Raw genomic sequence first — 57,671 nt, 5'->3', positions numbered from 1 at the left:
TGATTGTCGGTGTTGCGTTCTTTGTATTTGCTCTTTTGCTTCACCGCGCGGAACGGGTTTTGCTCGCAAAAACCTTCGTCGATGGCATGCTGGAAGAAGCTGCCGCACACTGCGAAAATCTGCGCGATAGAGCCTTGCGCCAGTCGGTAAGCGTCCTGCTGGGCGGGCCGGTTCTGCTCTTGGGCGCGCTTGCGTTCTTCTTTGGCGACGGTCTGGCTGAACGGGCGCCAGTCGGGGTTGAGCACAAAGGTATCGGTCGCGGTTTTTTTGCGCGCGCCGATGCGGTTGAAGCGGGATTTCACCACCGGACCGACCCAGGCAGGGTCGGGCGCCAGGCAGAACTCCATGAAGCTCTCGGCCTGGGTGCGGCGCATGGCGAGCAGGGGTGTGCGGGATTTCACCAGCGTCCACAGCAGCAGGCGTTCGACATGAGTACGGTACGAGTTGAACGTGGACTCATTGCCGGCGTAGGACTTGAGAAAGCTGCGCACGGCGCGATAGCCTTCGATGGCTTGGGTCTCGGCAGGGAATTGCTCCAGATATTCCCGGATAGCGGGGAGCTCTTCCTTTAAGGAGCTGAAATTGAGCTCGCCGAACTTCGCGTAGGTTTCGAACAGCGGATGAGGTGACGATGGCGCGGGCATGAGAATTCGCTTGCTGACAACGCGGGAGGTGGCGGCATGATCGTGCAGCTCGGGCGTATATGCAATATCCGGGTCTGACAGTTATCGGATATTGCATTTGTGGCGGGGGGTGTGCTAGTGCCGGGCGTTAAACCCTGGGCTCTGTAATCGATTGTTCCGGCTAGCTCAAGACTATCCAGCGTTAAACGGTGTGTGAACGGGCTGTTTTAAGTGAGTTGATTCACGCTAAGTGCCTGTTTCGACGAGTTTTCTGCTGAGAAAGTACAACCATCCGCAGCTATGTTGGCTGCCTAAACCCCCGTATTTGCTGGGTTCGGTGGTGTTTTCGGCGCAGGGATGGGCAACTGCGGTGGGTCAGCGAGGCGCTCTAGCTTGGCCGACTCATGTGGATGGCTCCCGGCCTAGATGTTAGGTGGCGGTCTCGGGAGGCCGGCTTGCTGCGGGCTGAGACGGATGCAATTGCCAGCCCGGGCCTGCGGTTGCCGTGCGCTTAGCTGATGTCGGGTACTCACATGATTGTCGTTGTAAAGAATGACTTTGGTTGACTATGCCCGAGCTCCAGACGGGACTGTCCCTGTGCATGATGATTGGCGATGCGCTGAAGACTCGGCCCTGATGAGTGGCCGTTAATGATTGATCAGTGTTATTAGAAAGCCAGGTGGCAATCGACCAGCTCGACGTGGTTGCGGTGTTCAGCAACTGACCGGATCTGTTTCATGCAGACGGACCGGGGCTGGTTGATCAGCGCCGATGTAGCGGTGAACGAATAGCAGGAACGTACATGAGCGAGGTCGAAAACGCTTGGGTCGAGCGCGTTGAGATAGACAGGATGAGGAAGCTGGGCGAGACGGACTCGAGGGCTATGGTGAAATGCGCTCACCAACCACCCTGATAACGAAACATCCTGTTACGCATAATGTATATTATGTTAAATTATGTGTCGGGCTTTGGTTGGTAGCGCGGTAACCGATACCTAAAATCAGATTTGCCTCTGATGATCGTACCGGCTGGAAATCAGTCACATACACCTCTTCCCCATACTGTCTCCGCAACCCGGCTACCTTATCGGAGCGCTTCGATTGTCTCTCGATAGAGCATCTCAGCGACATGCGGTTGCTGTTCACAACAACCGGCGCATGGTGTCGGCACCTTTACTCTGCAACTCTGGCAAACCCATAACGACGTGCTTGGGCCAGAAAGCGGACGGGACGACGGTCGCAACTAGATCACATCAACCCTGGAAACCCTGATCACCATCTCTTCTTGTGCAAAGCGTCTTTCAAGCTCGGCTTTATAACTTTCCCACCATGGTCGATCCAACTGCTGCAGCATTATTTCGTAGATAACAATGGCGTCGTGACTCCTGCCTGCCTGGTGCGTATTCCATAGCCCTTCGACAGGCACCCGCGTGAATGCCGTCATTCCGCCAAAGCGTTCCAATAACTCTTCGCGAACCTGGGAAAATAGTTCAGATCGAAACTCCCTACCTTCGTTGTCACGCTGAGGGAGAAAAATTTCCACTAAATACATTTTTTCCTCGTGGATTGAGTGCATGAGGTCTGAATGGGATGAGGCAAGTTGTTGCTAGTTGAGGTAGAGACAAAAGGCCAAGCGGTCGAGTTCGATAGACAGGCGCAATGCTTTCTCCAACGGTTCCTGCGGCCAAGCATGCTCCCGGCATGACGCGAGAAACCCAGGCACCTTGGCAAACCTTCAGACAGGTTGTGCTCTCACGGGGAAAACGCCAGGTCTTCATGGCGGTCGGCTGTACAGATGGCTTCGGTCGCAGTTTCGACAAGAGGGTACGGATTCGGTCGATTGGCGCTGCGGTATGAACCGCCCTCCTCTGCGGCCCCTCCTCCTTGTAGCTAATGCGCGCTCGGCTTGCGGATTGCTACAGTCCGACGTCCGTTATCGTCGCGCTGGTTTTGACTTTGGGGCGAAGCAGCCACCTCGCAGTGCCCAATAGACGGATCATTGCTATCAGGCGCTGCGAGTTTCGACGACGATTTACCGACCAGGCAAAATGATCGATTACAGATTGCATGCGGTTCGTCGAGCGCAAACCAAGTAAACCTGATTCACGCGCAGCTGAGATGCCTCTGCTCAGCTTACGACGGCCCTGAACGACAACTGTTAGCCGCGAATCCGATGTTCCGTGAAGGAGTAGTCTTCTTGGCAGTCCCCTGCAGGATCTGATTCGACACTGGTGTAATGGACGGTGTCGGCATCGAGGAACTTGTAGCTGTAGACGTCTGGCGAGGACACGCCAACTGTCTTCATCGCATTCTTCCCGTTAGCTGCTGTCCATGTCCCGTGCTCCACTTGGATGCGCTGGGACTGCTGAGCGTCCCGGTAGAATGTGACCGTGAATTTCCCGTCTTGCTGGAAGCTGGTATTCCACGACAAGAACTGACACTTACCGTTTGCTTCTCGCAAACCCTTCCACGAGCCCACCAAGGCTGGATCGTTCACAGGTTTGTTAGCTGCGCAGCCGCCAAGCACTGCTGTGAGGGCGACGATGCCGAATGAGATACTCCGTTTCACCTAAACTTCCTTCTGCAAAGTAATCGAATACGCGGCGCTAATATGCACACCAAATAGATATCGACCGTTGGGTAGAAATCTTTTGCCATCTCGGATTCGATCTTCACCCAAAATCAACAAATCCTCAGTGGCCGTTTTCTTTGATCTTAACAAAGGCCGATTCGTGGCTGGGTTGTTAGTGCAAGTCGTGCTCACTTGATTCGAACGACGGTCGGATACTCAGCGGTCGCCGATTCGTGATACATGTCATCAAGCCAGGTGGCGATCCCTTGCTCGTCTACAAAATCAGGAATCACTATCTCCCAAAGCCGCGAGTGCTTGCCTTGGCTTTCGTCCAATCGAAAGACCTGCCAATCTCCATCGATCTTCTTGACACCCATCATTCGTCCGAAAACCTGAAAGACCATCATTCCCATCATCAAATCAATCTCCTGGCTGACTCGCTCTGGCGTAGCTAAAAGCGCAACAGCTTGGCCAGTGATCTCGCTTTTGATGCCGTCATAACGCTGGTGCCATGACCATTGCCCGATTGCGCGTGGTAGAACCGCGACGAAATGTGACTCTGGAACCTCCCAGGATTAGCTTGGCTTCCGTCGCGCCTATGACCCCTACTCATAGGATAACAACACGCCTTGTTGGGATATTGGGGCCTGCCTAGAGTGGCATCCATCGCAGCGCACCAAGCGCTCGACGATCGACCCACGAGCATCGAACGCGGTCTGGTTATCGACTTCACACTCGCTCCCGGCGCCTCTGGCGCTGGCGACAGTGCTCAAGAAACCACCGACGTTTAGTTTGCCGACTCAATGCTGACCCCAATCAAACTTGCCATAAGGAATATAAAGATGAAATCCAAAACCACAATTGCCGCTCTCATCTCATCTCTCACGCTGGCAGCGCTTACAACTGCAGTTGCTGCACAGGAAAAAAAACCGCCGCGGTAGAGCCCGCCAAAACGGTCGTACTCGTACACGGCGCGTTCGCTGACGGTTCATCGTGGAGCAAAGTGATTCCGTTACTTGAGAAAGCTGGACTGAAAGTGGTCGCGGTGCAGAATTCTCTGGACTCACTGGACGGCGACGTCGTAGCTGCCAACCGCGCGATCAACGATGCGCAAGGGCCTGTGGTTCTGGTAGGACACTCATGGGCAGGCGCTGTCATCAGCGACGCCGGCGTCAACGACAAGGTCAAATCCTTGGTGTATGTGGCGGCTTACGCACCTGATGATGGCCAATCTGTGTACGACTCAGCTAAACCCTATCCGCAGATGCCAGGATTGGCGTCTTTCGTGAAAGATGCCGATGGCTACCTGAAGGTCAGCGACGCAGGCGTCGCCAGGTTTTTCGCACCTGACCTTTCCCCTTCCGAACAGAAACTGATTGCCGCCACTCAAGGCGCCTTGAACAGCAAAGCACTGAGCCAGCCAGTGCCCCATGCTGCCTGGCACAAGGTGCCTTCATTCGCAGTGGTAGCCGCTAATGACTTGATCATCTCGCCGCAGCAGCAACGCGATCAGGCCAAGCGCATGAACGCCACTTCTGTCGAAGTGCCTTCAAGCCATGTTGCAATGCTTGCTTATCCGAAAACAGTCGCGGATCTGATTATCAAAGCGGCCAAATGATCGATGAATCATCGCAACGATTCGCCTTTCTCTATCAACTTTGGCATGCGAGATGACAATCATGAACTGGTAAATAACAGACTGTACTCAATAGGCCCGGCTAAATGTCGGGCTTGCTCGTTGACGCCGCCAAGTCTTGAGCGAGCATGGTCTGTATGGGGAAGTTCTCCCGCTTACTCTGACGCTACGGTGTCCGTCTGACGTTGGGTCGGCATGGGAATAGCGGACTCGTCGTTTCGCTTACTACACCGGAGCGCGCTGATCCTAGGTCAGATTCAATCCCCCATCCATAAGGAGTATTTCTCCGGTCAAATAGTCTGACTCGACCAGCATGGCAACCGCTTTTGCGATGTCGTCCGGGCTCGCGGCCCTGCGCATGGGTGCCCGAGTTCGCCACAGCGCTTGAGCCTCTGTCCACTCTGCAGTTAGAGGCGTGTCGACCAACCCAGGCGCCACGGCGTTTACGCGAATTTCTGGCCCAAGCGACACCGCAAGCAAGCGGGTCATGTGATTCAGCGCAGCTTTGCTTACCGCATAGGGAATCGATGCGCCCTTGGGACGGACACCGGCGTGGGAGCTGATGTTTACTATGCATCCTGGTCGACCGGAACGGGCGGCATCGCGCAACGCCGACTCGGCCAAAGTGACCAAATGAAACGGCGCAACAACATTAATCTCGTTAAGTTCGTGCCATACGGTGGAGCTTGCAGAGGCAAGGTCGCCGTGCGGGATGACTCTGCTGATACCAGCGTTATTGACCAGAACATCAAGCTGTCCCCACGCCGCAATAGCCTCATTGATGAGCCTGACCCTGTCCGCCTCGATGGAAAGATCAGCTTGCACGTAAGTGGCCCGCTTCAGTTCCGCAACCATGCCGAGTCCCGTATCCGCAGAGTTTCTGGAATGGAGCACCACGGCGTAGCCTTCTTGGCTGAATTTGCGAGCAATGGCTGCGCCGATACCGGATGTCGATCCTGTCACCAACACTACGCGTAATGCGTCACCCATTGCCGGGTTGAGTTTCATAGGGTGTCTCGACTGATCGCTAAAAGAGTAAGCGGCAGCGTACACACCTTGCACTGATCAGTCAGTGCATCCGCTGAGGCCGTACCCTCTATAGAATCTTACTGGCGCGCTGGGTAGGAACATCCTTGAGCGAAGCACCGGCAAATCGCGAGGGCCAGGTCACGAGTAGGTGAGCCACGACCTACAGTCTTGTAGAAGCGACCAGCTTCAAGTCTGCGCTGCTGCCACGTGACTAAGTCCTAATATTGAGCATAAAAAAACCGTCGGCTGACGACGGTTTTAAAAAGGGACTTTAGCGCAAGGAACGTTTATTTCATCGCAGGCCAGTCCGAATAGCCAGTCGAGTCACCACCGTACCAGTAGACCTTGGGTGCTTCAGCCAACGGCGCTCCGCTGCCCAGACGATAAATCAGGTCAGGGTTGGCGATAAAAGGGCGGCCAATGCTAAACAAGTCCGCTTCCCCCGCCGCGAGCGTTTGCTCGGCCAGATCAAGTGTGTACTGGTTATTGGCGATGTAGGCTCCGCTGAAACGCTGCCGCAGTAGTTTAAAGTCGACGCCGTTGGCCTCTTCGCGACTGAGCTGAGTTACGCCCTCAATTTCATGGATATACAGCACGCCCAATTCAGATAGCGCGGCAACATAGGCGCCGAAAGTGGTCATGGTATTGCTGTCCAGGGGTGTTTCGCCTGGCGTTGTAGTTACTGGAGAGATGCGGATGCCTACACGTTCGGCGCCCCACACGTCGATGACTGCTTTGACCACATCCAGAGGGAAGCGCAGGCGGTTTTGCAGTGAACCCCCATAACGGTCTGCGCGAACATTCGTGCTGTCGCGAACGAACTGCTCAAGCAGATAGTTATTAGCCGAATGTACTTCTACACCATCAAAACCGGCGATCTGGGCGTTCTGCGCGGCTCGGCGATAATCCTCTACGATCAGCGGGATCTCATCGGTTTCCAGCGCCCGGGGCGTAACGAAATCTTTCATTCCCTCATAAACCCGGATTTGCCCATGAGGCTTGATCGCCGATGGCGCTACGGGAAGCCCTCCGTTGTGCATGTCAGGGTGCGACATGCGCCCGGTGTGCCAAAGCTGAAGGAAAATTTTACCGTCATGGCGATGCACCTCATCGGTCACACGTTTCCACGCGGCGATTTGCGCCTCAGTCCAGATCCCGGGCGTTCGCGTGTAGCCCCGAGCCTGGGCGGAAATATTGGTCGCTTCAGTCACAATCAAACCGGCGCCTGCCCGCTGGCCGTAATATTCAGCGACGTAGTCAGGCTGAACACCGGCATCATCGGCGCGACTGCGAGTCATCGGCGCCATCACAATTCGGTTTTTCAGTTGCAGTCCGCCCAGGGTGACGGGCTGCAGCACGGGACTCGCGGAACGATCACTCATCATATTTTTCTCTCTGCACGTCAAGGTAAATGTGGATGCGCTCAGTCAATGGCCTTGGCCCATACGGCCTGCGCATTCTTCGCTTGGGGTCTGAGACGGGTAAGTCGCGATCAGCTCACCCGTCGCCGGGTTACGCGAGGTGGCAAAGGCAGGGGCGTTCGAGGCAGCGTTTAGATTGGTCATCGGGATCACCTCGTTAACGATGGTGCAGCACGTTATGCGCTGCAATGACCGTCACATTAGGCAAGTCCGATAGGGCCAAGAAGGCATGTTGTTATCCTATGACTGCAGATCATAGGCAGTGTGGGCAGGACAGATACGAGGTGCACTTGAGTGAAGTGAATTTAGCCCCCACCGGATGCATGAGAACCATGCGCGAGAGGCAGGATAGCCTGCAGTTGGAGGTGGGCCTGACACCGTCACACCCGCGAGGTTGATCAGGCACGCTTACACTGCAACAAATGCCGGACCTCCCATTACCGGCCCGAACTCGACCCGTTTGACCGATCCTGGTCATTCCCAAGCTCACATCCTCACCAAGGGTTGCATCCGCGCCTTCGCTGCTTGTCGCGCCTTCATTCAAGCGCGCGATCTTCACCGCCCTGCCCTCGTCCAAGCAGCTTTCTGATGCGCCATTCAAGTCCAAGCCGGTTTAGTAATTTTCTCACCTGAGCCCGAGTCGCTTCGCAGGAACGACCGAGCCAAACCGAAAGTCGGCTGATTAGCGGATCACGCCAAAGGCGCGACCATCACATCGGTCTGGCCATTCTCGTTCAGAACAGCACGCACAAAGCCTTCAGCCTTCTTGCGCTCAACAAAATCACGGACAAACGCCGCACCTGCCTGGCGAGATTGAGGAACGGCCATGGCTTGGCGGATGGATGTGAATGCCCCATCAAGAACACGGTAAGAGTGATCACCGGCTGCGATCTTTTCCAGCGGTTGTCTTACACCCGCAGCTGCATCAAGAGACTGCTCGATGTAAATATCCACGGCACCGGCGGAGGTTGCTGCACGTTCAAGCTGCGCATGCTTCAGCGTGCGGGAAAGAAACAGGTCATAGGCGGCCCCTTTGCCCACCGCGATTTTGACGCCTGCCTTATCAAGGTCCTCTACCTGCTGATATGCCGAATCAGCGGCCACCAAATAGGTACCCTCGATGATCACGTATGGTTCGCTGAAGGCGATCTGCTCTTCGCGCACGGGCTCAATGGCCAGAAATGCGACATTCCAGACGCCCTCTTCAAGCGCTGCGAACACCTTCCCGGCGGCATCAAAGGTGACCATCTGCAACGGCACGCCAAGTTCCTTAGCCAAAGCCTTGGCCAATTCCACCGAGATCCCTTGGGCTGAGCCATCCGCCTTCTGTTGCGCCAGGACAGGATTGCCGAAATTAATCGCGGCGCGCAGCACACCTTCCGGAGCCAGATCTTGCAGCACTTCATGGTCGAGAAAGGTCATTTGTTTACTCCGGGTTTAAGTTCAGTCGTCCTTACACTTTTATCAACGCGCCTCACCACCGTACTGACTGCAAAGCACGGAAAGTGTAACCAAGGAGCGATTTAGTTTCGTAGTTCTGTGGGCTGTGGGAGCACGGTTTGCGCTGCCTACGATATCCGGGACTGGCATCACCGATATGGGTGGTGCCAGTGCTGTTCGGCTTAGTGAGCCTCGCGTGTCACTGGGTTGCCAATGTGCGGTTCATCTTTATTGCTCACACGCATCAGGATGGTCATGAGAAATCCGACCACCAGCAAGGCACTTAGAAACAACAGGCCGGTGGCTGCACTTTGGCTATTGCCTTTGACCATCCCGATCAACGATGGCCCAGCGAAGCCGCCCAGGTTGCCGATGGAATTGATAACGGCAATGGAGACCGCAGCGGTGGTACGGTCGAGGAAAAGCGTCGGCAGTGCCCAGAACGGTGATTTGAAGCTGTAAAGCCCGGACAACGCGACACAGATCATCACCGTCGCCAGGTAGGGGTTTTGCAGCATGCCGGCACCTACCATACCGAACGCCGCGATGAGCAGCGGGATAGCCGAGTGCAGCTTGCGCTCGTTGCGTTTATCGGAGCTACGCGACCACGCCACCATGGCTGCAGTTGCAACGATGTAAGGCAGCATGGCGATCAGGCCAATCTGGGTGTGTGTCAAAGACTCCGAAAAGCTTTTGATGATCTGCGGCATCCAGTAACCGATACCCAGGCTTCCGCATTGATAAACGAAGTAGATGAAGCTCAGATACAACACTTTGGGGTTGGTCATCGTCTTAAACACACTAAGGCGCTTCACGTTCTTGCGACTTTGACGATCACGCTCAAGCTCTTCGATCAGCCAGGCTTTTTCATCAGGCTTGAGCCACTTGGCCTGTTCAGGTTTGTCGGTGAGAAAGAAGTAGCAGGCAACGCCCAGAAAGACGGCAGGAATGCCTTCCAGAAAAAGCATCCAGCGCCAGCCGCTCCAATTCAGCCAGCTGATGTTATCCATGATCCAGGTGCTCATCGGCGCGCCGATTATGTAGCTCACCGGGATAGCAGCAGTGAACAGTGCAACCGTGGTGGCCAACTCTTTGGAGCGAAACCAGAAAGTCAGATACACGATGATGCCTGGAAAAAACCCGGCTTCGGCAACGCCCAGAAAGAAGCGCAGGATGTATAGCTGATTGGCCGTCTGCGCGAAGGCTGTCAGTGCCGCAATGATGCCCCAGGTCACAAGGATCCGAGCAATCCAGACACGCGCACCGAACTTGTTCAGCATCACGTTACTGGGCACTTCAAACAGGAAATAGCCGATGAAGAAAATGCCGGACACGAAACCGAAAGCCTCACTGGACAACGCGAGTTCTTTATTCATTTGCAATGCCGCATAGCCGATATTGGCGCGGTCGAGATAGGACACGATGTAGAGCAGGAAAACGAACGGGATGATGCGCAGGGTAACCTTGCGAACGATGGCGGCTTCATCTGGCTTATTGTTGTTCATGGCGGCCTCATCGGAACAGGCCAAGGCCTGCTCCATTCATTATTGTAAGAGTCGACGGGTCAGGCCGAGAAAATCATGCAGACCGGGCTTCCGGTAGAAACCGTGAACCCGGTCTTACTCAACGCACCGGTCCTGGCGTCCGTTGCCATTGAAATAATCGTGTCGCTGTCTTCATTGAGCGCGAACAGAAAGCGCTCGTTGGGTGTGAGGGTGAAAAAGCGCGGCGTCTTGCCATCGGTGGGCATGAATTCCACCGGGGTCAGCATGCCGCTGCTCTGATCGATGGCGAACACTGCCACGCTGTCATACCCCCGGTTCGAGGCGTAGAGGAAGCGGCCACTGCGGTCGATCTCGATCTCCGAAGCACGGCTGTTGCCAGTGAACGTCGATGGCAATGACGGCACTATCTGGATCGGCGAAAGCGCGCCGCTTTGGCTATTGAAGCGGTACGCGGTCAAGCTTGAGTCAAGTTCATTGACCACATACGCAAATGACGTTTTTGGATGAAAAGCCAGGTGACGCGGCCCGGAGCCCTCGCGACTGACCACGAACGGTTGATCGGCGGGATACAGCTTGCCGTTGTCAAACTTGAAGCTGAACACTCTATCCAGGCCCTTATCGGGTACCAGCACAAACTGGCCCGAAGGATCGAACGGGTTGAAGTGCGGCTTTGAGAAGGGTTGCTCAACGCGGTGTGGGCCCACCGGCCCTTCCAGTTTGAGCAATTGATTGAGGCTTCCGAGAGACCCGTCTTCGCCAACGTTCAAAACTGCGAGCGATCCACCGATATGATTCGACACCACTAGGAAGCGCTGCGTAGGGTCGAGTGCCAAGTGAACCGGGTTTTTGCCATCACAGCTTTGACGATTTATGAACGTCAGCTTGCCTGTAGCCTTATCAACGCTGAACGCACTCACTTCGGTCAGGTCACCATGTACCGTATAAAGTCGATCTCCAGCCGTGTTGAGCGCAAGGAATGAGGGGTTAACCAGATCCTTGACGACCTGCACCAGAGCCAATGTACCGGCATCCTGATCGACCTTGTAAACAGTGATCCCCTCACCGCGTGCATTACGCTCACGTGTAGTGCGCGACCCGACATAGGCGTACATGTGGGTATTTCTCCCTGAGTCAGTATTGTTGTTCAGAAGGTTAGCGGCCTGAGCAAGACCGGCGGGCAACAGAGATCCCAGAGCAGAAATACCCGCTACAGCGCCCATCTGTTTGAGTACAGTGCGGCGGGTTGCGCCATTTGAAGCAGGCAAGCGGGTGCCTGCGTCTTTATCATCGCCGTACATAGATGCGTCCTTTTTATTGTTAATCGCATGTTGTCCGGCCCCTGGCGAAGCCGGGATCAGATCAGTGCGTCGTTCGCGCCACTACTTTGCGTATGACGAACGGGAGAACGCCCCCGTGCATCAGGTAACGAATCTCTTGCAGCGAGTCCAAACGGACACCGAGATCGACCTGCTGCTGGTCACCATTGCCGCGATGGATAACCAGACTCACTTGGTTGTCACCGACAACCAAGTCATCCAGACCAATGAAGTCAAGGCGCTCATCACCCTGAAGATCAAGCTCGGCTGCCGACTGCCCGTTTTTGAACTGCAGCGGAATGACACCCATGCCAATCAGGTTGCTACGGTGGATACGCTCGATGCTCTGCGCCACCACCGCCTTCACTCCCAGTAACGCCTGAGCTTTCGCCGCCCAGTCACGACTGGAGCCTGCGCCGTAATTGATTCCCGCAAAAACGACCATTGGTGTCTGCTGGGCCGCATAACTTTTGGCTGCTTCGTACAGAGGCAGGCAGGCACTGTGATCGGCGTTCCAGGCCCACACGCCCAGCCCTGGCTGGTTATCACCTAGCTGCAGATTTTTCACCGACTTGTTGGTGAAGGCTCCGCGCACCATGACTTCATGGTTACTGCGCCGGGTGGAGTACTGATTCAGGTCAGCCGGATCTTCACCGCGTTCTAGCAACCACTGGCCGGCCAGACTGTCTGCCGGAATCGAATAAGCTGGCGAAATGTGGTCAGTCGTGACGTTGTCACCCAGCACCGTCAGCGTACGAGCGCCGCTGATTGCCAGGCTTGTTTTGGGCTCACGAGCGATGTCAGCCAGGTATTGAGGCCGGCGCAAGTACGTCGAATCGGGGCTCCAGGGGAATTGCACGCTCCCCTCAGCCGACAAGGCTTGCCAGTGATGAGTACCCTCCCAAACCTTGGCCAGACGCTGCTGGAAGAATTCAGGCTTTACTGCTTTGGCGGCTTGCTCTGCAATCTCTGTGTCCGAAGGCATCAGATCGCGCAGGAACACGGGATTGCCATCACGATCAGTGGCGAACGCATCGGATTGAAGGTCGATATCAATGGTGCCCGCGATGGCATAAGCCACGCACAAAGCCGGTGAAGCCAGATAACCTGCTGGAATCTTCGGGTTCACCCGCCCTTCGAAATTGCGGTTACCCGACAGCACCACAACGCCCTTCAAGCCCTGGTCTGCGAATGTGTCGACGTGCTCTTCGAGCGAGCCCGAGTTACCGATACAGGTCATGCAGCCAAAACCCGCCAGATCGAATCCCAGTGCTGAAAAGTCTTCCAGCAGATTTGCCTCTTTCAGGTAGTCAGCGACTACTCGAGAACCCGGCGACAAGGAGGTTTTGACCCAAGGCTTGCGCTGTACACCGAGCTTGCGCGCCTTTCGGGCCAGCAAGCCGGCCTGGATCATCTGGGCGGGGTTCGCGGTGTTCGTGCAGCTGGTAATGGCGGACATCACCACGGCGCCATGGGTAATCGACTCGCCAAACGACGGCTCGAAAAAGCTCCGTTGCGCAGGTGCTGTAATCAACTTTCCTTCGCCCATTACTTCTTGATGGAATGAGGCGGCAGCGTTCGAAAGCTTTTGACGCTGATGCGGCTGGTGTGGGCCCGCAACACTCGGCTCGATGTCAGCCAGGTCCAGATTGATCAACTCATCGAATTCGGGTTCGATCAGTTCATCGCGGCGCCAGAGCGGCTGAGCACTCATGTAGCTGATCACCTTGCGGCACAGCTTTGGCGAGCGGCCGCTGAGTTTCAGGTAGGAAAGCGTTTCGTTGTCGAACGGAAAGAACACCACCGTCGCGCCGTATTCGGGTGCCATGTTGGCAACAGTGCCGCGTGCAGCCCAGCTCAGAGCGGATACACCGGGGCCGGTGAACTCAACGAACTTGCCGACGACCGAGCGCTTACGCAGAATCTCTGCCACGTGCAGCGATAGGTCAGTGGCGGTAACTCCAGGGCGCAGCGCATTGGTGACTCGGATACCGACGACCTTCGGAAAGCTGATCGGCACGGGTTCGCCAACCATGGCTGCCTGACCCTCCAGGCCACCAACACCCCAACCCAGAACCCCAATGGCGTTGATCATTGGGGTGTGACTGTCCGTCGCGACCATGTCGTCTGGATGCAACAAGCGCTGACCGTCTTCAGTTGTGCTCTCCCACACCACCTGCGCCAGGGCTTCCATGTTCATCTGGTGAATGATGCCGGTACCTGGGGGAATGACGCCGAAGTTGGTCAGGCTTTTTTGAGCCCACTTGATGAAGCGATACCGCTCTCCATTGCGTCGAAAATCGATGTCAAGGTTTCGCTCAACTGCATCCTCTTCTGCGTAATGCTCCACGATTACGGAGTGATCGATGGTCAGCACAGCGGGGATTAGAGGGTTCATGGCTTCCGGATCGCCGCCCAGCTCAGCCACAACGTCTCGCATGCCCGCAAAATCAGCCAGTGCCGGCAGACAGGTGGTGTCATGGAACATCAAGCGATTAGGCTGAAACGGCACTTCACAGTCGGGGCCTTGGCCAGTGGCGCGTGCCAGGACGGATGGCAATGCTTGAGGAGAGCAACGGGCTACGTTCTCCAGCAGGATTCGGATCGAATAAGGCAGTTTCGATAGTTGCGCTGAGGAAAGCATCTTGCCCAGGTCGACATAAGCAAATGGCTCGTCGTCGATCACCAGGTGATTGAGGAGATCGTAGGCAGTCTCGGTCATTCTCGTATCGCTCAGGCTTTTTATAAGGGTCGCGGGATTCGGTTGCTGGCCGATCCATACCGCTGATGAGCCGATACTAGGACTACTGAGCACCACTGAAAATTGATGAATCGCCACAGCTGCGTTCTCCAAAGGAGAACGCTTGGTCAGGCGTCTGCGAGCTTCAAATTATCTATGAGCGTTTTGAGGGTGGACGACGCGGTGTCATATCTTTTGACTACCAACTGGAGCGCCCTTCGAGCCCAGGGCTCTTCCAGCGTCACGGCTTTGAGCTTGTGGCTGCGCAGATATTGATTGATCACACTGCGCGGCAAGACGGCCACGCCCAGCCCTGCAGAGACCATCCTGCACATGCAATCGAAGCTGCTGATCCTGATTCTAAGTTTGAGCGCCATGTCCAGTTTCTCGGCCTCGGCGGTTAGCAAGGTGTGCATCGAACTTTCAAGGTGGGGGCCCACGAACTCATGCTTGAGAACCTCTTCGAACCGCACGGACTTGCGGCCCGCCAGCGCATGACCGGTGGGTACTACCAACGTCAATTCATCATTGCGATAAGGTATTGCCTCTAAACCTTGTGCAGGTGTCTGACTGGCGATAATCCCTAGATCTGCACGACCGTCTGCTACGGCCCGAATGACGGCAGAGCCGACACGCTCTTCAATGTCGAATTTGATTTGGGGATACAGCGAAACGAAATCGGCAATGTCCTGAGGGAGGAATTGCGAGAGCGCCGAGGTGATGGCGTGTATGCGCAAATGGCCTTTGATACCGCTCGCGTAGTCGCCAAGTTCGTGGTCAAGTTGCGTGAGCGTCTGTCTAACCTGGCGTGCATAAAACAGCAGTGATTGCCCCGCCGGGGTTAGCTCCACGCCTCGCGCGTTACGCACCAGAAGCGGTGCGCCGATCTGACTTTCAAGCTCTGACACCCGCTTGCTGATTGCAGAAACCGCTAAGTGCTTCATACGGCCCACTCGCGTTAGGTTTCGCTCTTCAGCAACGGTGATGAAAATATCCAAACTGGTCAGATCATAACGCACGGCAATACCCTTGAAATTCATCGAGGCGTTCAGGTAAGGCGTTCAATATGCCTTGCGCAGCGCTTCATCTTCCTCTTGATGCCCGGCGCAAATATCGATTGCGACCGAATTCCATCTCGCCCGAATTCACTGACACTTGCTGCCAAATATGACCTAAGCGAGATCGCCCACTTTTTGTTAGCTGCGACAATTCTATAAGTCATCGCTGTCTCGAACGTTGCCGTCTTTCGGCTCTCCCCAGCTTTAGCATGGGCGCCGCTGTGACGCTTCAAGCACGGCGCAGGTGACAACGTTAAGTGGCAGTCAGGCGTGCGGCCTGGCCGCCCTTGGTTCAACCATCCAGCGCCCGCGCGCTGAATGCCGGTGCCGACCCAACCCCCGGCTTAGCTCAGGCGTCAGGCTGCTGAACGGTGTCATCCGCAACGTTTGGTTCAACACGTTGTTTCTGACTCGCCCGATTTTTGCGGTCCTGGGTCCGTCGCAGTGAGGCCTGTTGCTTTGCATACCGTGCCTGAGCCGCAGTGACGACGCCGGCCGGTTGACCGTTCAGGTCCAGGCGTGGGGCATTTTCTACCATGCTTGCCCAGTATCGCGTGCCCCGACACCAGGTCGAGATGCCCAGCTTGAGCTGTTCGAGAGTGAGTCCGAGCAACGACAGATGTTGCTCGGCGTCCTTGAGGATGCCTTCTTTCAATGGGACCTTGGGAGCCGGGTTGACCGGGAAGGCCAACGGAAAATGCTTCTGTAACGACCAGATCGCATCCACCGCCGGATCCTTCTCGCGAGGCTTCGGATCGGCCTGCGGTTTTCGCTTGGGACGTGGTGCGCTCTCGGCCTGTGCGGGCGCCTTTTCGGCCCGCAAGCGGTCGCGTAGTTCAGCTAACTGTTCAAAACCCATCGTTGTATTCACTGCCTGTAGGTAAATTGCCTGGATGCAAGGGTATTCGATGCCGTGCCTTGTAGCAGCAAAAACAGGACGGATCGTCGCGGTTTCGTGGAATACACGCTGCACTGCGCTTGAGAACGGTGTCCAAATCGAGCACTCACTGAATACCGCCCGGGGTCAGCGCCAGGTTGCGCCTGGCAGGTTATAGTCCATCCATCGCCTGTTGAGCCCTTGCGATGAATCTCTGGAACGCCGTTGGACACCAAGGCCAGGCGTGGGGCGACTGCGTTTACCCGGCCCATGCGCAAGCCCACATCGGGTGAACAGGAAGACGCCGATATGCCCATGAACAACGAACCTCAATCGCGACTGTTTTTCGCCCTTGGCTGCCCCTCTGCGCTGAGGAAGACCATTTCCCAGTGGCGCTCATCACTCGGGCTGCGGACTGGTCGACCCGTTCCAACGGCCAATTTTCACCTGACGCTGCTGTTTCTGGGGGCCGTGAACACAGCGCGAATCGCAGACATCTGCACCGTTGCGTCCAACGTCAAAACCCCTGGAAGACGAATTACCCTGGCCCTTGATCGCCTAGAGGTCTGGCGCAAATCGAAGGTGCTAGTGCTCATGCCAGACGATGCGCCTGCAGAGCTCATGCGGTTCGCTTACGCCCTGGAACAGGCGATGCTGCCCTTCGTGCATAACCCGGAACAGCAGGAATTCCGCCCTCACCTGACCCTGTCCCGGGATTACCTGTCTCAGGTTCCGGAGGCAGGCAGCCCACCCGAGTTTTTTCTTAGGGCTGACCGGTTTGCTCTTTACGAGTCCCATAAAGGCCAATACCGAATGATCGCGGAATGGCCCCTTGTTGAATCTGAATCCTGAAGCCTTAATGACGCCAGCGCGTATACGCCTGCCGCGCGTCTTCCCGCCCCCTGCTCCGTTGGCCTGGCCAAGGTACAGTCACCGCCATCGATGCTGGTAGAATTCGGAACACTGCCACCTTGATCAAGAGAAAGTCCATGAACACAGAACTCACAGAAGAAGAGATGCGACGCGCGCTCTTCGGCGACGCTGAGGTCTCTCCTCCCGCCGCACCCGAACCCGCCCCTGCACCCGCAGTCACGAAAGAACCTGATCCGGAAGTGATCATCGAGCCGCCGGCCAAGCCTGTCGCCAAAAAGAAGGTCGCTAAAGCCTTCACGCCCAGGCTGCGAGTCACCCTGAGGGTTGGCAATGTTTTCGAAGGCGAAACCCAGGAATTTCTGCACGAAGCCGACACCCTCAGCACCCTGCTTGCAGAGCAGGAAGCCACCAAACTGGCGAGAAAGAAGTTCAAGTACGTTGAAGTGGTGTCGGTCAAGCCGATGTGATGTCTTCACCGCCCCTTACCGCGCGTGAAACCTTACAAGTCTTGAAAGACATCGCCTTGGGTGTCCGCCCCATGCGCCGTTCGGGCGAACAGGCTCGGGCTCATAGCTATTGCGGGCCGATGACGGTCGAGAGCGATGGCTGGATGATTACGTTTTACATCCAGGGCAACACGCTTGATTACTGCCACAGTTGCGTAAGCCCCGACGGCCAGGCCTATCGCTTCGACTCCCTCCAGCGATACGGCACCCATCCCGTCGAACTGCTGAGCACGTGGGAGCGCAGCCAGCTGGAGCGGCTGCTCCTGGCACTTTGAGCCGAGCCCATCGTGGTCGACGGGCCCGCTGTCACCCTGCCAGTGCATCGCACAGCGAAATATAAAAGACTCCTAGCGAACCACCGCCCGCTTCCCTTCCGACCGATTAGTAAGGACTTGCCGTCGGCCGAACCACAATCTCGCTCACGTCCACGTCATCGGGCTGTTCAATGGCATAGGCGAGCGCCCGTGCGATGGCGTCCGCGCTCATCGCCACGCGCCGGAATGCTTTCATTTCTTCGCGCGCGACGTCGTCGGAGATCGTATCGGCCAGCTCGGATTCGACGACGCCGGGACAGACCACGGTGACGCGGATCTTGTCCGTCTCCTGGCGCAGACCATCGGAGATCGCCCTGACGGCAAACTTGGTCGCGCAATACACCGCAGCGGTTGGTGACACCGCGAGGCCGCCGATCGAGGAAATATTGATAACCTGCCCGAAACCTTGCGCCTGCATGCCGGGCAAGACAGCGGCAATCCCGTGCAGTACGCCGCGAACATTGACGTCGAGCATCTGGTTCCACTCATCTACCTTCAACGACGCCAAAGGAGACAGGGGCATTACGCCCGCGTTATTGATGATCACGTCGACCTTGCCGTGCTGCCTGGTGGCCAATGCGACGAACGCCCGCATGGACTGCAGATCGGTGACGTCCAGTGCGCACGCGCTGGCCGACCCGCCGTCGGCCTGGATCTCGTTGGCCAGTGTGTCCAGTCGATCAGTCCGACGTGCGCCCAGTACGACGTGGGCGCCCTTGGCAGCGATGAGCCGGGCCGCCGCTTCGCCGATGCCGCTGCTGGCGCCGGTGATCAGTACGACTTTGTTCTGAATGTTCGACATAACCGTAGCTCCTGTATTTTGCATTGAGTTCAGCAGCGCCCGCGCCATACGCGGGCGCCCCTGGTGGGTACGTCGGGAAGGTTAATGGCAGTGGTCAGGTCGACACGTGCCGAAACCTGCGCAACCTTTGCCTATTCGTGTCTGAGTGGATTTCTGTTTTTCCCCCGAACGCGCCAGTTCAGGTAAGCATCCGCTGCTGACCCACCGCCTTCGCGGGCAAGCGCGCTCCTACAGGATTGGGCGGCAGCGGAAATGCTGCATCAGACCCACGCCCGCGCGGAGCGGCATTGAGATGCATGACGAATCGCACAACCACGGGAAACACCACAGTATTCAGGACAAACCACGAACCATTGTAGGAGCGCGCTTGCCCGCGAACGCGTCAGTTCAGGTAAGAATGCTTAGCTGACACACCGCCTTCGCGGGCAAGCGCGCTCCTACAGGATTGTGCGGCAGCGGAAGTGCTGCATCAGACCCACACCCGCGCGGAGCGGCATTGAGATGCATGACGAATCGCACAACCATGGGAAACACCGCAGTGTTCAGGACAAACCACGAACCATGGAAAACACCACAGTGTCCAGGAGAAACCACGAACGATTGTAGGAGCGCGCTTGCCCGCGAACGCGTCAGTTCAGGTAAGCATCCGCTGCTGACCCACCGCCTTCGCGGGCAAGCGCGCTTCTACAGGATTGGGTGTCGCCTGAAATTTCCGATAGGCAACGGGCATGCGGCCACCCTGAAAACCTGTTAGAAAATGCCGAGCCTGCCTCCCGCGATCATCGTTACGCAGGCGGGTCAGTCATCCCGGACGCACAATCACCATCCAGTGAGAGCCATGAAATGGAACACCCCGACGCTTTCATGCTGCAAAACATGGCCTTCTACCGTGACGAACTGGTTCGCCTGTTGACCCAACGCTTCACCATGCCTGGGACCTGGGAGACCGCCCTGGCGCCGTTGCAGGTCATTCGCCTGGACGCGCCGTCGGAAGTGATCCATACCGTGCACAAGCCGGCGCTCTGCCTGATTGTGCAAGGTCAGAAAGAAGTCGGCGTGGCTGACGACTGCTACCGGTACGACCCGCTCAACTACCTGGTGGTGTCGGTGACACTTCCGGTCTCCGGGCGCGTGCTGGTCGCCACTGCGCAGGCCCCTTACCTGTGTCTGCGTTTCGATTTCGATGCCGCCGATATTGCTCAGGTCATCGCCGACGCTCCCCTGCTGGGCGTGCCGGACGAGCCGCAGCGTGGGCTGTTCCTTGAACGGGTCGATGTCCCGCTATTGGAAACGATGCTTCGGCTGGTCCGGCTGCTCGATACACCCCAAGACATCGCCATGCTCGCACCGCTTGCCCTGCGAGAACTGCACTACCGCCTCCTGCGCGGCGCACACGGGCGCCGTCTGCATGAACTGGCCCTCGCTGATTCGCAGACGCGACGGGTGACGCAGGCCATCGACTGGTTGAACAACCACTACACCCAGCCTTTGCGCATCGAAGAGCTCGCCCGGGTCGCCAACCTGGGCAGCTCCACCCTGCACCATTATTTCAAGGCGGTGACCGCCATGAGTCCGCTGCAGTATCAGAAACAGCTGCGCTTGCAGGAGGCCCGTCGACTGATGCTCGGCGAAGGGCTGGACGTGGCGAGTGCGTGTTATCGGGTAGGGTATGAAAGCCCCTCGCAGTTCAGTCGAGAGTACAGCCGCCAGTTCGGCAGTCCGCCATCCAGAGATGTCGGACGCGCTCGCCGGCCCGCCTGAATCTTTTAGACCTTGAAACGATTGACCAACTGGTTCAGGTTCACCGCGAGCTTGGACATTTCATTGCAAGCACTTGCCGTCTGGCTGGCACCTGCCGAACTCTGAGACGCCAGTTCGCGGATGCTGACCAGGTTGCGATCCACTTCCCTCGCCACGTGCGCCTGCTCTTCGGAAGCGGTAGCGATCAGGATGTTTCGCTCGTTGATCCCGATGATCGCCGTGGCGATCTGGTCCAGCGAGCTGCTGGCATCACCCGCCACGCTCAACGATTCGGATGCCAGGTCTCGGCTGGTGGCCATTGCTTTGACGGCCTGGTCGGAATCATTCTGAATGGCCTGGATCATCTGTTCGATTTCTTGCGTCGACACTTGTGTGCGGTGCGCGAGGGCTCGAACCTCGTCGGCAACAACGGCAAAACCCCGGCCCTGTTCACCCGCCCGAGCGGCCTCGATCGCCGCATTGAGGGCAAGAAGGTTGGTCTGTTCAGCAATGGCCCTGATGACTTCAACCACTTTGGAAATGTTCTGGGCACGGTTGGACAAGCCGGTGATTTGCTCACTGGTGTCCTGCACGTTGCTCGACAACTTCTGGATGGACTTGAGCGTTTGCGACACGCGCTCCAGACCCACTTCAGTGTAACCCTGGCCGCGCCGGGATTCTTCGGACGCCGACTCGGCATTGCGCGCGACTTCATCCACCGCAGCGCTCATCTCGGTGACCGCAGTTGCCGCCTGATTTACTTCATCGTTCTGGGACACCAGGCCAAGACTCGATTGCTCGGTCACCGCCGTCATTTCTTCCGACGCAGCCGCCAGCTGGGATGAAGAATCAGCGATCTGCATGATCGTGGTGCGAAGATTCTGCTGCATGGTGGCCAGAGCGCTCAACAGCCTGCCGGCTTCATCGGTCCCGCTAACTTCAACCTCTTTCGACAAATCGCTCGATGCAATGCGTTCGGCGACATTGAGGGCGTTGCCAAGCGGTGAGGTGATCGTTTTAGTCAGCAGAGTGGCCAGGAACAGGGTCAGCAGCGCGACGAATACAATCAAGCCGACGACGATGTAAAAACCGGAGTCATACACGTCAGTTGCTTGAATGCCGGCAAGCGCAGCGCCCTCGTTATTGAAACGTGCGAGTTCTTCGATCTGGCCTTCCATCTGGTTGGTCACAGGGCGGATGCCGGTCGCAACAAGTTTGACAATGGAATCCGTATCCCCCGCCTTCAACAGGGGCTCGAGCAGATCCAGCTGACTGGCGTAGTCGTCGTAGGACTTCTTGACGGCCAGGAACAACTGGCGCTCCTGATCATTCGCGATGAGCGGCTCATAGTTGTAGACCGCGTCTTTCGAGGCCTTGCGGTAGGCAGGGAACTTGCTGATGGTTTGTTGGATGGTCTGAGGGTCGGCCAGCGCCCGCTGGGTCTCCAGGCGCAGGCGAAGGATGGTGACGTTCATCAGCGCGGTTTGCCGGATACTGGGCATCCAGTTGAGTTCGACGTCCTTTTCGGTGTCGCGCAGCTTGCCCATCTGCAGGATGGCGATGACACCCAGAATCACGACCAGCGCGATAATTGCCGAAAAGAAAAGAGTGGCGCGTGGAGCGAGGTTGATATTTCTGAGCCGCATGGGACTTCTCACTGCAGAATGGCCAGAGGCCTGGTTCTGTAGCTATCGGCGAGAAGTCCCAAAGTTTAATAGCCTGTCCGTCAGGCCGTTTACACCACGTCCTCAGCGCCGGATTCGGTCGCGACATTCACCAGCAGGGGCTCAACGTGCGGTTCATCCGTTGCCGGCATCGCAGCGACGTCCTTTCGCGACGCTTCCAGCAACTCGTTCAGCGCAGCGTGCAGCTTCTGCAGCGCGCCCTCCTTGTCCACCCACCATTCGGTTGACCACAGCCTGACCAGGTTCCACCCCAGCCCCTTGAGAATGGCGCCGCGCACTTTGTCGCGGTCGCGTGCCGTCGCAGCGCTGTGATATGTGGCGCCGTCGCACTCCACGCCTGCCAGGTAATCGCCCGGTCGGTCAGGATGGACGATGCCCAGATCGATGCGGAAGCGCGACACGCCGATCTGCGGCACAACCTGCCAGCCAAGACGGCGCAGCCCCTGGGCGACGGCTTCTTCAAACGGCGAATCGTAACCGCCTACCGAGCCCTGTACCGCTTCGGCCAGCGCACGCGGGCCGCGCTGAGCGAATTCGATGAAGTGCTTGAGGTCGCGTACGGCGCGGGCGTTGGTGCGGTTGAGGTCGATCATCGACGGCTCGAACGAGGTGAACACCAGCATCTCCCGCCGCGAGCGGGTGATGGCGACGTTGAGCCTGCGCCATCCCCCGTCCTTGTTCAGCGGCCCGAAGTTCATCGACATCACCGGCGCGCCGGGCTCGGTAGGCCCGTAGCCGATCCCGAGCATGATCAGGTCGCGCTCATCGCCCTGCACCGTCTCAAGGTTTTTCACCACCACCGGTTCGGTCTGGGTGTCCTGAAAGAACGGCTCGATCTGCGGGTATTGCTTGCGCGCGGTGTCGAGCAGGTCGTTGATCAGTTTCTGCTGATCGGAGTTGAGCGTAATGATGCCAATGGAGTAACCGGCCGCCACAAACGCAGGATCGGTCAGGCGATTAACGGTTTCAGCGACGATGGCCTCTGCTTCGGCCTGGTTGTAGCGGCCTTTGCCTTTGGCGTACACGCCTTCGACCTTGCGCCACTCGACGGCGCTGGCGCGGGTTTCCGCGGCAGGGAACGTGATGAGGTTGCTGTCGTAGTAGCGGTGATTGGAGAACGCAATCAAGCTTTCATGGCGGCTGCGGTAGTGCCAGCTCAGGCTGTGACTCGGCACGCCGGCGCCCAGGCATTCATCGAGGATGCTTTCCATGTCTTCGGCGGTGTCGTCGTCACCTGCGTTGGCCCCGCGGTTGAAAAAGTTGGTGGGGGGCATCTGGCGTGGATCGCCGGCGATGACCACTTGCTTGCCGCGCGCGATGGAGCCGATGGCGTCCCATGGGGCGATCTGCGAGGCCTCATCGAAGATGACCAGATCGAACGGCGGCTGATCGGCCGGCAAAAACTGCGCAATCGATAGCGGGCTCATGAGCATGCACGGCGCCAGACGGTTCAGCGCATCGCCCATCTCAATCGCCAGCTGCCGCACCGGCTTGTGCCGCCGGGACTTCTGCAATTCGTGCTTGAGAATGGCGAAGCCGCTGCTTTTGGGAATGTCGTTCTTGGACGGGATGAGCCCGCAGAGTCTGGCGCGGATGTAGCGTACGGTCAGTTTGGCCAACTCGTCGTCCAGGCGCACAAACGTGCCGATGTCGCTCATGTGCTCGGCCGCGACGAAGTTGCGCAGCAGCGGTTCGCTGTCGATGCCCTGGGTCGCAAACCAATGCGCGTACGCGGTGACGAACGTGTCCTCGGTCGCGGCTGGCATCAGCTGCCCTGTTTCCACAGCCTGTGCCAGGTGGCCAAGGCCGGCCTCTGCAGCCTGTTCGCGCACCCGGCACCAGTCGCACCAGGCTTTTAGCTGCGCTTCGTGCTGCTGAATGGCAACTGACGTCGCGCGCAATGTCGCCGCGCTCGGTTGCGTGGCGTTGGCCCGACTGTCCAGATTGCCCAACTCGGCGAAAGACCTCGCGGCGACGTCATAGCGCGATAACGCTTGCTGCAAGTCGGTCAGCGCGGCACCGATGTGCCCGGCGGGTGCGAGCATCTCATTGGCCTCGATGACCAGCCGTGCCACGGCACTGCGCAACGCGATCAGCTCTTCAGGTGAGGTAGCCAGCGCACTGAGCTGTGTACGCAGATGTTCGGCCAACATCACCGCGCGCAGCACACGGGCGCTGTCGCTGCCCAGGCCTTGCCAGCCCGGGATCGATTGCAGGTCGCCGGCCAACGTATCCAGTTCCAGCAGTTGCGTCTGCAGTCGCTCGAAAATGCTGAGGTCGGCGAGTGCATCGGGCAGACCCGCCGCACCGCCCAACGATGCCAGAGTCTTCGCCACCTTCTTTTTGGCCAACGTGCCCAGGAACCAGAATTTGCCTTCGGCCTCCCGCCACTCGCTGCGCAGTTGTTCGACGGGCACACGGCGGCAGGCTTCATCGGCGTAGTCCAGTGACAGACTTTCCTCCAGTTCTCGATAGCTTTCGATCAACTGACACGCCCGACGGGCCGACTCGATTCGCTTGAGCGCGTCCGGGGCGAACGCGAACGAAAGGTTGTGCCCATAAGACTCCACGATCAGCGCCACCACCTCCCCGAGCTGCCGGACCTGTGGCGCGTCAGCCACCGGCAACGGCAAGTGGGTCAGACCCAGCAACTTTTCACTCGCGGTGTTCAGCGCATCCAGCGCAGGCGGCAATTGGCGCGCGACGTCGGCGATCTGCGCCTGCCAGGCGTTCGACCACTGGGTCTGCGCCAGCACACCGAACATGCCCGACAGCTCCCGCGCGGCGGCGCCATTGAGCCCGAGGCGCCGGGCGAGATCGAGTAGCTGGCTGTACTCGGCAGCGTTGTGTTGCGTGCTGGCTGGCCAGGTCAGTCGAGGCGTCTGCGGGCCATGGTCGCGAATCACGCGGCCTATTGACTGGTGCAGCGTGAGGCCATTGTCCGAGCGGCGGTGCAGCACCTCGACCCATTGGTTGAGGCGAGAGCGCAGGGTTTGCAAGCGAGCGGCTTCGTGTTCCCATTCGTCGGTTGTCAGGGCGTCGCTGACGTCCCAGGCGCGTTCCAGCTGTTTGAGCACTTCGACCTTCGAGGCCTTGCTGGAATGCAGTTCCAGACAGAACTCGCCCAGCCCTTTCTCCGCCAGGCGGCGATACACCACGTCGAGGGCCGCGCGCTTTTCGGCAACGAACAGCACCCGCCGTCCCAGCGCCAGGTTGTGGGCGATCATGTTGGCAATGGTCTGCGACTTGCCGGTGCCGGGCGGTCCGTCCATCACGAAGCTGCGGGTAGTTGCCGAGGCCACCACGGCGGCCAGTTGCGACGAGTCGGCCGGCAACGGTGCAAACAGTTGCGCGGGCGTTACCGTGGCATCCAGCTGCTCGGGCCTGGGGAAGTCGCCCAGCCCGGAGAAGCCCTCGTCCGCCTCGCCGGGCTCCAGCAAGTGCCTGACCAGCGGGCTTTGCAGGAGCAGCGCCGCATTGGCGTTGAGGTCTTTCCACATCAGGTATTTGGCGAACGAGAAGGTCCCCAGTACCAGTTCGGTGCTGACTTCAAAGCCGGGCACATCGCGCACCGCCCGGCGCACGGTGTTCCAGATGCCGGCAACATCGATCCCGCTGTCGTCGCCAGGCAGATCGCCCTCCAGCCCGGGGATCGCCAGCTCGAAGTCATGGCGCAGCAATTCCAGCAGCGTCAGGTTGAAACGCGGTTCTTCGTCGAGCAGCCCGAGGGTCACCCCCGACAACGCGCTTTTGCGCTCCAGTTTGACGGGCAAGAGGATCAAAGGCGCCGAGTAGGTTTTGGGGTCATCGGCGGTTTTCTTCCATTTCAGAAAGCCGATGGCCAGGAACAGCGTATTGGCCCCGCCCTCCTCCAGATCACTGCGCGCCTTGCGGAACAGGTCGATCAATGTGGCTTCCAGCTTGACCTTCTCCAGGCTGGCGAGCACTTCACCCCGGGCAAGGGCCTGACGCGCGACTTCGTCCACGAGGCTTTCGTTGTTCTGCTGCTCGTACAGCGCTTCATCGCGACCGCTGGTTTTAAGGTCTGGCACTGGCAGCACGCGAATACGCCCGCCGCTGGACAGCAAGTCCTCCAGCGCTGCCGGGTCGGGGCACAACAGACGCACACCCTTGGCACTGTCGGGCAGGTGCAGCAGGCGGTTGCGGGTGGTCAGGTCAAGCAATTTGCGCTGCCACAAGGTGAGCTTGCCCGCAGGACCTTCGTTGCCCTCGTTGAGTTCGACATCAAAGCCCGGGAGCGCTGGCGCCTCTTCCAGTGCTTCGGCAGCCGGCGGTGTGTCCGATGCAGGGTCGTCTGTGACGGTGACAGCTGACAGCAACGCCAGCGGACGAATCTTCTGCATCCGCGCCCGGTGCACGTCGATGGCCATGATGAATTGCTTGTCGTCCAACTGGCGTTCCGCCGCGACGATGGCCTGAGAAAAGCCCGGCGCCGGTGCCTGGGTCGCCAGCGTGGTTTCGAACACCACCATCTCTTTCAGGTCCAGACGCTTGCGCACTGCCGAGGCTTCGTCCGTCAGCAGTTGCGAAAACTCCTGAGGCTGCAGCCACACGCCGACAAAGGCGTGGCCCTTGGTCATCACCAACAGCGCGTTGAGGCCGGCCTGCTCCAGCGCCGCCGCGAACAGCAACGCGGTGTCCAGACAGGTGGCTACGCCATGCTCCAGCACCACGCTGGGCGGTCTGATCTTCTGGCCCTGTTGTTCGAAGCTGGCAGGGTGCAAGGCATAGCTCAGGCGCAAGCTGCACACCGCGGACCAGATCGCCGAAGCCAGCTCCCAGGTGCGCGTGCGGGACTTGCTCTCATAGCCGTCAATGCCGTCTTTCTTGCCGGCGCGGCGCAACACCTGTGACGCCATCTTGAGCACCCGGTCCACCGCCGGATCGTTGGGCATGCAAAACGCTGCCAGCAGTTCCGGCATGGCGCTCAGCCCGCCCCATTCGGTGCGCGCCAGCAGCTCGGTGGGGAAGCGTTGCTCGACGAGCACGGTGTTGCCCTGAGAGACGCGCATGATCACGTCGGCATTCAGGCTCTCGGTCAGCCCGGACAAATAGGCGGCGTTGAGTTTGATGTCACGTTCGCGGATGCCAAGGCGGTCACCGGCGTTCAGCCGGTCGATCTGCCAGGTCCGGCTTTCGACAAAATCAGGGTCGGTGCTCAGGGTCAGCGTGAGGTGTTCGATGTCGGTGTCGTGTGTGTTCCAGACGCTCAGCTCACGGATGAGTGGCACGGCGTTCTGGTGAGAGGCAAAGCCGATCTTGCGTGCGATCAGCGCCTCAATTTCGATGGTCATTCAGGGGCTCCAGGCGCTACGAGCTGCTGGCCTCATGGGGAGGCCGTCAAATGGCGCCTATAGTCCATGAGTCGCGCGGGGTTGTGAATCGTTTATCGGTCAATGGCCGCCCCTCTCCGACGGTTACCGTCAAAAAAACGCTGCCCTGCGGTACTCCCCCTGCACCAAAACAGTCACTAACCTGTACGAAACTGTTACATAACCCTTCGATCACGGCACGCTACGGACACGCCGTGTCGGGATTCAAGCCCCTTTCCCCCAGGTATGTGATGAGTTTCGACAGGATGAATTTTGATAAATCAGTCGGCGACAGCGTTATGGAAGCCTCCGTCCCGGAGGGCGCTGTCGTGTTTGGTCCGTTTGTTCTGGTGCCGCAGCACCATCTGCTGCTCAAGCATGGCCAACCGGTGGCGCTGGGCAGCCGGGCGATGCTGCTGTTGACGGCCATGGCCACGCGGCCTGGCGAACTGCTGGAAAAAGCCGAACTGCTGGGTCTGGTCTGGCCCCGGGTGGTGGTCGAAGAGTGCAATCTGCGCGCGCAGGTGCTGACCTTGCGCCGAACCCTGGAAACCGACACCGGCCTGACCTGTATCGTCACCGTGCCTGGTCGGGGCTATCGTTTCGTCGCGCCGATCACCTGCGCCATCACCGCTCCCGCCTCACCCACACCATCCTTAGCGGCTGCGCAGCCAGTCGCCAGCGAGCAACCGGGCAGCACGCTATCGCTGAGCGAGGTCCCGGCTGGCGCGATTGCAGCTGCACGCAGCGCTGACCGAGCCGTGTTTGGCAGGGAGGCGCTGCTGGAAACGCTGACCCGCCAGCTCGAAGCGTGCCGTTTCGTGACCCTCACCGGCCCTGCCGGCACCGGAAAGACCACCGTTGCGCAGGCCTTGATCCACCGCTTGCAAGCGCATTACCCGCAGGGCGTGTACTTCATCGACCTGGCCCCGGTGATGCGTGGCGGGCTGGTGCACGTGGTGATAGCTGCCGCCTTGAAGATCGACTGCAACACCAGTGATCCGCTGACCGTCATCACCCGCAGTCTGGCCAACAGCAAGGCGCTGCTGGTGCTGGACAACTGCGAACACGTGCTTGAAGAGGCGGCCGTGGCGGTGGAAGCGCTGTTGGGCCATGCCCGCCACTGCGCAGTGCTGGCCACCAGCCGCGAACCGCTGCGCGCCGCGGGCGAGTCTGTGCATGAAGTCGAGCCGTTGCCCTTCCCGCCGACCTCCGTGCAGGTGAACGCAGAAGATGCCTTGAACTACCCCGCCGTCGCCTTACTGGTCGAGCAGATCAAAAGCCATGACCCGTCCTATGTCTTCGTCGAGCACGACGCTGCTGCGGCGGCGGCCATCTGCAGCAAGCTGGACGGCAATGCTCTGGCCATCGAGATCGCTGCAGCCAGGGTGCGGGCGTTCGGCATGCAGCCGCTGGCGGAGATACTCGACGGCAGCTTCCGTCTGCAAATGACCGGGCGTCGTACCGCCCTGCCCCGGCACCGCTCGCTGGCGGCCGCACTGGACTGGACGCACGCCATGCTGTCACCGGCAGAGCAGTCGCTGTTGCGGCAACTCTCGGTGTTCAACGGCCTGTTCTCCCTGCGCGCCGTCCAGGCGGTGACCGAGCTTGCTGGCGCAGACCCGGCCGCGCTGATGGAAAGCCTGATGGACAAGTCGCTGGTGGTCGCCCGGGAGCAAGGCTCCATGACCCGCTACCGTTTGCTTGAGACCACGCGCCTGTATGCCGCGCAAAAACTCGGGGAACACGCCGAGACCGATCACACCGCGCTGCGCCACGCCCTGTGGATGCTCGCCGAACTCAAGGGCTCGGTGCAGGCGCTGACCACAACACCGGCGGCGCAATGGCTGGCGCGCTACGCGGCGGATGTCGACGGCGTGCGCACCGCCCTGCAATGGGCGTACTCGGCGCGGGGCCACCGCGCCCTGGCCATCGAGCTGACGCTGGTGAGCCTGCCGCTGTGGCTGCGCCTTTCGCTGACGGCTGAATGCTACGGCTGGGTCAATCGAGGGCTGGAGCCTGCCGGCGAACAGCTGCCCGTCCCGGCGCACTCGCGCATGCTGCTGTTGACGGCGTCTGCAAGCCTGATGGTGTTGACCTTTGGCGGCGGCAAGGCGCTGCGCCAGGCCTGGCAGCAGGTGGCCGACGACGCGGCGGCGCTGCACGACACCGAACACCGACTGCGGGCGCTCTGGGGCCTGTGGACCGATCACTGCTGCGCCAATCAGTACGAGCCTGCACTGGCGCTGGCGGACCGTTATCTGAGCCTGAGCCAAAGCGGCCAGCGCGGGGAACGTCAGTTGCTCGGTTTGCGAATGCGTGCCACGGCGCAGTTCCACATGGGCCGGCTGCAGGCGGCGAAACAGTCGGTGCTGGAATCGCTCAGCGCGCCGCTGTCCGCTGACGCGCATTTGATCGACCTGCATTTCGACCAGCGCATCGCCGCGCGCTCGCTCAAGGCGCAGATCCAGCTCCTGCAGGGCGATCAGGTCGGCGCGCTGGCCACGCTTGAGGATAACGTCAACCAGGCGGTCAGGCTGAATCACCCGGCCACGCTCTGGCACACGCTCTGTCTGGGCGCGATCCCCGCCACGTTGCTGCTCGGTCAGCAGGACAAAGCGCAGCAGTACCTGGCGTTGCTGGTCGACAGCATGGCTGGCCATGATTTGTATTTGTGGCGCCAATTCGCCCGCTGCTTCGAGCATATCCTGTCGATCCGCCAAGGCGCCGCCGAGGCCAGCCTGCCGGCATTGGGCAATGTCATGGAGCAGCTGCAGGATCAGGGCGGCACGCCGTTGTTCAGCCTGATTCGCTGCGAGTATGCGCTGGGGCTGGCGCAGCTCGGTCTGGTGGACCGTGCCATCGAGCTGGTCAAGCAAACCGTGCAGACCGCAGAGGCACGCGAAGAGCGCTGGTTCCTGCCGCAACTGCTGCGCACCAAGGCGCGGTTGCTGCTCGATCAGGGTCAATCGCCGCCTGTCGCGATCAGCCGTCTGCTCAACCTTGCGCTGGAGGAAGCCCGGCGCCAGGGCGCGCATTTCTGGATCGAACCGCTCCTTGATGACGTGCGCCGCCTGGACGCGCTGAACCAGGGTCAGCCGGGGCTTCTGTGCCAGAGCGGCCATTGATTGCGGCGGCCCGGCTCAGATCAGTCGGGCGGCGACCAGCAAGTCCGCCACCGCCTGAAACGTCGTGTCCGGCACTGGATCGCCGGGCACGGCGCGTTTGGCGATCTCGGCGGCCAGCCTGGCGTCCATGCCGTGGGCAATACCCAGCGCGGCCGCCTGGGCCAGCATCGCCGGCGCTTCCTGCGGATCGGCGCGGCACACCACCACGGGCACCGGGGTCTCGCCGCGCACGTAACGGATGCCCACCACCCAACCTTCGGCGGTGCCGATCATCAGCGAGGCGCGGCCCAGCCCCAGCTTGGTCGCCAGTGCCTGCATCTCACGGCGCTGGCGCTGACGCTCGCTTTTGATCAGCGGGTCACCATCGACGTCCTTGCGCTCGCGCTTCTGCTCGCTGCGGGTCATCTTCATGTCGCGGCCAAACAGCCAGCGCTGCATGAGGACGTCCACACCGCCGACCAGCAAAAATGCCGCCAGCACGGTGAACATCAACGGTTTAAGAACCAGGTAAAACGTGGACTCGATACAGTCGGCGCCGCAGCGTGAAGATTCCATCAGCGCCTGCAATGCATGGCGTCCGACCACGTAAAACGCTGCGGCCAACAGCATCAGCTTGACCAGCCCCTTGAGAAACTCGACGAAACTTCGCATGGAGAAAATGCGCTTGAAGCCCTCTGCCGGGTTGATGCGCTTGAAATCCGGCTTGATCGGTTCCACCGAAAACACTACGCCGCGCATCGTGATGATATTGGTCAGGATCACCACGCCGACCGTTACCGCTACCACCGGCAAGGTCAGGGTCAGCAACAGTTGTTCAGCAGTGTCCAGCACCTGGGGCCATACCGTGTGGAAGGGTTCGATGTAGATCAGCGCCACCCGGTCGAGCAGCGCCGTGACCTGCGCCTGTGCCCGCGGCAACAGAATGGCGATGCATAACGTGCAGCACAGGATGACCATGCCCGAGACCAGGTCCTGGCTCTTGGCGACCTGCCCTTTTTGCCGCGCGTCGCGCAGTTTTTTGTCCGTGGCCGGCTGGGATTTTTCTTCGCTGCTATCGCCCATGCGCGCTCCGGCCCGTCAGGCCACGCCGAGGAAGGCTCATAACGACGTCGCCAGGGTTTTGAGGAATTCCACCGTGCCGCGAAACTCGGCCAGCTGGTCGAGCATCACCGGGATCAGGAAGGTGATGTAGATCACCATTAGCACGGTGAAGAACAGGTTTTTCACCGGCAGCGACATGTCGAAAATGTGCAGGCTGGGGGCCATGCGTGACAGGTACGCCAGCATCAGATCGGTCGCCAGCAGGCAGATGATCAGCGGCGACACCATGATCACGCCGACGCGGGTCACCTGATCCAGAATCGACAGCACGGCCATCAGCGCCGAGCTGGCGAACAGCGGCGTGAACGCGGTGACCGGCCACAACTGGTAGCTGTGGTAGTAACCGTCGACCATCATGATGAAACCGCCGGACATGAAAAACAGCGCAATCAGCATGACCGTCAGCAGCGTGGCCATGACGCTGGACTCGCCGGACGACAGCGGGTCGACCAGTTGCGCCATGGTCGAGCCGCGCTGCAGGTCCACCAGTTCACCGGCCACCTCCGCCGCCCAGAACGGTATTCCGAACAACAGACCGATCAGGATGCCGATGAGCAGCTCCTTGAGCATCAGGCCGGCCAGCAAAAAGCTGCCGTGCTCGGGCAGCGCGGTAAATGCGCCAAACACCGGCATGAACATCGGCACGGCAATGGCCACGGCGACGCAGCCGCGAATCATGCCGGTGAGCCCCAGGCGGTTGAACGCCGGCGTGATCACCACCACGCCCATTGCCCGGCTGGCGGCCAGCGCAGCGGAGCTGATGACCGGGTACGCGACTTCCAGAAAGGCGTTGGCAACATTCGCATCCATGGCCGGTCAGCGCGTCCACAACGGAAAGTTGTCCAGCACTTCGCTGCCCAGTTCGGCCACCTGGCTGGCCAGCAACGGCCCGACGAATACGATCACCAGCAACACCGCCACCAGCTTGACCACCTGCGGCAGGGTCTGGTCCTGGATCTGCGTCAGGGCCTGGAGCAACCCCACGCTGAGGCCGACCACGATGGCCACCCCCAACGCCGGCGCCGACAGCAGCAACACGGTCATCAGCGCCTTGTTCATCAACGAAAGAAAAACATCCTGGCCCATGCGCTCACCCGTAACTGAGGATCAGGCCATGCATCAGGCGTGACCAGCCGCTTAGCGCGACGAAAAGAAAGATTTTCAGCGGTATCGAGATCAGGGTCGGCGAGACCATCGACATGCCCATCGCCATCAACACGTTGGCGACCAGCAAATCCACCACCAGAAACGGGATGTACAACAGAAAGCCGATCTCGAAGGCGCGGGTCAGCTCGGAGCTGACGAAGGCCGGCACCAGCACCACCAGGTCGTCGTCGCGCAGGTCGGCCCGCGCTTCCGGCGACCAGATGGTTTCAGTGGCTTGCACAAAGAAGCCGCGTTCGCTTTCGTTGGCGAAGCGCGACAGGTGCGCCTGCAACGGTGGTCTGAGCGCATCGCCAAATTCCCTGACCTGCTCGACGTTTTCCATCTTCAGGTCGCGCCCTTCGACCTGGCGGTACATGTCGCCGATCAATGGCGTGGTCACGTACACCGACAGAATCAATGCAATGCCATACAGCACCAGATTCGGCGGCGTCTGTTGCACGCCCAGCGCGTTGCGGATCAGAAACAGCACCACCGAGATCTTCATGAAGCCGGTCAGCGTCACCACCGCCAGCGGAATGAGCCCGATGGTGGCAACGACCAGAATGATCTCGACCAGATTGGGCTGATAGCCATTCATGGCGCGGTAAAACTCAGCAGACGCACGCCCAGGCCGTCGCCGATCTTCACCAACTGCCCTTGACCGATGCGACGGCCGTTGACCATCAAGTCCACCCCGTCGCGAGTGGGCGCAGACAGCGGCAACAGGCTGCCTTCACCCAGTTCGCGCAACTGGGCCAGGGACAGTTCGACACTGCCGACCTGACACACCAGTTTCATTGGCAGCTCATCCAGCGTGCTGTCCAGGTCCGGCCCGATGGCGGATTCAGTCATGTCGATGTCCTTGGCAAAGTGAGTGGCAATCAATGGTTCCAGCAGGCGGATGCCCTCGCCGCTTGATGTGGCGCGGGCGTGCAGCCTGCCGGGGAGTACCAGGCGAACCTGATGGTCGGGGCCGTCTTCGGGGCTATCACCGGGGTAGCCGTCGAGCATCAGCACGTCCCCGGCGCGCAGGCTGCGCAGTTCGCCAAGGCTCAGCAGCGCCTCGCCGTGTTCGACCGCCAGCCGCAAGCGCAGCGCACTGACGGGATGCCTGTCGGCACTGGCGTGTTGTTCCAGTAAATCGGCCATCAGGTGGGCCGCCTCGACGCTCAGGTGCAGCGGCACTGGCAGCGCTGCGTCCTCGCCCAGCTGCACGAGCAAGGTGACGTGCAGCGGATGGGCAATCAGGTCAGGTTCGCCTTCGTGGGCAAGCTCGACGACCTCAAGGGTCTGGCCGCTCAAACGTTCGACCGGCTCGATCAGGTCGAGCAGCGCAAGCTCCAGCAGCATCGGGGTGGCCTCGCTTTTTACAGAGGCAGACACACCGTCGAGGCTTTCGAGCCATTGCGCCGGCATCCGCACCACCAGCGAGGCGTCGCCCAGGCTAAAGCGCACATCGTGCATGGGCAGCGGCAAGGGTTGCGCGGTGCTCCATGTGACCTGGACCGGCTGGCCGGCGAAAACGCTTTGCCACGGCTGGCGACGGCGGTGCAGCCGGTTATGCAGGGCGAGCCACTGCGGGTCGTGTTGTTCCAGCCCCTGCAGCGGTAACGCGACGTTCGGCGGCGCCAGAGGTTCGCGGTGTTGACAGGTCATGCACTGCCCCTTGGGCGGGTGGCAGGCACGGATTCGTCATCGTCGCGGTGCTCTCCCGCGCGTTGCTCGCTTTGCACCCGCCCCAGCAGCAACGCATCGCAGGCCTCGGCCTGACGCTGACGAGCCAGGCGCGCCGTGCGGAACAGCTCGCGCTCGCGTTCCTGGGTGTGGAGCGTCTGCTCGGTCTGCTCCACAGACCCTTCAAGCTGTCTCTGACTGTCCGTCAATTCTTCCAGCTGCGCCTGAGCGGCCTGCCAGGCATTGATGCTCAACCCTTCGCTGAAGCTGCCCAATAGCGCTTCAGCTTTGGCTGCCAGGCCTTCACGGTGCAGGCGCAGTTTTTCGCGGGCATCATCCAGGGCCTGGCCGGTGTCGCGGCAGCGCTGTTGTTGTGCGGCCAGGGCGTTGGAGGCGCGCTGCTCACGCAGTTGGCGCAGTGCCTGCAGGTTGCGTAAATCGGTGGTCTTCATCGGGACTCCAGGTGCTTCATGCCAGCACCTTGCGCATATGGTTGAGCGTTTGCTCGGCACTGCTCGGCTCGTTGGCGCCCTGACGCATGAACGCTTCGATGGCGTCATGCCGGGCAATGGCTTCATCGGCCAGCGGGTCGCTGCCGGGTGCGTATTCGCCGACGCGCACCAGCATCTCGATTTCATTGCGGCGTGCCATCAGCTCGCGAATGCGCAGGGCCAGTTGACGTTGTTCGTCGCCGCAGACCTGATCCATCAAGCGGCTGCGGCTGCGCAGTACGTCGACCGCCGGAAAGTAATTGCGCTGGGCCAGTTCCGCACTCAGCACGATGTGTCCGTCGAGAATTGACCGCGCTTCTTCGGCCACCGGGTCCATCGCCGCATCACCCTCGGTCAGTACGGTGTACAGCGCGGTGATGCTGCCCACGGACGCAGGGCCGGCGCGCTCCAGCAGGCGTGGCAAGGCCGAGAAAAACGATGGCGGATAACCGCGCCGGGTCGGCGGCTCGCCCACCGCCAGGCCCAGTTCGCGTTGCGCACGGGCAAAGCGGGTCAGGCTGTCCATCAACAGCAACACGTTGCGCCCCTGATCGCGGTGGTATTCGGCCAATGAGGTGGCGACGAACGCCGCCCGCACTCGCTCGGCGGCAGGCCGGTCCGAGGTGGCAACCACGGCAACGGTTCGCGCGCGCGCCGCCGCATCGAGTTGCACGTCCAGCAGTTCACGCACTTCGCGGCCGCGCTCACCGATCAGGCCGATGATGATCACGTCGGCATCGGTGTGCCGCACGATGCTCGCCAGCAGCGACGATTTGCCCACCCCCGGCTCGCCGAAAATCCCCATGCGCTGCCCCTGGGCCAGGGTCAGCAGGCCGTCGATGGAACGCACTCCCAGCGCCATCGGCTTGACGATCAACTGGCGCGAGAACGGCGCTGGCGGTTCGGCATGCAGCGGATAGCGCTGCATCAAACCCGGTGGCGCGATGCCGTCGCCATCAAGGTAGTCGCCCATGGGGCTGACGACCCGGCCCAATTGGCCGTCGCCGACGCTGACGCCGAGGGTTTCGCCGGTGGCGATGATCTCGGTGCGGGTCGACAGGCCTTCCATTGAACCAATCGGCGACAGAATCGCTTCATCCTGCTCGAAGCCGATGACTTCCGCTGCCAGGCTCCGGCCCGTAGCGGGATCGCGCAGCTGGCACAGCTCGCCGATGCGCACCCCGGCAACGCTGGCGCGCAACAGCACACCGCGAATGCTGCGCACGGTGCCTTTCATGGGGCGCACCCGTGCTTCGTGAAGGCGCGCGCTCAAACGCGGGACAATCGCCTGCAGGTCTACGTTCACGCATGTGCCTCATCAGTAAACGGCAACAGGCTGCGGCGCAGGTTGGTGAGCTGCGCGTCCAGCCCAAGCTCCACCGAACCGACCGGGCTGGACAGGCGCGCCTGGCCCGGCGGCAATTGCTCGTCGGATTCAACGACGATTGCCGGCAGCTGATCGATGCCGGCGTGCAGGCGCTCGCGCACGGCCCGGGCATCCGCCGGAGCAACCCACAGCGTTAACGCCTGATCCTGACGAAACGCGCCAAGGGCTTTGCGGGTGCAACGCAGGATGCGCTCGGCATCGTCCATGTCGTCGAGCACCTCGCGCGCAATGCCCAACGCCAGATCGGCCAGCGAGGCTTCCAGACCGCTCAGCCAGGCATCGACCTGTTGCGCGGTCCGGGTCAGTAACAGGCTGACCTCTTCGGCGCCCTGCAGGCGCGCGCTTTCAAAGCCGGCCTCGCGAGCGGCTTGCAACCATTGTTCGCTGTCTTGGCGAATGCTCACGGCATGCGCCTCGGCGGCCTCAATGAAGGCGTAGCCGTCGATCCACAGGTCGGCTTGCTCAGCGCGAAGGATGCGCAGTGCGGGCCGGTTCGGTAATGCGCTCATCAGGCAGGCTCCCCGGCGGCAGTGGAAAAAACGTTGTTAAAAGTAGCGGCGGCCCGACGAACGATGTGCGGGTCGAACGTTGCCGTTGCCGCGGCCTCTTCGCCCAAGGGCACGTCCAGACGCAGCCTCAGCCAGGCAGCCAGTCCCGCCGGTTGCTGTTGCAGCCACGCGAGCACGCAGGCGGCACCGTCGCGGTCAATGGCCTGGACCAGGTCGGCAGGCTGGCGCAGCAAATCTGCCGCACCGGCCAGCGAGCGGTGAGCCAGCGCCTGGGCAAACACCTCGTTGCCCAGCGCCCCGCGCAGTTGATTGACGACGTGGCTGCGGATCTCGCGGCTCAAGGTTGCCGAATGCCAGATGGCGCCACACAGGCGCGGCAAGCGCTGGAACTGCTCGGCCGATAACAGCAAAACCGGCAGGTCTTCATCCTGGGGCGGCGTCTGCAGAGCGGCAGTGTGCAGGTTGAAATGACCGCTCAGGCGTTGCAGCAGACGCGCGTTGAACCGCGGCGCATTGCGCAGCGCCCGGTAGTGCTCATCGTCCAGCTCCACAGGCAGGCATTCGCGCACGCAGCGATCGGCGACGAAAGCCAGCGGTTGTTCGATCATGCCCTGCCAGGCCTGACGCTGCGCACTGAAGGCATCGCTCATGTGGCGTCCTCCAGCACGTACACGGCATTCGCTCGGCGCCGCTGCCAATGCTGCCAAGCGAACGCACCACCCAGCCCCAGTGTGCACACCAGCAAGAGGCCGAACATCCAGCGCGCTCGCGGCAGGTCATCTTCAAGCAGCCAGACGCCCATAAAACTCGCCAGACGTGGCGGGTTGCTGACGACGGCACGCCCCCCCGGCGCCACGGCCTTGATTGCCGTCACCGACACGCCGTCGTAACTCAGCCCGGAAATACCGTTGGCCACCAGGGTTTTGATTTGCGGAATCAGCGGGTTGATGTCAGTGGCCGGGTCATAGCGCACCAGCACCGAGGCCGATGACGGCGAAATCACCCGCTTGAGCAGGTCGTTGTCCGGGAGGACCACGTGCACCCGGGCCGAGACGATGCCGTCGATTTCCGAGACGCTGTGTGACAGCTCCTCACCCAGCGCGTAGACCATCTGGGCGCGCTCCTGAACCGGCGAGGAGACCAGACCGTTGCTCTTGAACACCTGCCCCATATTGGAAAAGGACTGGCCGGGCAGCCCGGCATCTTCGAGGGCCGACATGGCTTCGCCGAAGCGTTTCTCGTCGACCACCACGGTCAGCTGGCCGTTGTCCTGTACCTTGCGCGAAGCCGGGATGCCGTCGCGCAACAGCACCGCGACCATTGCATTGGCTTCGCGCTCGCTCAGGTTGGTGTACAGGTTGATGTCGCAAGCCTGCAGCAGACTGGCCATGGCCACGACAATCATCAAACGCACGGCGCGACAGCGGTTGGGCATGGGTTATTGACCTTTGAGCAGCGTGTTGGCGGAACCGGAAATCTGCGTGGCACCGCGCACCACCATCTGCGTTTCGATGGAATAGTCGAACATCCGCCCCAGCGAATGGACGATTTGATCGACCTGTTGCTCGCCGACTTTTTTCGGCGCCTCACCGTTGCTGGCAACGTTCTGCGCGGCGCCAGGTTTGTCCCCGGCGGCCACGGACTGCGTCGTAGGCGACGGCGAAGCGGCACCTGACCCGCTGCCGTTTTGCAGACCTTCGGCGCGTTCGGAAAAACTGCGCGAGCGGTCGATAAAACCGTTCAGGCGTTCCATCAGCCCTTCACCGATCTGGTGGGGACTGGCGCCCTGAGGCATGCCCTTGGCGCTGCCGGCCATGTGCTCGAACAGGTTCTGAGAGGCCTGAGCATCCAGGGCCCCGCCCGACGGCGGCATGGCCGCCGCCGCAGGTGCTGCAAGACTGGCAGTCATGGTCGGGACCTATTCTTCGTCATCTTCGGAGGACTGGGCTTCGTTCAGCATTTCCTGCGCCTTGGGCATGATGATGAACTGCCCGCCAATGGTCACCGCTTGAGTGATCAGGGCTTCGGTGAGCTCGTCGTCGCTCATCTCGCTCTTGGATTTGTCCACCGCCGCGTTGAATTTCACTTCGGCCGTGGCGGGCGTGCTGGTGGTGCTGTCGATTGGGCTGACGGACATGGTAGTGCTCCTTAGCGGGTGGCTTTCGGGTGGGGTGAATCAGTGAAGTTGTTCATTTCAACGGCTCATCTCAGTGCGCGGCCTCAGTGGTGACCACGCCGCCGCGAAACACCCGCACGCCTCGCTCGCGGGCAACGGGTGCGGCAACGGCAGCGGGCGGCTGCAGATGGTCGACGTGCTGCTGAACCATGTTCAGGTAGGCCGGTGGCCCGGAGACGAACAGCTCGTCGCCGTCGGGGCCCGGTCTTGAACTCATTTGTTTGCCGTACACGTCGAGGCTGTCCAGGTACGCTTCCAGCTGCTGCGGACTCTGCCCCGGGGTCTTGAACAGCCGGGTGCCGGTTTCGCCGTCGCCGCTCAGGTAAAGGATGTTGCCGTCGTAGTACCAGCTCAGGCCGTTGGTGTCGCACAGCTGGGTCAGGAAGTCGCCGGCCGATTCGGCGCGCAGGCTGCTGCGGGCCTTGCCGCGGACCTTGTCCGACATCACCACGAGCAGGCCCAGGTTGTGGCCGAATTCTTCCAGGGCGCCGCGCACGTCCTGCTCGACGAGCACGTAGGCGTACGGCTGGGCGAACCAGTCCGGGTTGGCATCGGCAGGCAAATCGTCGGCGTGGACATTGACCGCCAGCAGCGCTGCGATCAGCCAGCAGAGCATTCCTTTCAGGCGTGAACGATCAGTCATGGCGCACGTCCGCTTCGCAAGCCAGCGTGCGGGCGCCAGCGGTGATCCGGGCACGCACATAACGGTCGCTATTCGTTTTCAACTCGCTAAAATGGCGCTCCATTCGGGCGTGCCGGTGACCTGTTTGCAGTCCGCCACCCGTTGCAGCCCATGTCTCGCCGTTCTCGACCAAAGAGCTTTTTCCATGCCCAGTCGCTTCGCCGCCACGTTGATCTTGCTCGGCAGTGTCACCCTCGCCGCCTGCACCACGACGCCCTCTGCCAGCGACGAGGGTTCCGAGCGGTTCATGCGCCTGGCTGCCGATCTGGAGCAGCGCGGCGACCCGGCGACCGCGGCCGGGCTGTATGAAAAAGCCACGCAGCAACCCCATGCCCCGTTGCAAGCCTGGCTCAAGCTCGGCGACACCCGCCTGACCCTCAGTGATGCCCGCGGCGCCGAGCGCGCTTACCAACAAGCCCTTGAACTGAAACCGGACAGCGCCGACGCGCTGTTGGGGCTTGGCACCGCGCAATTGCGCCAGGGCAAGCTGGAGCGCGCGGTGACGGTGTTGACTCAGGCCGCTGCCCAACCCGGCCAGCCCCAGGCCTTCAATCGGCTGGGCATTGCGCTGATTCTGCAGGGCCATGCCCGCGAGGCGCAGGCCGCGTTCAATGACAGCCTGCGGCAGCTGCCCAACGACCTGGACATCCGCAGCAATCTGGCCCTGGCGTACGCGCTGGGCGGCGAGTCGCAACGGGCGCTGGACACTGTTCGCAGCGTCAACGAGTCGGCCCGCGCCCTGCCCGGCCACCAGCGCAACGTGTTGCTCATCACGGTGTTGGCGGGCACCGAGCAAGACATCAGCAACCTGCGGCTGGACCAGATTTCCGAGGCTGATCGCCAGCAATTGCTGGTCGAGGCGCGCCGCATCAAGGCCCTCAACGACGTCCAGGCCCAGGCCCGAGCGTTGGGGCTGGTTGACAGCCACTGAGCGTAGCGCGGTTGATCGGGGCGTCATTGGTTCTCCTGCTTGTCGGCTTGGGCCTGCTGCTGCGACTCGCGGCGGCGCAGTTCTTCGCGGTCATAGCCGTCGATGTAGACCTGCGCTGCACGACCGACAGGCGCCGCCATGGTCGGGCCGCTCACCCTGCCCTGCATCAGGTCCGAGCGCTGCTCGACCATCTGCAGCAAGGTCAGGTTGTTGGCACAGCCCGGTGGCAATAACGGTACCCGGTGTCCCTCGTCAGCCTCGAACTGATACTCGGGTGACGGCTTGAGGCATTCCACGGGGATCAGCTCGACCCGCCCGCCCGCCCGCGTCAATGCCTGGTAATCCGGCGAATACGTCGCGGGGGCCAGGTGCGTCTGGCAACCGCTGAGCATGGCCAGGCTTAGTGCTGTCGCCGGCCATACAGCCAGCCACAACGCCAGCCTCGGCCGCATCGGTTCAAGCCCCATGCAGAAGGGACGCCGTGATGTACCTGCACGCATGTTGATGGCCGCCCCTTTCATTTCATGTAAAACCCGAACAGCCCGCCGTTGCGGGGCCCGGCGGAAGCCGTGGTCGCAGCGCCGGGTTTGGCAGCGCCGGGCATCGCATCCAGCGGCGTGGCCAGGGTGCGCGAACGCACCGGCTGCACCAGATAAGGGGTGATGAGGATCACCAGCTCGGTTTCGTTGCGCTGGAACCGCTTGGAGCGAAACAGATTGCCGAGGATCGGCATGTCGCCAAGCATCGGCACTTTCTCGACGTCCTGGCTGCTCTCGCGCTGAAACAGACCGGCAATGGCGAAGGTCTGGCCGCTGCCGACTTCTACCCGCGTGTCGGCGCGCCGCACCCTGAACGACGGCACCTGATAACCGCCGACACTGACCGTATTGGTGCTCATCAGGCTGCTCACCTCCGGCCGCACCTGCAAGGCGATGCGATCGTTCGGCAGCACCGTCGGGCTGAACAGCAGCGAGACGCCGTACTGCTTGTATTCGATGCCGACCAGATCGCGGTTGACCGGCACCGGTACTGCCACCTCGCCACCGGCAAGGAAGCTTGCGGTCTGCCCGGTCATGGCGGTGATGTTCGGTTCGGCCAGCACTTCAAGAATGCCGTTGTTCTGCAGTGCTTCGAGCATGGCGTCGATGTTCACGTTGCCGGAGGCCAACCCGGCGCTGATCACATTGGACGCACCGCTGGCGGCATCCGCGGCCAGGGCACCGCCGGTGAGCAAGCCAAAGGAAAACGTGCCGTTGTTGAACAGTGCGTTCCAGTTGACGCCGTAGCGCAACAGCTCGGACCGCGAGACCTCGGCAAAGCGCACGCGGATATTGACCTGCGCCGAGCCCGCGTAAGAGGCGTCGTTGATGGCCGTTTTGAAAACCTGGTCCTGCGCGCCCAGCAGGGCATTCAGATCGGTCGCTTCTCCCACGCTTCTCACGCTGCCGCTGGCCACCACGCGGTTGCCAGCCCCGCTGACGCGCGCCGAACTGCCCGGGTTGAGGGCCTGTAACGAGCGACTGATGCCCTGGGTCGCGCTGTTCACCGCCAGATTGAGGCTGGCCAGTTGTTCGCCGTCCGGCCCCAGTGCGATCAAGCTGGTTTCGCCCGGCGCCTTGCCGAACACATAGATGACACCGGGCGACACCACTTGCAGGTCGGCAATGCCCGGCTCCGCCACCAGCACTGAATCCACCGGTGCCTTGAAGCTGAGGATGCGTCCTTCACCGGAGGCCAGGTCGAGGGTGCCGGTGCTGCCTTTGGCGATGGTCTGGGCGCAGGCGATGGCGGGCGCCACCAACGTCGTGACAGCTGCCAGGCAAAGGCCAACAGCCGCCTGTGCAGAAAAACCGGAGTAACGCGTCATGAAGCACTCGCCATGGAGGTAATGGGAACGCCGCTGGCACTGCGGCGCTGGGTAATTTCATTGAGGCTGATGGTGCCGATCGCCTGAAGGTTGTATTCGCCGGCCAGTTCGCGAAACGACAGCACGGCCAACTCCAGCTCGCCGCGTACGACGAGACGGCGCATGGCCCGACGCAACTCCGGGTGCACCAGCAACACGGCGTGTTGATCCTCGGTCAGGCGCTCGCACGCATGCCGCAGCTGCACCAGCAGCGCGCGGTTGTGGTGTTCCGGGAAGGCATCGCGGGTGGTTTCCTGACGGCGCAGCGAGTTGCGCAATTGTTCTTCCAGCCCCGGGGTCAGGACAAAGGCGCTGATCACCCGGTTGTGATCGGCGAACTGATGGCTGATCTGGCGCGCCAGTGAAGCGCGCAACTGCTCGGCCAGGCGCAGGGCGTCAGGTTCGCGCGCGCCCCACTCGACCATGGCTTCGAGCAGCGAACGCTGATTGCGGATCGACACGCCCTCGGCGATCAGCAGGCGCAACACCTCGGCCACCCGCTGCAACGGCAGGATCCGCAGGACTTCCTTGACCAGTTCGCCGTAGGTGTTTTCCAGTCGCTCAAGCACGCCACGGGTTTCCTGAATGCCGAGGAAGTCCGCTGCGTAGCGGCGCAAGGCCCGTTCCAGCACCGCACGCAGGACTTCATCGACCCGCATGAAGCCGATGCCGGCGCCCTGCAGCGCGTCCTCGTGGTGCCGCTCGGTCCATTGCGCCGGGCGCCGGTTCAACGGCGATTCGGCGTCCAGTGTCGGCACCTCAAGCAACTGCGCGTGCAGCGGATCATCGGTCAACAGCAAATAGTCCCCGGGCAACTCGCCCTCGCTCACCGGTACGCCTTCCAGTTCGATGGAAAAGCGGTTGGCCGCCATGGCCGGATCCAGATAGATCTGCGGTACAGGCACCTCGATGCCCAGGTCGGCGCGTATCGCGTGGCACAGCGCTTCTATTCGCTGACCGAGCGGCACTTGAGGGGCGGCCTGCGCCAGCCCTGCGCCCAGGCTGAGGAGCACGCGGCTGTCGAGTGGTTTGCCAAGCATCTGCATCGGCTCGGGCTGCTCCTCTTCAACGGCCTGCACTTCGACCGCCTCAGGGACGGACACGGCAGGCAGCACCTGCCCGCGGCGGTACATGACGAACGCGGCAAACCCGAAGATTATCGACAGACCGATGAACACCATCGACGGGAAGCCTGGCAACAACGCGACGCCCAGCAGGATCAGCGCGGTCAGCCCGAGGGCCATGTAGCTGGCGCCCAACTGGTGAAGGATCTCGGTGCCCAGATTGCCGTCAGTGTTGTCGTTGTTGACCCGGGTCACCACCGTGCCTGCCGCCACTGAAATAAGCAGCGCGGGGATCTGCGCGATAAGGCCGTCGCCCACCGTCAGCAGCGAGTAGGTGTGGACGGCGTCGCCGAAGGACATGCCGCGCTCGAGCATGCCTATCAGCATGCCGCCCAACAGGTTCACCGCCAGGATCACCAGCCCGGCGATGGCGTCGCCCTTGACGAACTTCATGGCCCCGTCCATGGCGCCGAACATCTGGCTTTCCTGCTCCAGGCGTGAGCGGCGGCGGCGCGCTTCCGGCTGATCGATGTCGCCGTTGCGCAGATCGTTGTCGATGCTCATCTGCTTGCCGGGCATGGCGTCAAGGGTGAAACGCGCGGCCACTTCGGCCACCCGTTCGGCGCCTTTGGTGATCACCACGAACTGCGCGACCGTGATAATCAGGAACACCACCAACCCGACCACGACTTGCCCGGCAATCACGAAATCGCCGAACGCCTTGACGATATGGCCGGCGTTGCCGTCCAGCAAAATCAGGCGCGTGGTGGTGATGGAGAGCGACAGGCGGAACAGAGTGCTGAGCAGGATCAGCGGCGGCAACGCGGAAAATTCCACCGAGTGCGAGATGTAAAAGCCAACGATCAGAATAAGGATGCTCAACGAGATGTTGAGGCCGATCAGCACGTCCACCAGCCAGGTCGGCAAGGGGATGATCATCATCACGATGGCCATCAGCATGAACGCGACGATGATGACGTCGCTGCGTCGGGCGGCAATGCGCGCCAGGCCGTTGAGCCGGTTAAGAATGATCATTGCGCGGCCCTCCTGGCAGCGAGATAACCCTTGAAACAGTCGCGGGCGCTTTCGGTACGACCGGTGCGCCACAAGGCGCGACTGCGCAACAGCAACAGGCCCGGCGAGACGCCTTGCATCTGCTCCAGTTGCTCAAGGGCACCGAGGGCGCGTTCGGGCTGGTCGCTGTCGGTGAAGGCCATCGCCAGGTTACGCAGCAGGTGCGGGTCATTCGGTGCCAGGTGCACGGCAATCAGCAGCATCACCAGACCGCGCTGCGACTGCCCGCCACGGCGGTACAGTTCGCCCATGCCTTTGAGCAGGTCGACGCAATCCTGCTCTTGCCGGGTCAGATGTTCAGCGCGCATCAGGCCTGCACCTCGGCGCGTTGCTGCTCCAGCGTGCGGCGCAGGTCGATCTCTTCACTGATCAGGTCGCCCGCCAACAGCTTGATCTGCGGCTCGGCGTCGAGACCGGGCAGTACGTGCTCCAGCACGTATTCGAGAATCTCCAGCGAGCGAGTGGTGGAAAACAGCTCTGGATTGACGCCGTCGGTGCCGGACGAGCGCTCGACGTCACCGCGCAACGCACGCCGGGCGAGCACTTCGCGCTTGTTCAGAACCGCGTCGAAGCGCGCGCCCTGGCGTTGGCTCGCGGGCTGAATAGGCTCGACGGACGAGGTTTTGTCGGACGGAGTCGGCAACAGCGGCCGTGGATCGATTCTCATAAGGTGAAGGCGAACCTTTCCGCACCGCGTGCCAGGATCACCTGATTGTTCTCGATCCGCTCCAGCGTCCAGTCGTCCGCCAGCACAGCGCCGGGGTACAGGCGCTTGCCGCTGTCACTGACCACATAAGGGTGTTCACCCAGCCAAACGGCTTGGAAGCGCACCCGGGGTTTGGCCACCTCGGTGCGCGCCGAGACATTCGAATGCAGCACCACGTGCTGGCCAAACCGTGCGTCGAACGCTTGTTGCACGCTCGTCCAGCGGCTTTTGTCCGCAGGGTCGTAGCGGCCCTCTACGCTTAGCTGGTCGCCGGTTTCGTTGACAGTGATGTGCGTCAGGCTGGCGGTATCGAGCTGTTGCTCCAGCCAGACCTTTGCCTGAGCGGCACTCGCACGATTCCGCTCGTCATTAAGGCCGAGCACGGTGCGGTTGCCGTCGGGCGTCGAGAGGCCAGGCGATGCTTGCGATGCTTGCGGGTGTCCGCGATAGGCGAACGCGCCGACACACAGGCACATCAGCACAAGGGCAATAACCCACTGCGCTTTATTCCGCCAGATGGGTGCGGCCGTATCTGCAGCCCGTGCGCCAGCCGGCGGTGGGCTGAGGGTCAGCACGGCAGCGCCGACCCTGACCGTAAGGGGCAGTCGGGCGCGGTGGCCGCTGCCCACTGGAATGCGTATCTCCTGACCGTGGCGCGCGACGACGATGACGTCGCCGCAAAGCGCTTCGACAGCCACCTGACCTGCTGCGAAGCGCAACGCCAGATGCCGCGCGGCAATGCCGGGGTCGCTGAGGAGCAAATCAACATCGCCAGCGCTGCCAACCGTATAAACAGGGTTTTCAAGCGCCAGGCTTACCCCTCGGTGCAGGCCGTGGGTGATGCTCAGCAGTGGAATGGGTGTGACGCGTGCCGACGGATCAGGCAGCGATGTCAGGGAAATCTGGGCGGTCATACCGTGTTACCCGGGTCGAGTGCGCAGGCAAGAGGCGAGTCGGACGCCGAAAAGGTGTAGCTCAATGAGGCAGATGGAATGCGAGCAGCCGGGCGGCTGCTCGCATCACGGCGTCAGTTCTGAGGCCGTTGTTTGGTCGCGTCGAGCTCGGCTTTCTTGGCCGTGGTCAGCTCAGTGATCTTTGCCGACTTCTCGATAGCCATGTTGAACGTGGCTTCCATTTTTGCGATCGCTGCATCTGCGCCGCCGCCGGAGCTTGCTGGAGGGACTTCACTCATTGTGTATCTCCTTACAGGGATGGGGGAATGTCTTCAGCCGCATTGCGGCGCTTGCTTAGTGCGTGCCTCACCATAAAGCCGAATTGTTACAAATAAACTTCAGCACTTGCGTTGCACCAATCAATATTAGGCGGGGGCATTTTTTAGTTGTTGTGAAAACTTGTGAAATACCGGGATTCGATTCACTGCGCTACTTTATTGCGCCGCAATGTCATATTGCCTGTATCTGTAAACAAAGGCCGAGACCGTTGTTATTGATCGAATCTGATGAAACTCTGCTTTCCCCCGTTAGTTAGAATGAAGTTATTCAGTCAAAGGAGTGGCGCCATATTTGTGGCGAATACAATGTTGGCCATGGTGCTCATGTAGACCGGCCCGCCAGCCCTGACGCAATGGGCTCCCGCTGTGAATTGTTGTGAAAAAGCCGGCAGCACGCGCCGATTTCCGGAGCACTCTGCTAGGGTTTCAGCCTTGTTGTGAGCCCACCTGCGAATTCATGCGCAACCATAACGCACTCAACGCCTGAACTGTTTTGAAGTCAGTCCATTGTTCCGGGGCCCTTCATATTTGCCGGTTGAACGTTGCGCTGAATCGTCGCGTATATCCATGTATGGTCGGCTCGTTGCCCGGACTTCATCGTCACGTCATATCGGAGTGCCGATAATTAACCGCTGTGCCGCTCACACTTCAACGCACACTGTTTATCCAGTTTTTGATAGATGCCGGCGCGACGTGCCAGTGAACAGCCTGGCGCTGTGCCCCGCCTCTTAGTTGTGCCCTACCGATAAAAAGCAGGAGTTCAATCGCATGCCGACACGCCCTTTGGATAGCACCCCCGAGCTGAAATCGCGGCCGCTCGCCACCGTGCCGAAAAACCTGTTCGCCGCTGTTCTGAAGACCAGCGCCAGGCTGGCCGATCAGTATCGACCTGCGACCGCCGATGAAAAGGCGCCTGCGCTCAAGGACTACAAAACCATCGAGGAGCCCGGCACCCTCGCCGCCGACACCGTCCGCTTCGTCACCCAGGACGGCCAGCAAGTGATAGTCAGCAAGTCCACCAACCCGACGCTGTACAAGCAGGTCGTCGAAGACCGCGCGGCATTGCAGGGCATCAACAAAAGCCTCGCCGAAGGTTACGAGCTGGGGACGGCAGACACGGCGGTGCCGGACACGCTGGGCAGTTACCGCTTTATCGGCCCGCCCGATCAGGAGGGTCCGGGCCTGATTCGGTATGTGACCCAGGACGGCAAGCACGTGATCCTCGCCGAACAGAACAATCCGGAGGCGTTCAAGCAAGTGTCCGAGGCTTACAAGACGTTGAGCGCGGTCAACGCCAGCGAACATGTCGGCTACCGTCGCGCCACCGACAACGAAGTCTGGCCGCCCTACGCCGGCACCGCCGTGGGGCCCGCCGACGAAGTGGGTCCGGGCCTGATTCGCTACGACAACGGGGGCAGCAAGGTCATCGTCGCACGCGATGACAATCCCAAGTTGTTCGATTACCTGAAGTCGCTGCATGAGGTCATCAACGATCCGGCCAAGTCCGGCGACATCAACACCGCCGTTTCCGGCGGTGCCACCCTTGCCGATCAAGGCACTCAGGCGCCAGCGCTCAACGATTACAAAAACTTCTACTGGACCGTCGGCCAGGAGGGCGAAACCCTCACTTACGAACTGCAAGACGGTAGCCGCGTAGTGGTCTCCAAAGACCTCACCCCCGAGTTGTTCAAAAGCGCCAGCACCGCCAACGAGACCTGGAGCCAGATCCACACCAGCGAGGCCGAAGGCTACAAGCTGGCCGGCCCCAACGACTTTCTGAAAAACGTCGACATGACCTTCGGCTCGCCGGACGACCTGGGCAACGGCTTGATCCGCTACGAAACCAGCGAAGGCAAGGTCATCGTTTCAAAGGCGCTGAGCCCGCAGCTGTATGACGACGTCGTCGCCAAGTGGGATGCCTGGACCAAGACCGGTGTCGACGACACCCGCGCCAAGGCCAACCTGCCTCCCGAAGCCGAGCTGGACGTGCTCAACCTCGGTACCGGCGTCAAGGCCGATCCCAAGGATGACCAGTCTCCCGAGCTGACCGTCAGCGAACTGGCCACCCAGGAGCTGCTCGACAAGTACCGCAAGGGCGTGCAGGACGGTTCTATCGGCAAGGACGACCCCCGCGCTCAGCTGGTGCGCGCGCTGGAAGCGCAAGCGGCCTATCAGAACGGCCGCGGCCTGACCGGCTATGAAGAAGATCCCGGCTTCTTCGGCGGCACCTGGCGAGTCTTTGACGACCACCAGACCCAGCTCTCGTCCGCCGACATGCACGACATCATCGACGGCCCCAAGCTGCAGGAGCGGATCAGCGCCCTGTTCTCCGATCCCGGCGTCACTGCGGATTACAAGGCCAGCATGGACGGTGCGATCAATCGCATCCCGAACAAGGACGCGGTCAAACAAAAGCTTCTCGACCTGACCGCCAACCCGGACTACGTAACCTACCTCAAGGACCTGCAGAAACAAGGCAAGGCCCATGAGGCGCAACAGGACCTGAGCGACACGTTGACCGCGCTGTCGCTGTTCGACCCGGACGCCGCAACCAAAGCCGCACAGAACATCCAGGCCGACGGCTTGACCAGCGACCTCAACGACCTGATCAGCGACCCGGGCAAGGTCTCCGACGAGAACAAGGAGCTGGCCACCAAGGACCTCTTCGGTCTGCTGAAAAGCGTGCTCAAGGGCGAGTTGCTTGACCTGCCCCGCCGCACCCAGGAAACCATCGAGAAGTTTCTTGAAGAAGGACTGGGCGACAAGAAGAAATCCTCTGCGGTGAGCAAAGCGCTGGCAGAGCTGGGCGAAGCCTACAAAACCCATGGCAGCATTTCCGAGGCGGACATCAAAACTGCGCTCTCCAAGCCCTATGTGGCGATCGCTGATCGCGGTCAGCTGGGCGAGGTCTTCAATGCGCTGAACAACAAAGGCGTACTCGGCTCGATGGGGGCCGGCGTCTCACTGTTCTCGGGCATTTACCAGCTTGCCGGCAACGGCGGCAAGCTGGCCGAAACGCCGTTGCAACGGCTGGCAATCGCCAAGGACTTCCTCAGCTTCGCGGGCGCGGGCAGCCACTTCGTCAAGCTCGGCGACGCGATTGCCGACCTGGTCGGCAAAGGCGGCATGGTCGACTTCCTCGGGCTCGACAAGACGCTTCCGGAAATCTGGGGCAATGACAAAGCCCCGACCATGGTCGACGTTCGCGATCCCAAGCTTTCCGACGCGATGAAAACCAAAATCAGCAGCGCGCTGGACATCACGCCCGACATTTCGTCGGTGCTGGGCGACGGCGCGGGCACCTTCGCCGATGCGGAGAAAGTCCAGGGCGGCATCACCCAGCGTCTCGATGACGCTGTCACCGGCGCCGGCGGTGCCAAGCTGGGCGCCGGCAAGGCGGGCAAGATCGCCGGTTCGGTGATCAAAGTGCTCGGCCCGGCCAGCGACGTGGTGGGCGGGTTCGCCGACATCGTGCTGGGCGCCTTCACCATCAAAAGCGGCATTGAATCCGGTGACCCGCTGGCCAAGGCCGCTGGCGGGCTGCAGATCGCCGCCGGCGCCTTCGGGGCATCGGCCGGCGTGCTCGGCGCGGCGGCGTTGGTGGGAGCAGGTTCGGCAGCGGCATTGACGGGGCCTTTCTTCCTGGTCGGCGTGGTCCTGGCGGTGATCGGCGGGGTCATCGGGTTCTTCGTGGACCACAACAAGAAACAGAAAGCCAGCGAGAAGGAAAACGACTGGTACCGCGACCTGGCCGCTGACGGCCTGCTTCAGGGCGACTGGGGCGACAAGGTCGAGTACCTGCACTACTCGCTCCACGAATACGGCGAACGCGAAGCCCCGCCGGACGACAGCCTGTTTCGCTTCCAGAGCGCGGAGTGGCAGCACTTCGACGAAACACCGCAACACGACGGCTCGTCCAGCAACCGGCTGGATGACGAGCTGCACGTCGAATACGGCGAAGACAAGCGTTAGCACAGCGTTGAGAGCAGCGCCGCGGACTGTTGCGCGACCCTGCTCTCGACGGCCCACACCCGTAATGGACAACGTACTAGTGAACACCCACTTCAGGAGCCTGCCATGTCTATCCCGTCACTCGATATAACCCGGGTCGTCACCGAGGTCGCCGGCAAAGGCCAGGCCACCTGGGACAATTCCGTCGACCGTGCGAAAGCCAAAGACGCCGGTATCGAATGGGAACTGCCCGAAGACGATAACCGCTCGGCGCAGCAGATCATCGATGACAACCCGCTGCTGAAAAACCTCGGCAACCAGAGTGGCGTCAAGGACATGCTCAGGGAACGCGTTGGCGACTTCGAGAACGACCCGGACGCCGCCTTCCGTGCCGAACAGGTGCTCGACCACGTGGTGCGCTACGACGAAAACGGCCAGCGCCTGGCCGGCACTGATGTCGATGACAACCGCATCAATGGCTTCACCAAAAGTGGCCAGGCCAAACACGGCACCGAGGCCGGTCGCCTGCAGGACTTCGGCAAGGACGGTTTCGACAGCCTCAAGGGCAAGATGGAAAGCGCCAATAACGTCGGTGGCGACGCCAAGGCCCGCGAGGCAGGTGAAAGCGCCGGCATCGTCTGGGAACTGCCCAAGGATGACAAGCGCTCGGCTCAGGACATCATCGACGCCAACCCGCTGCTCAAGCATCTGGGCAACCAGAGCGGCGTCAAAGACGCATTGAAGGAACGCGTCGGGGACTTCGAGACCGACCCGAACGCTGCCTTCCGCGCGGCTCAGGTCATGGACCGGGTAGTTGGCTACGACGAAAATGGCAAAGTACTGAGCGGCAAGGACGTGGCCAACACCAGCGTCGATGGCTTCACCAAGAGCGGCGAAGCCAGGCACGGCACCGAAGCCGGGCGCTTGCAGGACTTTGGCAAATACGGCTTCGAGTCGCTGCCCAAGGCTCAGGCCAGCGAAGACATCGCCAGCTACAAGGAATTTCTCAAGGCCAAGCCCGATGCCGACGCCGGTTCAAAAGAAGTGGCCGGTTACGCGGCGATCCTTGAGCAAAAGTACGACTCCATCCGCGGCAAGACCGATGCCGGCGACACCCTCACCGCGCAGAACATCAAAGACTACAAAGACGCCAACCCTCAGCTTTCGGACAAGGAAAAAGCCGCGCTGGACTTCTGGTCGCAGCCGGGGGCTTTCAAGATACTCGACACCTCCAGCAAGCTGCTGGCCGGTGGCGCCGATGGCAAGGCCAGCAAGTCCGACATTCAGACCTGGCTGAAGAACTCGGCACCGGCCGACGCCACCGGCCTCAGCGCGCTGGTGTCGAGCGTGGTGTCGGGCAACGTGACGCACAACGTCGACACCAGCAAACTGGGCAAAGACGTCTTCGAGCACCCCGAAAACTACACCGCCGAGGAAAAGGCCGCTGTGCTGCTGGATCTTCAGAGCGCGCAGAAGCTGGTGGTCGACGGCGCCAAGGCCGGCATGTGGGGCGATGACTACGGCAAGGTGGCGATTGCCAACGGGTCCGGCGCGTTCTGGGAGCCGGACAAGGTGTTGCAGGACATCAACGACCACATCGCCATTCTGCAGAAGGATGCGCCAACGGCCGAGTTCATCAAGACCAAGGGTGACGAGTCGGTCAAGTCGCTGTTCGAGGCAAGTCCCGGCCTCAAGGATGCGGTGACCAAGACCTACGAGGACGAGATCAAATCCGGCAAGGCGCTCGACCAGGCCTGGGACGCCGCGACCAAAGACGGCAAGACCAATCAGCCAGAAGCGTTGGCCAGTTTCTACGCCACCGCCAACAGCTACCAGTCGATGCTGGGCATCGACGACAACGCCGAGATACAGGCTGCGGTGGGCAAATCTTCCCACAACGAGGACTTCAAGACGTATTACAAGGATTCGCTGGCCTCGGGCGAGCGGCTGCGTGAACTGCTGAAGACCCAGACGCCTGACGCCGCCGGGGCCACATTCAGCCTGGAAGTGGCGCTGTACAACGGCGCGCTGGACCCGGAGTTCACTAATCAATTCGACAAACAGCTCAACGACAACTTCTCCAGCATCGTCCAGGAAAACGCGTTCACCGGCGCGACCTTCGACGACCTCAAAGCCGCTTACGGCAAAGACGGCGGCGCGGATCTGGACGAAGACAAGCTGCGCGAGCGCATTGATCAGGTGCGACGCGACTCTCCTGAATTGATGATGAACAAAGACGGCACCGTTGCGACCACCGACCAAGTGGTGGCCGGCTTCCGTGGCAACTGGGACATGCTCCGCCAGGGCACCAAAGCCCTGGACAAAATGGACAAGCTCTCGGATTTCGACACCAACGGTGATGCCAAAGGCGCCTACAGCAGCGGCACCCTGCATGTTGTGAGCGGACTGTTCCTGGCCGGTGTGACCATCGCGCGTGGGACGCAGAACGGCGGCAAGCTCTCCACCAAAAACGTCGTCGACATCACCACCGGCTCCGTGCAAACCGCCACGGTACTCATCGAAGGCGGGTCAAAGGCGTATCAGCAATACCTGGACGGGGCCATCGCCAACGGCGAGAAAACCATCAAGGACATGCAAGACGGCAAGCTGCCCAGTGACCTGCTGGACAAGGCCAAGGAAAACGTCAAGGACGGCAAGAACTACAAGGCGGTGGCGAAGAACTTCGAGGAGAGCGCCAAAGGCATCGGTGGCCTGGCGGGCATTGCGGCGGGTGCGTACAGCATCTTCGACGGCGTTCAGGCGATCCGTCGCGGCGACGCGCTGACCGGCGGCTTCAACATCACGGCCGGGTCGCTGGGCGTGCTCGCAGGCTCGGCCTCGGCGGTCGAGGGCAGCATGGCGCTGCTGGGCATCACCCGCTTCATGCCGGCGGTCGCGTCGGCGGCGGGCGTGCTGGGTTTCCTCGGCGCTGGGGTTGCGGTGCTGGGGGCGATCATCCCGGGGCTGGTCAAAGAAGGTCAGCAGCAGGCCAAGGCCGATGACTTCGCCCAGGTGTTGGGTGATTCGATCGAGCGCTACGGGATTGACGGGGTAAAAGACGGCACCATCAGCGACATCCCGACCAAGGATTGGCCGGGCGGCGAGACCTGGACGTCATAAGATCAGGCATTGCGTCACGAAAAACCCGGGCCAATGCCCGGTTTTTTTTATGCCTCGTCCACCAGCGCTTGCTGGAAGTCAGTTACTCGGCCGCTGCTTGGTCGAGTCCAGTTCAGCCTTTTTGCCGGTAGTGATCTCAGTGATCTGCGCCGACTTGGCAATCGCCAGATCGAAGGTGTCCTGCATCCTGGCAATCGCTTCGGTCGCCGTGCCTTTCAGCCCGCCGTTGGCCGCCCAGTCGAAATTCCATACGCCGGACAGGTTGTCGACGCCCGCCACGTCGTGGGTTTCGATGGAGGTGAAGACGTCAGGGTGGCGCTGCAGGTACTTCGCTGCATCAGACACTTCGGCCGGCACCTTGCCTGATGTGTTGTCAGCGACCTTGGCAAGTTCCTGCAGGGTGATGGCGGACTTGCCGGTCTGGCGCATGTAATCGGCGACGATTTTGCTGGACCGGGCAATGTCCAGCTTGGCGTCGAACGCGGAAGTCGATGACTTCGGGTTGCTTGGTGAGCCTCCAGCAGGGGTTATGGGGGTAGACATCGGCGCTGCTCCGTCAGTGAGGTGGGCATCGTCCCGCTGACGAAGCTCCGGGCAAAACGCTAGCACGCCGACAGGTTATTTATGAGGCGCTTCACAACGTTTCACAGAGCGCTAATAACGCCTGCGACGGTTGGAACGGGACGACGTTGCCAGACGTCCAATCACGTCAATGAAGGCCCATCAGCCAGGGAGACTACCGTGGTAGCAGAATCGCAAGGCCATCCGCCCCTTCAGCAGGTCGGGGCGTCCATCTGGGACGCATTCACCTGGCTGAATCAACCTGATCACTGGGTCGCGCACCCGGACGGATCGCTTGAGGTCACCACCAGGCTGCAGACCGATTTCTGGCGCGAAACCCACTACGGTTTTGTGCGCGATAGCGGGCACTTCTTCGGCGTCAAGGCAGCCGGTGGCTTCACTGCGCAGGTCAGGATCAATGCCGACTTTCGCGAGCTTTACGATCAGGCCGGGCTCATGGTCAGGCTGGATGAACGGACGTGGATCAAGGCCGGCATCGAGTTCAACGACGGCGACCCGATGATCAGCAGCGTGCTCACCGAGGGCCGGTCCGACTGGGCGCCGGGCTCGTTTAACGGTGATCCGCGTGATTTTTGGCTCAGGGTCACCGCCGCTGATGGCGTCCTGCGCCTGCAGTACTCCACCGATGGCGTGAAGTGGCCCTTGCTTCGGCTCGCCCCGTTCCCCGAAGCGGACGTTTATGAGGTCGGCCCTTTTTGCTGCACGCCACAGCGCCAGGGGTTGCAGGTGCGCTTTTCAAAGTGGGCCCTGGGCCCTGCTCTGAAGCGCGAGCTGCACGATTTGAGCTAAGCCGGCCCGTCATGGCGCCCGGTTGAAATGTCCAAAATCATCAGGCCTGTTCAACCGCCGAGGGCGCGCACGGCGCAGACCCGATGCGTTGCCGCCGAGGGCGCATACGATGCAAAAGCCATGCGCTGCCGCCGAGGTGGGTACTGCGCGGACCCGGTGCAGGAGCGCGCTTGCCCGCGAAGGGGCCGGTACATCCGCCGCACTGTTCCACTGTGGGACCGGCCTTAGCCGGGAAGACGGCATCATTCACTCCGCGAAATTGACGGTGTGCATAAAGTCCCCTTCCCGGCTAAAGCCGGTCCCACCAAAGCCCCGTTTCGCACCACGCATTACGTCGAGTTGTCGTCGCGACGCGTGTCTGCCTGACCCGACGTCATTCGCGGGCAAGCGCGCTCCTACAGTTGGTCTTGGCTTGGCTTGAGGTCGGTGTTGCCCGGCCAACCTGTTTCCTTGATGCGGGCCTGGCCCGATACCGATTGCGCCCGGCGGACATGATCACTGTAGGAGCCGGCTTGCTGGCGAACCCGGCGGCCTGCAACCCATGCGTTGGCGCCGACGGCGGCGCGGACCCGGTGTAGGAGCGCGCTTGCCCGCGAAGGGGCCGGTACATTCGGCGCAGCGTTCCACTGTGGGACCGGCTTTAGCCGGGAAGACGGCATTATTGACTCCGCGAAATTGACGGTGTGCACAAGGTCCTCTTCCCGGCTAAAGCCGGTCCCACCAAAGCCCCGTTTCGCACCACGCATTACGTCGAATTGTCGTCGCGACGCGTGTCTGCCTGACCCGACGTCATTCGCGGGCAAGCGCGCTCCTACAGGTGGTCTTGGCTTGGCTTGAGGTCGGTGTTGCCCGGCCAACCTGTGTACTTTATGCGGGCCTGGCCCGATACTGATTGCGCCCGGCGGACATGATCACTGTAGGAGCCGGCTTGCTGGCGAACCCGGCGGCCTGCAATCCATGCGTTGGCGCCGACGGCGGCGCAGACCCGGTGTAGGAGCGCGCTTGCCCGCGAAGGGGCCGGTACATCCGCCGCAGTGATCCATTTTGGGACCGGGTTCAGCCGGGAAGACGGCATTATTGACTCCGCGAAATTGACGGTGTGCATAAGGTCCTCTTCCCGGCTGAAGCCGGTCCCACCAAAGCCCCGTTTCGCACCACGCATTACGTCGAGTTGCCGTCGCGACGCGTGTCTGCCTGACCCGACGTCATTCGCGGGCAAGCGCGCTCCTACAGGTGGTCTTGGCTTGGCTTGGTCGGTGTTGCCCGGCCAACCTGTTTACTTGATGCGGGCCTGGCCCGATACCGATTGCGCCCGGCGGACATGATCACTGTAAGAGCCGGCTTGCTGGCGAACCCGGCGGCCTGCAACCCATGCGTTGGCGCCGACGGCGGCGCAGACCCGGTGTAGGAGCGCGCTTGCCCGCGAAGGGGCCGGTACATCCGCCGCAGTGATCCATTGTGGGACCGGCTTTAGCCGGGAAGACGGCATTATTGACTCCGCGAAATTGACGGTGTGCATGAAGTCCCCTTCCCGGCTAAAGCCGGTCCCACAAATAGTGATCTTCCCGGCTGAAGCCGGTCCCACAAATAGTCCTCTTCCCGGCTGAAGCCGGTCTCCCCATTGGTCTTCATCCCGGCTCAGGCCAATCCCATCAACGGCCCGCTTTACGGCTGAAGCCTGATATCTGCCCCGAGCAAGGCCCTCACGTTCGACGTCAACGCTTCCAGCGGGAAAGGCTTGTGCATCCAGGCCATGCTGCCATCCAGCCGCGCCTGTCCGTCGCCGGCCGGCTCGGCGTAGCCGGTCATGAACACAATCGGCAGATCCGGTCGGAACGCCCTCCCCGCGCTGGCCATCTGGCGCCCGTCCATTCCTCCGGGCAAGCCGATGTCGGTGACCAGCAAGTCGATCGGCGTGTCCGACCGCAACAGCTGCAGGCCCGCCTGGCTGTCGGCCGCTTCAATGACGGTGTAACCCAGATGCGTCAGGGCTTCGGCAACGAAGACGCGCACGGTTGGCTCGTCGTCCACCACCAGGATGGTTTCACCCGCCGCAGCCGGTTCCTCACGGGCCTGCTCCTGCGGTGCGTCAATGACCTCGGGCGCGGCTGCGTGACACGGCAGCAGCAGGCAGACGCAGGTGCCCTGACCCGGTTCGGAATGAATCTGGATCTGGCCACCTGATTGTTTGATGAACCCGTAAACCATCGACAGCCCCAGGCCGGTCCCCGCGCCCACTTCTTTGGTGGTAAAAAACGGCTCGAACACCCTGGACAGCACCTCGGGGCTCATGCCGGTGCCGTTATCGGTCACTGATATGGCGAGGTAACTGCCCGGCACCCACTCCGGGTCAACCCCGGGCTTTTCATCCAGTTGCTGGTTGCAGGTCGCGATGGAGATAAGCCCGCCCTCGCCCAGCGCGTCCCGCGCGTTGATGCACAGGTTAAGCAGCGAGTTCTCGACCTGGGCCGGGTCGACCATGCAGGTAACAGCCTGGGCGTTGAGCTCAACCTTCAGCTCGATCGCGGGCCCCACTGTGCGGCGGATCAGCTCT

48 protein-coding genes and 1 pseudogene (2 of these 49 only partly in view) are annotated in these 57,671 nt (G+C 61.0%); 10 read left to right on the top strand and 39 right to left on the bottom strand.

Annotated features, from left to right (window positions below; all coding sequences use genetic code 11):
- The 4 genes from LT42_RS04060 to LT42_RS04045 all read right to left on the bottom strand — a co-directional run.
- On the bottom strand, positions 1-644 hold the start of the coding sequence (locus LT42_RS04060) for a tyrosine-type recombinase/integrase (RefSeq protein WP_152597582.1). It extends 661 nt beyond the left edge of the window; only the first 644 of its 1,305 coding nucleotides appear in the window; it begins with the start codon at positions 642-644; its stop codon lies beyond the left edge, outside the window.
- 1,221 nt (positions 645-1,865) lie between these two features.
- Complete coding sequence (locus tag LT42_RS04055; RefSeq protein ID WP_037010149.1) at positions 1,866-2,174, bottom strand: hypothetical protein; 309 nt, start codon at positions 2,172-2,174, stop codon at positions 1,866-1,868.
- 606 nt (positions 2,175-2,780) lie between these two features.
- On the bottom strand, positions 2,781-3,191 hold the full coding sequence (locus LT42_RS04050) for a lipoprotein (protein ID WP_037010148.1): 411 nt from the start codon (positions 3,189-3,191) through the stop codon (positions 2,781-2,783).
- Positions 3,192-3,382: 191 nt separating this feature from the next.
- On the bottom strand, positions 3,383-3,610 hold the full coding sequence (locus LT42_RS04045; RefSeq protein ID WP_208855884.1) for a DUF7661 family protein: 228 nt from the start codon (positions 3,608-3,610) through the stop codon (positions 3,383-3,385).
- 461 nt (positions 3,611-4,071) lie between these two features.
- On the opposite strand from LT42_RS04045, the gene LT42_RS04040 reads away from it, so the two are divergent.
- The gene (locus LT42_RS04040) at positions 4,072-4,812 is read left to right on the top strand and encodes an alpha/beta fold hydrolase (protein WP_276209523.1); all 741 of its coding nucleotides are present in this window, start codon (positions 4,072-4,074) and stop codon (positions 4,810-4,812) included.
- A gap of 264 nt (positions 4,813-5,076) precedes the next feature.
- Here LT42_RS04040 and LT42_RS04035 read toward each other — a convergent pair whose 3' ends face one another.
- From LT42_RS04035 to LT42_RS04000, 9 genes are all read right to left on the bottom strand, one after another.
- Positions 5,077-5,838 (bottom strand): SDR family NAD(P)-dependent oxidoreductase, encoded by a 762-nt coding sequence (locus LT42_RS04035; RefSeq protein ID WP_081955307.1) that lies wholly within the window; start codon positions 5,836-5,838, stop codon positions 5,077-5,079.
- A 308-nt stretch (positions 5,839-6,146) separates the two neighbouring features.
- Entirely contained in the window at positions 6,147-7,244 is a 1,098-nt protein-coding gene (locus LT42_RS04030; RefSeq protein ID WP_208855883.1) for an alkene reductase, read from the bottom strand.
- A 42-nt stretch (positions 7,245-7,286) separates the two neighbouring features.
- The gene (locus tag LT42_RS25900) at positions 7,287-7,424 is read right to left on the bottom strand and encodes a hypothetical protein (protein ID WP_160176709.1); all 138 of its coding nucleotides are present in this window, start codon (positions 7,422-7,424) and stop codon (positions 7,287-7,289) included.
- Between the two features lie 546 nt (positions 7,425-7,970).
- On the bottom strand, positions 7,971-8,702 hold the full coding sequence (locus tag LT42_RS04025; protein ID WP_037010146.1) for a transporter substrate-binding domain-containing protein: 732 nt from the start codon (positions 8,700-8,702) through the stop codon (positions 7,971-7,973).
- A gap of 200 nt (positions 8,703-8,902) precedes the next feature.
- The gene (locus tag LT42_RS04020; RefSeq protein WP_037010144.1) at positions 8,903-10,225 is read right to left on the bottom strand and encodes an MFS transporter; all 1,323 of its coding nucleotides are present in this window, start codon (positions 10,223-10,225) and stop codon (positions 8,903-8,905) included.
- A gap of 59 nt (positions 10,226-10,284) precedes the next feature.
- Positions 10,285-11,337: a lactonase family protein gene (locus tag LT42_RS04015; RefSeq protein ID WP_037010141.1), complete on the bottom strand. Its 1,053-nt coding sequence runs from the start codon at positions 11,335-11,337 to the stop codon at positions 10,285-10,287.
- 247 nt (positions 11,338-11,584) lie between these two features.
- A complete protein-coding gene (acnA, locus tag LT42_RS04010; RefSeq protein WP_037010139.1) occupies positions 11,585-14,263 on the bottom strand; it encodes an aconitate hydratase AcnA in 2,679 nt (892 codons plus the stop codon).
- Positions 14,264-14,409: 146 nt separating this feature from the next.
- A complete protein-coding gene (locus tag LT42_RS04005; RefSeq protein WP_037010137.1) occupies positions 14,410-15,321 on the bottom strand; it encodes a LysR family transcriptional regulator in 912 nt (303 codons plus the stop codon).
- 367 nt (positions 15,322-15,688) lie between these two features.
- The gene (locus LT42_RS04000) at positions 15,689-16,198 is read right to left on the bottom strand and encodes a ProQ/FinO family protein (protein WP_037010135.1); all 510 of its coding nucleotides are present in this window, start codon (positions 16,196-16,198) and stop codon (positions 15,689-15,691) included.
- A 327-nt stretch (positions 16,199-16,525) separates the two neighbouring features.
- On the opposite strand from LT42_RS04000, the gene thpR reads away from it, so the two are divergent.
- The 3 genes from thpR to LT42_RS25130 all read left to right on the top strand — a co-directional run bounded on the left by thpR (position 16,526) and on the right by LT42_RS25130 (position 17,870).
- On the top strand, positions 16,526-17,068 hold the full coding sequence (gene thpR / locus LT42_RS03995) for an RNA 2',3'-cyclic phosphodiesterase (protein WP_420806875.1): 543 nt from the start codon (positions 16,526-16,528) through the stop codon (positions 17,066-17,068).
- A gap of 137 nt (positions 17,069-17,205) precedes the next feature.
- The gene (locus tag LT42_RS03990) at positions 17,206-17,556 is read left to right on the top strand and encodes a hypothetical protein (protein WP_037010133.1); all 351 of its coding nucleotides are present in this window, start codon (positions 17,206-17,208) and stop codon (positions 17,554-17,556) included.
- Positions 17,556-17,870 (top strand): DUF7693 family protein, encoded by a 315-nt coding sequence (locus LT42_RS25130; protein ID WP_081955306.1) that lies wholly within the window; start codon positions 17,556-17,558, stop codon positions 17,868-17,870. Before LT42_RS03990 ends, LT42_RS25130 begins: the two co-directional genes overlap by 1 nt.
- 106 nt (positions 17,871-17,976) lie before the next feature.
- Here LT42_RS25130 and LT42_RS03980 read toward each other — a convergent pair whose 3' ends face one another.
- Positions 17,977-18,711, bottom strand: a complete 735-nt coding sequence (locus LT42_RS03980) for an SDR family oxidoreductase (RefSeq protein WP_037010129.1) — start codon at positions 18,709-18,711, stop codon at positions 17,977-17,979.
- 843 nt (positions 18,712-19,554) lie between these two features.
- Here LT42_RS03980 and LT42_RS03975 point away from each other — a divergent pair.
- Positions 19,555-20,472: an AraC family transcriptional regulator gene (locus LT42_RS03975; protein WP_052075058.1), complete on the top strand. Its 918-nt coding sequence runs from the start codon at positions 19,555-19,557 to the stop codon at positions 20,470-20,472.
- A 5-nt stretch (positions 20,473-20,477) separates the two neighbouring features.
- On the opposite strand, the gene LT42_RS26465 is transcribed toward LT42_RS03975, so the two are convergent.
- From LT42_RS26465 to LT42_RS03965, 3 genes and pseudogenes are all read right to left on the bottom strand, one after another.
- A complete protein-coding gene (locus LT42_RS26465) occupies positions 20,478-21,266 on the bottom strand; it encodes a methyl-accepting chemotaxis protein (protein ID WP_420806892.1) in 789 nt (262 codons plus the stop codon).
- Positions 21,267-21,332: 66 nt separating this feature from the next.
- Positions 21,333-22,097, bottom strand: a pseudogene (locus tag LT42_RS26460) (MCP four helix bundle domain-containing protein); the annotation flags it as partial.
- A gap of 89 nt (positions 22,098-22,186) precedes the next feature.
- Entirely contained in the window at positions 22,187-27,451 is a 5,265-nt protein-coding gene (locus tag LT42_RS03965) for a DUF4011 domain-containing protein (RefSeq protein ID WP_037010125.1), read from the bottom strand.
- Between the two features lie 284 nt (positions 27,452-27,735).
- Here LT42_RS03965 and LT42_RS03960 point away from each other — a divergent pair, with 284 nt between their 5' ends.
- Positions 27,736-30,597, top strand: coding sequence for an ATP-binding protein (locus tag LT42_RS03960; protein ID WP_052075056.1), 2,862 nt, complete (start codon positions 27,736-27,738; stop codon positions 30,595-30,597).
- A gap of 15 nt (positions 30,598-30,612) precedes the next feature.
- Here LT42_RS03960 and LT42_RS03955 read toward each other — a convergent pair whose 3' ends face one another.
- The 13 genes from LT42_RS03955 to LT42_RS03895 all read right to left on the bottom strand — a co-directional run bounded on the left by LT42_RS03955 (position 30,613) and on the right by LT42_RS03895 (position 39,724).
- On the bottom strand, positions 30,613-31,659 hold the full coding sequence (locus tag LT42_RS03955; RefSeq protein ID WP_037010123.1) for an EscU/YscU/HrcU family type III secretion system export apparatus switch protein: 1,047 nt from the start codon (positions 31,657-31,659) through the stop codon (positions 30,613-30,615).
- 36 nt (positions 31,660-31,695) lie between these two features.
- The gene (gene sctT / locus LT42_RS03950) at positions 31,696-32,508 is read right to left on the bottom strand and encodes a type III secretion system export apparatus subunit SctT (RefSeq protein WP_037010121.1); all 813 of its coding nucleotides are present in this window, start codon (positions 32,506-32,508) and stop codon (positions 31,696-31,698) included.
- A 6-nt stretch (positions 32,509-32,514) separates the two neighbouring features.
- A complete protein-coding gene (locus LT42_RS03945) occupies positions 32,515-32,784 on the bottom strand; it encodes an EscS/YscS/HrcS family type III secretion system export apparatus protein (RefSeq protein ID WP_037010118.1) in 270 nt (89 codons plus the stop codon).
- 4 nt (positions 32,785-32,788) lie between these two features.
- Complete coding sequence (sctR, locus tag LT42_RS03940) at positions 32,789-33,442, bottom strand: type III secretion system export apparatus subunit SctR (protein ID WP_037010116.1); 654 nt, start codon at positions 33,440-33,442, stop codon at positions 32,789-32,791.
- Positions 33,439-34,500, bottom strand: a complete 1,062-nt coding sequence (gene sctQ / locus LT42_RS03935; RefSeq protein ID WP_052075052.1) for a type III secretion system cytoplasmic ring protein SctQ — start codon at positions 34,498-34,500, stop codon at positions 33,439-33,441. Before sctQ ends, sctR begins: the two co-directional genes overlap by 4 nt.
- The gene (locus LT42_RS03930) at positions 34,497-34,970 is read right to left on the bottom strand and encodes a hypothetical protein (protein ID WP_037010114.1); all 474 of its coding nucleotides are present in this window, start codon (positions 34,968-34,970) and stop codon (positions 34,497-34,499) included. Before LT42_RS03930 ends, sctQ begins: the two co-directional genes overlap by 4 nt.
- Before the next feature lie 16 nt (positions 34,971-34,986).
- Positions 34,987-36,315 (bottom strand): FliI/YscN family ATPase, encoded by a 1,329-nt coding sequence (locus tag LT42_RS03925; RefSeq protein ID WP_037010112.1) that lies wholly within the window; start codon positions 36,313-36,315, stop codon positions 34,987-34,989.
- Positions 36,312-36,905 (bottom strand): FliH/SctL family protein, encoded by a 594-nt coding sequence (locus LT42_RS03920; RefSeq protein WP_037010110.1) that lies wholly within the window; start codon positions 36,903-36,905, stop codon positions 36,312-36,314. Before LT42_RS03920 ends, LT42_RS03925 begins: the two co-directional genes overlap by 4 nt.
- On the bottom strand, positions 36,905-37,555 hold the full coding sequence (locus tag LT42_RS03915) for a hypothetical protein (protein ID WP_052075050.1): 651 nt from the start codon (positions 37,553-37,555) through the stop codon (positions 36,905-36,907). Before LT42_RS03915 ends, LT42_RS03920 begins: the two co-directional genes overlap by 1 nt.
- Positions 37,552-38,340, bottom strand: coding sequence for a type III secretion system inner membrane ring lipoprotein SctJ (sctJ, locus tag LT42_RS03910; protein WP_037010108.1), 789 nt, complete (start codon positions 38,338-38,340; stop codon positions 37,552-37,554). The genes LT42_RS03915 and sctJ overlap by 4 nt, the downstream gene beginning before the upstream one ends.
- A 3-nt stretch (positions 38,341-38,343) precedes the next feature.
- Entirely contained in the window at positions 38,344-38,814 is a 471-nt protein-coding gene (locus LT42_RS03905; protein WP_037010107.1) for a hypothetical protein, read from the bottom strand.
- Between the two features lie 9 nt (positions 38,815-38,823).
- Entirely contained in the window at positions 38,824-39,042 is a 219-nt protein-coding gene (locus LT42_RS03900) for a hypothetical protein (protein WP_037010105.1), read from the bottom strand.
- A gap of 70 nt (positions 39,043-39,112) precedes the next feature.
- On the bottom strand, positions 39,113-39,724 hold the full coding sequence (locus LT42_RS03895; protein ID WP_420806874.1) for a type III secretion protein: 612 nt from the start codon (positions 39,722-39,724) through the stop codon (positions 39,113-39,115).
- Positions 39,725-39,908: 184 nt separating this feature from the next.
- Here LT42_RS03895 and LT42_RS03890 point away from each other — a divergent pair, with 184 nt between their 5' ends.
- Complete coding sequence (locus LT42_RS03890) at positions 39,909-40,694, top strand: tetratricopeptide repeat protein (protein WP_037010103.1); 786 nt, start codon at positions 39,909-39,911, stop codon at positions 40,692-40,694.
- 23 nt (positions 40,695-40,717) lie between these two features.
- Here the strand turns inward: LT42_RS03890 and LT42_RS03885 are convergent, their stop codons facing one another.
- From LT42_RS03885 to LT42_RS25990, 7 genes are all read right to left on the bottom strand, one after another.
- Complete coding sequence (locus LT42_RS03885) at positions 40,718-41,161, bottom strand: hypothetical protein (protein WP_037012910.1); 444 nt, start codon at positions 41,159-41,161, stop codon at positions 40,718-40,720.
- A 50-nt stretch (positions 41,162-41,211) separates the two neighbouring features.
- Positions 41,212-42,561, bottom strand: a complete 1,350-nt coding sequence (locus LT42_RS03880; protein WP_081955305.1) for a type II and III secretion system protein family protein — start codon at positions 42,559-42,561, stop codon at positions 41,212-41,214.
- Positions 42,558-44,699 (bottom strand): type III secretion system export apparatus subunit SctV, encoded by a 2,142-nt coding sequence (gene sctV, locus LT42_RS03875; RefSeq protein ID WP_037010102.1) that lies wholly within the window; start codon positions 44,697-44,699, stop codon positions 42,558-42,560. Before sctV ends, LT42_RS03880 begins: the two co-directional genes overlap by 4 nt.
- Complete coding sequence (locus LT42_RS03870; RefSeq protein ID WP_037010100.1) at positions 44,696-45,046, bottom strand: tetratricopeptide repeat protein; 351 nt, start codon at positions 45,044-45,046, stop codon at positions 44,696-44,698. The genes sctV and LT42_RS03870 overlap by 4 nt, the downstream gene beginning before the upstream one ends.
- Positions 45,046-45,405 carry a hypothetical protein gene (locus LT42_RS03865; RefSeq protein WP_037010098.1) on the bottom strand — a complete coding sequence of 120 codons (360 nt, stop codon included), beginning with the start codon at positions 45,403-45,405 and terminating at the stop codon, positions 45,046-45,048. Before LT42_RS03865 ends, LT42_RS03870 begins: the two co-directional genes overlap by 1 nt.
- Entirely contained in the window at positions 45,402-46,358 is a 957-nt protein-coding gene (locus LT42_RS03860) for a SctD/MshK family protein (RefSeq protein WP_037010096.1), read from the bottom strand. Before LT42_RS03860 ends, LT42_RS03865 begins: the two co-directional genes overlap by 4 nt.
- Before the next feature lie 113 nt (positions 46,359-46,471).
- Entirely contained in the window at positions 46,472-46,636 is a 165-nt protein-coding gene (locus LT42_RS25990) for a hypothetical protein (protein WP_162835389.1), read from the bottom strand.
- An 807-nt stretch (positions 46,637-47,443) separates the two neighbouring features.
- Here LT42_RS25990 and LT42_RS03855 point away from each other — a divergent pair.
- Both LT42_RS03855 and LT42_RS03850 read left to right on the top strand, forming a co-directional pair.
- Positions 47,444-50,647, top strand: a complete 3,204-nt coding sequence (locus LT42_RS03855) for a hypothetical protein (RefSeq protein ID WP_037010094.1) — start codon at positions 47,444-47,446, stop codon at positions 50,645-50,647.
- Between the two features lie 105 nt (positions 50,648-50,752).
- Positions 50,753-53,746 (top strand): type III effector HrpK domain-containing protein, encoded by a 2,994-nt coding sequence (locus tag LT42_RS03850; protein ID WP_037010092.1) that lies wholly within the window; start codon positions 50,753-50,755, stop codon positions 53,744-53,746.
- Between the two features lie 78 nt (positions 53,747-53,824).
- Here LT42_RS03850 and LT42_RS03845 read toward each other — a convergent pair whose 3' ends face one another.
- A complete protein-coding gene (locus LT42_RS03845) occupies positions 53,825-54,289 on the bottom strand; it encodes a hypothetical protein (protein ID WP_037010091.1) in 465 nt (154 codons plus the stop codon).
- A gap of 249 nt (positions 54,290-54,538) precedes the next feature.
- On the opposite strand from LT42_RS03845, the gene LT42_RS03840 reads away from it, so the two are divergent.
- Entirely contained in the window at positions 54,539-55,117 is a 579-nt protein-coding gene (locus LT42_RS03840) for a DUF1349 domain-containing protein (RefSeq protein ID WP_208855900.1), read from the top strand.
- A 1,665-nt stretch (positions 55,118-56,782) separates the two neighbouring features.
- Here the strand turns inward: LT42_RS03840 and LT42_RS03830 are convergent.
- Positions 56,783-57,671, bottom strand: partial view of a hybrid sensor histidine kinase/response regulator gene (locus tag LT42_RS03830; protein WP_037010086.1) — the 3' portion only. It continues 1,178 nt past the right edge of the window; only the last 889 of its 2,067 coding nucleotides appear in the window; its start codon lies off the right edge, out of view; its stop codon occupies positions 56,783-56,785.

Source organism: Pseudomonas lutea, assembly GCF_000759445.1.
Taxonomy (GTDB): Bacteria; Pseudomonadota; Gammaproteobacteria; order Pseudomonadales; family Pseudomonadaceae; genus Aquipseudomonas; species Aquipseudomonas lutea.
The sequence above is the reverse complement of the archived record's forward strand: the minus strand, read 5'-3'. Positions and strand labels throughout refer to the sequence as shown.

Coding starts and splice junctions, on each gene's coding strand:
- LT42_RS03895 (WP_420806874.1), bottom strand. CDS start 39,724: ATGACTGATCGTTCACGCCTGAAAGGAATGCTCTGCTGGCTGATCGCA.
- LT42_RS03890 (WP_037010103.1), top strand. CDS start 39,909: ATGCCCAGTCGCTTCGCCGCCACGTTGATCTTGCTCGGCAGTGTCACC.
- LT42_RS03860 (WP_037010096.1), bottom strand. CDS start 46,358: ATGACCGCCCAGATTTCCCTGACATCGCTGCCTGATCCGTCGGCACGC.
- LT42_RS04030 (WP_208855883.1), bottom strand. CDS start 7,244: ATGATGAGTGATCGTTCCGCGAGTCCCGTGCTGCAGCCCGTCACCCTG.
- LT42_RS03865 (WP_037010098.1), bottom strand. CDS start 45,405: ATGAGAATCGATCCACGGCCGCTGTTGCCGACTCCGTCCGACAAAACC.
- LT42_RS04015 (WP_037010141.1), bottom strand. CDS start 11,337: ATGTACGCCTATGTCGGGTCGCGCACTACACGTGAGCGTAATGCACGC.
- LT42_RS03990 (WP_037010133.1), top strand. CDS start 17,206: ATGAACACAGAACTCACAGAAGAAGAGATGCGACGCGCGCTCTTCGGC.
- LT42_RS03960 (WP_052075056.1), top strand. CDS start 27,736: ATGAATTTTGATAAATCAGTCGGCGACAGCGTTATGGAAGCCTCCGTC.
- acnA (WP_037010139.1), bottom strand. CDS start 14,263: ATGACCGAGACTGCCTACGATCTCCTCAATCACCTGGTGATCGACGAC.
- LT42_RS03945 (WP_037010118.1), bottom strand. CDS start 32,784: ATGGGCCAGGATGTTTTTCTTTCGTTGATGAACAAGGCGCTGATGACC.
- LT42_RS04005 (WP_037010137.1), bottom strand. CDS start 15,321: ATGAATTTCAAGGGTATTGCCGTGCGTTATGATCTGACCAGTTTGGAT.
- sctT (WP_037010121.1), bottom strand. CDS start 32,508: ATGGATGCGAATGTTGCCAACGCCTTTCTGGAAGTCGCGTACCCGGTC.
- LT42_RS03975 (WP_052075058.1), top strand. CDS start 19,555: ATGGAACACCCCGACGCTTTCATGCTGCAAAACATGGCCTTCTACCGT.
- sctR (WP_037010116.1), bottom strand. CDS start 33,442: ATGAATGGCTATCAGCCCAATCTGGTCGAGATCATTCTGGTCGTTGCC.
- LT42_RS04045 (WP_208855884.1), bottom strand. CDS start 3,610: ATGATGGGAATGATGGTCTTTCAGGTTTTCGGACGAATGATGGGTGTC.
- LT42_RS03915 (WP_052075050.1), bottom strand. CDS start 37,555: ATGAGCGATGCCTTCAGTGCGCAGCGTCAGGCCTGGCAGGGCATGATC.
- LT42_RS25990 (WP_162835389.1), bottom strand. CDS start 46,636: ATGAGTGAAGTCCCTCCAGCAAGCTCCGGCGGCGGCGCAGATGCAGCG.
- LT42_RS03870 (WP_037010100.1), bottom strand. CDS start 45,046: ATGCGCGCTGAACATCTGACCCGGCAAGAGCAGGATTGCGTCGACCTG.
- LT42_RS03855 (WP_037010094.1), top strand. CDS start 47,444: ATGCCGACACGCCCTTTGGATAGCACCCCCGAGCTGAAATCGCGGCCG.
- LT42_RS03955 (WP_037010123.1), bottom strand. CDS start 31,659: ATGGGCGATAGCAGCGAAGAAAAATCCCAGCCGGCCACGGACAAAAAA.
- sctJ (WP_037010108.1), bottom strand. CDS start 38,340: ATGCCCAACCGCTGTCGCGCCGTGCGTTTGATGATTGTCGTGGCCATG.
- LT42_RS03905 (WP_037010107.1), bottom strand. CDS start 38,814: ATGACTGCCAGTCTTGCAGCACCTGCGGCGGCGGCCATGCCGCCGTCG.
- LT42_RS03900 (WP_037010105.1), bottom strand. CDS start 39,042: ATGTCCGTCAGCCCAATCGACAGCACCACCAGCACGCCCGCCACGGCC.
- LT42_RS04000 (WP_037010135.1), bottom strand. CDS start 16,198: ATGGGTTTTGAACAGTTAGCTGAACTACGCGACCGCTTGCGGGCCGAA.
- thpR (WP_420806875.1), top strand. CDS start 16,526: ATGCCCATGAACAACGAACCTCAATCGCGACTGTTTTTCGCCCTTGGC.
- LT42_RS03965 (WP_037010125.1), bottom strand. CDS start 27,451: ATGACCATCGAAATTGAGGCGCTGATCGCACGCAAGATCGGCTTTGCC.
- sctQ (WP_052075052.1), bottom strand. CDS start 34,500: ATGACCTGTCAACACCGCGAACCTCTGGCGCCGCCGAACGTCGCGTTA.
- LT42_RS04035 (WP_081955307.1), bottom strand. CDS start 5,838: ATGAAACTCAACCCGGCAATGGGTGACGCATTACGCGTAGTGTTGGTG.
- LT42_RS03845 (WP_037010091.1), bottom strand. CDS start 54,289: ATGTCTACCCCCATAACCCCTGCTGGAGGCTCACCAAGCAACCCGAAG.
- LT42_RS03850 (WP_037010092.1), top strand. CDS start 50,753: ATGTCTATCCCGTCACTCGATATAACCCGGGTCGTCACCGAGGTCGCC.
- LT42_RS04020 (WP_037010144.1), bottom strand. CDS start 10,225: ATGAACAACAATAAGCCAGATGAAGCCGCCATCGTTCGCAAGGTTACC.
- LT42_RS03980 (WP_037010129.1), bottom strand. CDS start 18,711: ATGTCGAACATTCAGAACAAAGTCGTACTGATCACCGGCGCCAGCAGC.
- LT42_RS25900 (WP_160176709.1), bottom strand. CDS start 7,424: ATGACCAATCTAAACGCTGCCTCGAACGCCCCTGCCTTTGCCACCTCG.
- LT42_RS25130 (WP_081955306.1), top strand. CDS start 17,556: ATGTCTTCACCGCCCCTTACCGCGCGTGAAACCTTACAAGTCTTGAAA.
- LT42_RS04055 (WP_037010149.1), bottom strand. CDS start 2,174: ATGTATTTAGTGGAAATTTTTCTCCCTCAGCGTGACAACGAAGGTAGG.
- LT42_RS03930 (WP_037010114.1), bottom strand. CDS start 34,970: ATGAAGACCACCGATTTACGCAACCTGCAGGCACTGCGCCAACTGCGT.
- LT42_RS26465 (WP_420806892.1), bottom strand. CDS start 21,266: ATGACGGCGGTGACCGAGCAATCGAGTCTTGGCCTGGTGTCCCAGAAC.
- LT42_RS03885 (WP_037012910.1), bottom strand. CDS start 41,161: ATGGGGCTTGAACCGATGCGGCCGAGGCTGGCGTTGTGGCTGGCTGTA.
- LT42_RS03920 (WP_037010110.1), bottom strand. CDS start 36,905: ATGAGCGCATTACCGAACCGGCCCGCACTGCGCATCCTTCGCGCTGAG.
- LT42_RS03880 (WP_081955305.1), bottom strand. CDS start 42,561: ATGACGCGTTACTCCGGTTTTTCTGCACAGGCGGCTGTTGGCCTTTGC.
- sctV (WP_037010102.1), bottom strand. CDS start 44,699: ATGATCATTCTTAACCGGCTCAACGGCCTGGCGCGCATTGCCGCCCGA.
- LT42_RS04025 (WP_037010146.1), bottom strand. CDS start 8,702: ATGACCTTTCTCGACCATGAAGTGCTGCAAGATCTGGCTCCGGAAGGT.